Here is a 56,107-nt window from a genome sequence, read left to right as displayed (position 1 = left end):
CACCCGCTACCCGGGCCTGCTCGACGCCATCCTCGAAGGCGCCCGGCTCGACGCCGAGTCCGACCAAGGCGCCAAGCTCCCGTAACCGTGGACGTGGAGACCGGCCAGGCAGTACCCCAACAGCACCCCGAACCTCCATGGCAGACCATCTCGACACTTCACGGCCAGCTCGCAGCAGGGGTGCGCTCGGTCCTGCAAGAACGGAGCGACCTGAGCGTCCGGGAGTTCAGCCTCCTCCTCACGCTCGAACGCAAGGAGCACGAGAGCGGCCCGGAGATGCACCGGCTCACCGCGGCCATGGGTCTCAGCCCCAGCGCCGTAACCCGGCTCGTGAACCGACTGGAGAAGCGGGGACTGGTGACACGCACCTACTCCGCAACGAACCGCCGTTCCATCTGCCCCGTGCTCACTTCCGCCGGCCGCACCCTGGTCGAGCGGCTGCGGCCACCGGCCTCCCAAGCCGTACGGGAAGGGCTGGACGAGGCCAAGAACCAGCCCGCCCTCGCCCGGCTGGCGACGGCGTTGTGGCACACGAAGTCCTCGCCCGGCACGCCGAGCAGGTGACGCCAAGAGGACCCTGACCTCCGCGGCGTACGCGCTGTGCGACAAACCGCCGCACGCGAAAGTCCCGACCCTTAAAACACGTCGTGGTCCGGCCCCGCGCCGTCCGGGCTCCGGCCCTTACGTCGATCGGCCTGCGGCTACCTTCACAGCGTCGAGGACTCGCGCCGCGCCCTCGATGTCCGCAGGGGTGGGAGCCTCCCACCGGCTCTGCCCTCTCAGGTCGCCGAGAAAGGCTTCGAGTGCCGCGCCCGCACGGATCGGGGGGTGCCTCTCGCGGCGACTGCTTTCAGAACCCTCCGTCGTCGCCGTCAGCTCGGTCCCGCCCGCGCCTACCTCCACCGATCCGTGCTCACCCTCAACACGCAACAGGAACCCACCTGGGCGGGAGGTCCACCCGGCATGGAGAGACACGGGCGTCGCCCCCCAGGTCAAGAGCGCCAGCCCGCCGACGTCGACCGCGCAAGCGGGACGGCGGGTGAGCTCGGCCCCCCGCACACGGAGCTCCTTGCCAGGAGCCAGCCAGCTCAGTAGATCGACGAGGTGAATACCCAGGTCGGCGAAGCCGCCTGTACCACCGTGCTCCTCGGTCAGCATCCATGAGGCGGCACCACCGAATACGCCGTCGAGGAAGCCTGGGTGGGTGAAGCTGGCATGCGCGTGCGCCACTGGGCCCAGTTCGCCCCGGGCCAGGAGAGCACGCAGCCGGCGGAGTGCCGGGGCGCAGCGCAGGAACATGGCCGTGGTGGAGGGGGTGGGGCCGGCGGCCAGCAGGGGCGTGAGTCGTCGGGTGGCCGCTGCGGTGGTGTCGAGCGGCTTCTCCACGAGAGCGGGCACACCGGCTGCCGTTGCCTGTTCCAGGAGACGTTCGTGTCCCGCGGTGGTGGACGCGATGACCACCGCGTCTGCGCGGTCCAGCGCCTGCGCAACGGTGGGCACGAGAGGCAGCACTTCGCGGGGCGCCCCGCTTGCGCCAGGGATCCGGCCGTGGAGCGCAACGAGCTCCGTATCCGGGTCGCGTTCGATGACCGCGAGGTGGTCGCGCAGATGAACATGGTGCGTGCCGAGGACCGCGAGACGGATTTTCTTCATGAGTCAGCTACACGCTCTTCGCCGAGCGGGCCGCCCGCTTCGCGATCGGAGAACCGGGATCAGTGGACACCTGCCATCTGGACATCGGCGACCGGGCGGGCGAAGGCACGGTCGCGGTACACCAGTGGGACCCGCTCCCCATCCGCATACGTCGCTTCCGCACGGCCCACGAGAATGCTGTGGTCTCCCCCGTCCAGGACCGCGTGCATCGAGCAGGCCACGCGCGCTGCCGCGTCCTTGAGCCCGGGAAGCCCGAACTCACAGGGCACCATGTCACCCGCGTTGAACCGGTCGACGCCGGACCGGGCGAACCGCATGGCGACGTCGGACTGCTCCAGCGCGAGGACATTGATGAGGAAGCGATCGGCGGCGGTGAACGCCTCGTGGGTACTGGCCTTCTTGTCGAGACATATGAGCACCAGAGGCGGATTCAGGGAGAGCGAGCTGAAGGAGCTGCCGGTGAACCCCCATTGCTCGCCGGCCGGGTCGACGGTAGTGGCGACGGTGACGGGTCCGGGCACCTGCGACATGGCCTGGGTGAAGGCGGTGGAGTCGACGGACATGGCTGTCCTTCCGTTCTCAAGGGTGGGTGATTCGTCGGTTCGGTGGCCGCGTTTCGGGAGCTCCGGGGAGCTTGGGTCGGGCGCGTTATGCGATGCCCGACGGCACCGTTTCGGCGACATGGCGGACGAGCCAGTCGCGGAACTCCGGTCCGAGGTCTTCGCGTTCGCAGGCGAGTTGCACGATGGCGCGGAGGTAGTCGACCCGGTCACCGGTGTCATAGCGGCGGCCCTTGAAGACGACGCCATGCACCGGGCCGCCGGTCTTCTCGTCGGCGGCGAGCTTCTGCAGGGCGTCGGTCAATTGAATCTCGCCGCCTCGGCCGGGCGCGGTCTCCCGCAGCACCTCGAAGACGGCGGGGTCCAGGACGTAGCGGCCGATGATCGCGTAGTTGCTCGGCGCCTCGGCCGGGTCCGGCTTCTCGACCAGGTCTGTCACCTTCACCACGTCGGGATCCGCGGTGTTCTGCACCGCCGCGCATCCGTAGAGGTGGATCTGTGACGGCTCGGTTTCCATCAGCGCTACGACACTGCCGCCCTCGCGCTCCTGGACATCCATCATGCGCGACAGCAGTGGATCACGCGGATCGATCAGGTCGTCGCCGAGCAGTACGGCGAAGGGCTGGTCCCCCACATGGGGCGCGGCACACAGCACCGCGTGGCCGAGCCCGCGCGGATCGCCCTGACGCACGTAGTGCATGGTCGTCAGGTCGTTGGACGCGCGGACCTTGGCGAGTCGTTCCTTGTCGCCCTTCTTGATGAGGGCTTGCTCCAGCTCGAAGTTGCGGTCGAAGTGGTCCTCGAGGGGACGCTTGTTGCGCCCTGTGATCATCAGTACGTCGGAGAGACCTGCGGTTGCCGCCTCCTCGACCACGTATTGAATGGCGGGCTTGTCGACGACAGGGAGCATCTCTTTCGGCGTGGCCTTCGTAGCGGGCAGGAACCGGGTGCCAAGGCCCGCCGCGGGGATGACTGCCTTGGTCACCGCTCGGGTGGGAGGGAGCGTCTGCTTCATGTCAGGGCCCAATCGGTACGCAGCGCCGGCTCGTCCGAGTCCGAGGTGGTGTGCTCGGGGAGCGGCGGTCTGCTGGAAATGTGGCTGAGGGCGGGTTCGGCACCCAGTGCGGTCAGGAAGGAGCGGGCCCAGTGGTCGACGTCGTGTGTGAGGACCTGCTCGCGCAGCGCGACCATCCGTCGCCGGCCCTCGTCGGCCGGGACGTTCAGCGCCCGGTGCAAGGTCGTCTTCACCTCGTCGAGGTGGTGGGGGTTCACCAGGAAGGCACTCGTCAGTTCGGCCGCCGCACCGGCGAACTCGCTCAGTACGAGTGCTCCGCTGAGGTCGTGGCGGCAGGCGACGTACTCCTTGCAGACCAGGTTCATGCCGTCGCGGAGGGGCGTGACGAGCATGACATCGGCCGCGCTGTAGAAGGCGGCGAGTTCCTCACGGCCGACTGAGGTGTGCAGATAGTGCACGACGGGGGAGCCGACGCGACCGAACTCGCCGTTGATCCGGCCGACAGTGCGCTCGATGTCCTCGCGCATCCGTATGTAGTGCTCGACTCGCTCGCGGCTGGGCGTGGCGATCTGCACCATGGCGACCTCGTGGGGCTCGATGGACCCTTCCGCCAACATCTCGTGCAGGGCTCGGAGTCGGACGTCGATGCCCTTGGTGTAGTCGAGCCGGTCGACCCCAAGGATGATCCTTTTCGGATGGCCGAGATCCGCCCGGATCTGCTCGGCCCGCTGCCGGATGTCGGCTCGCCGCGCCAGCCGGTCCAGTTCCCCGGAGTCGATGGAGATCGGGAAGGCGCCAATCTTCACGGTCCGGTCGCCGTCCCGTATTTCACCGAGCATGCCCCCCGCCTCGTTCACCGTGCGGATGCTCTCCCGCCCGGCGAGGCGGCCGGCGAGCCACTGGAAGTTCTGCGCGCCGCCCGGCCGGTGGAACCCGATGAGGTCGGCGCCCAGCAGGCCCTCGACGATCTCGGTGCGCCAGGGCAGCTGCATGAACAGTTCGATCGGAGGAAAGGGGATGTGCAGGAAGAACCCGATCCGTAGGTCGGGGCGCAGTTCCCGCAGCATTGCTGGTACGAGCTGGAGCTGGTAGTCCTGGATCCAGACCGTAGCGCCGGGGGAGCTGACCTCGGCGGTGGCCTGCGCGAACTTCCGATTGACTCGTACGTATGCCTCCCACCAGCCGCGGTGGTATTCGGGAGGCATGACGACATCGTGGTAGAGCGGCCAGAGCGTGCCGTTGGAGAAGCCCTCGTAGAATCCGGCGACCTCGTCGGTGGTCAGGGCGACAGGGTGGAGGAGCAGATCTCCGTCCTCCGGGGGAGGCATGTCCTCCCCTGCGGCGCCGGGCCATCCGACCCAGGCTCCCCGTTGGGCGCGCAGGAAAGGTTCCAGCGCGTTGACCAGACCGCCGGGGCTGTGGCGCCAGTGCCGGGTCCCGTCGGAGGCGCTTTCCAGGCTCACGGGCAGCCGGTTGGCCACCACGACGAGCCCTGCCCCGCTCGTCGGTGTGGTGTGCACGTCCTTCTCTTCCATCCGAGGGCCTCTTTCAGGAGAGTGCTTCAGCCGCCGCGCGCGGCGGAACGGCGCCCGGTCGCGGGTGAGGGCAGGTATGGAGCCGACGTGGGCTGTCCGTCCTCCGAGGGTGGTCGGCGGACGGACAGTGGACGGATCCTGGTGCCCTGGGTCGCGTTCACCCCGCGGGCGGGCGGCGCTACTTCGCGGGCGCGTCCGGGCGGCGGAAGTCGACGATCGTCTTGAGGTCGGTCGTGAACCGGTAGTTCTCGAAGACGTCGACCAGGCCGTCGTAGTCGTCGAACTCGTGAACCGTGGAGAGCAAGGCCTTGCCGTCGACGATTCCCGTGAGCAGCATCTGCATCGCCGAGGCGATGACGTTCGCGCTCTTGTGCATCGGGAAGTGGGTGACGTCGAAGGGCGCCGAGATGATGTTGATGCCCTTGGCGAGCATCAGCCAGGTGTCGAACTTCTGCATCTCCTGTGAGGCGCCGTACAGGACGTAGCGGCCGCCGGCCTTCAGCTTGCGCATGGCCACTCGGCGCGGGTCCTTGTTCTCGTCCGCGACCTGCACGGTGGGCAGGGCGTCGAAGACGTAGTCGAAGGTGCCCTCATCGACGGTCTCGATCAGTTCGTCGGGGAGGTAGGCCCTGTTGGAGAACTGCTGCTCCGCGAACTCGTTGCGCGCCGGATTGGTGTCCACGGACACCACCATGTTCGGGGCGAGCAGGCGCTTGATGATGCTGCCGGCGATGACGCCGATGGGGCCGGTACCCAGGATCAGGACCTTGTCACCGACCTTCGGCGGGTTGGAGAGCACCGACCGCAGGGCTCCGGTGACCGGCTCGATGAAGGACGCCTCCAGGTCACTCAGTTCGCCGGGTATCTTCACCGCTGCCGCGCGTTTGTCGTCGTAGAAGTTGCGGTCCGCCGCGAAGACGTCTTCCTTGACCTGGCCGGAGAAGATGGGGCGCACGGTGCGGTACTCGGCGAAGCCGCCGAAGTCTGTCTGGCCCCAGTAGACGACACGGTCACCGACCTTGAGATCGACGCCAGAGGTATCGAACTCCGGGCCGATGTCGACGACTTCGCCCAGGTACTCGTGGCCCAGGACGACCGGGTACTCGGAGGGGAAGAGGTGTCCTTCGTAGAAGGAGATGTCGGTGGAGCAGATCGATACGCAACGCGTCTTCATGAGCAGACCGTCGGCCGGCGTCTCGGGAATGGGCACATCCGACAAGACTGTCTTGCGCGGGGCCAGGAGCTGTACGGCCTTCATCGTTTCCATGATTGCCTCGTCTCTGTTTTCTGCGAATGGGTAAGTGGGTGGCGGGGTTTCTCACCGCCGCATCTGGAGGTCTCCACCGAGGAGATACTGCCCGACCATTTCGAAGTGTGTCGTCGACAGCGTGATGTGCTTGACCGCGGAGTGAACGTCCCGGAAACAACGCTCGAGTCGGCTTGTCGCGTAGACGGAGCTGGCTCCGGCGAGGTTGTATGCGGTGTCGACCGTGGCGGCGGCCTTTTCTGCGACCGCCGCAGCGGTGAGGCGAACGAGTGAAGTCAGCGAATCGCCGCCCGTTTCCCCGAGTTCCGTGACTTGCCGCGCGGTGTCGTTGAGGAGTAGGCGTGCGGTGTGGAGCTCGATTTCGGCTCGGGCCAGCTTCTCCTGAACGACGTGGCTCTTGGCGAGAGTTCCCGTCGCGCCGGTCGGGGTCTTCTTCGCGGCGAGGCTCTTGAAGGAATCAATGGCGTCTTGCGCGATTCCAAGAGCTGTCGACGCAGAAGTGAAGGGGCCGAAGTCGTAGTAGCCGATCGGGTAGGCGCGTGAGCCCCGTGCGGCCGGGGGTCGCAGCATTTCCGTTCCGCTGACGGTGAATTCGTCGCGCACGTACACGTCGTTCACGGTGAAATGATTGCTGCCGGTGCCGCGCAGTCCGACGGTGTACCAGGTGTCGCGGATCTCGACGTCTGCACGCGGCACGAAGAGCATGCGCGTCTCCGGCCCCTGAGGGGTCCGGCGCACTTCGCCATGCTCGGTGACGAAGGCGGCGCAGACCAGCCAGTCCGCGTGGGCGGACCCGCTGGCAAAGGCCCATTCGCCGCTGAGCTGGTAGCCGCCCGTCACCTGCTCGGCGTGGCCGGAAGGGTTCACCCCGCCGACCACAAGCCCGTCATGGTCACGGAACAGCTGAGCGGATGTGGCCTCGGGGAGGTAGTCCGAGAGGCGTCCAATGGCGCCCTGCACGCCCATCTGCCAGGCCACGGACGCGTCGAGGGCGGCCAGAGCCTGGATGACAGCGGAGCCTGTTTCGATGCTTGCCCGCTCCCCGCCGAACTCCCTGGAGACCCACATGCGCGGGATACCGGCGTCGCGCAGAGCCTCGAAGACGGCGCGGGAGGTCACGCGGTCGTGGTCCGCCTGTTCACGAGCCTCCTCGATGACCGGAGCGATCTTCTCGACCCTGGTCAGCCACTCCTCCGTCTCAGCCGTCAGGGAAGGAGTCGGGAGCCCACCCGGGGCGCTGATTGCAGTCACGTCACTCACTCCACATTCACAAAGGTCGAACCATCGGTCGGGCAATTCACAGGCACGAAAGAGACATTGGATCGGGCATGCCTGCGGGTGAGGCCACCAGAACGGAAGGCGCATCGTCATTGACGCAAAGAAACGGGCGGACTTCCCCGGCGCGCGTGATGTCCGCTAAATCGCCTCAGGAATTTGAGCGTCCCGTGCGGCGGGCCCGGCAGTTGAACTGCGGCCAGGCGAAATGCACTCGCCCGACGAAGCGGAGGCCGCCTTCGGCCGCCTGCTTGATATCCATCCTGACGAAGGAATCGAAGCGCGGCAAGTACAACCTGGCCAAGTAGAAAGGCGCTTGCACACCAGGCTTCGACACGGCAACAACGAAAGAGCCTGGAGCCCCGAAGGGCCCCAGGCTCTTGGTTCAGACCGAGCTAAGACTGAAAGTTGCTCAGTGGTTGCCGGTCAGGCTGAAAGTGGGGGTGATCGAGAAGCCCGGAGTCTTCGCGGTCGAGGAGCTCTCCATAGCCGCCGCGAGCTCATCCACGTCGGTGTAGGCGTCGAAACCGGCAACCAGCTCGCTGAGGTCCTTCTCCATGACACAAGCCTTTCTCTAGAGAATATTTTTGAGGTCGTGCGACTCCTGCTGGAGCATGAATATTTATAACAAGGACCAAGTCGGCGGGCCAGCACCACAGTTCGTACTTACACACCTGCAACTGAATCCAGCGGTCGAATGCGTGCCAAAGACTGCCTCGTCGGAAGGGGACGGAACAGATTTCAGTTGAGGTTGTCGGCAGGCGAACGGGGGTCGACGCGGGCCTCGGTGAACCGCTGGGCGACCAACTCGTGCCGCTTCAGCCCCGTGTCGGGCCCCATGGCGTGCTCTACGAGGGCGCCGGCGACCACGTTGGCTCGGTGTTCCCCGAAACTCATGCCCCTCATGCCAGGGCGTGTGTCGGCAGGCTCCGAGGCGGTGGCCATGCCCGGCGCCTGGCGTCTGGCGAAGACCGATGTGTCCTGAAGCAGGGCGTGATGGCCCCCAAGCGCCCCGACCAGGTGGCCGACAGCCGCATCGGCCTCGGGGCCGAGGTAGACCACCATGGCGTCCTGCCGGGGGTAGTGGTGGGGTACGGAGCCCGCCTTGGCCCGGTAAGGGATGCCCGTCGACTCCAGGCAGGCCAGGGTGTCCCGGAGCAGTCCTGGAGCCAGTCCGGGATCTCCCACATGGAGGTAGAGACGTACGAGTGGTCGTCCCTGCGGCGCGCCACGCGAGCCGGTGACGAAGAAGTACCCCGGTGAGACAGCCGGGTTGACGGCGGGCCAGGTGAGTGGGACGGGCCGTCCCTCCCGCACCGGGCCGGCAGCGGGGTCGACCAGTGTTCTGGGGACCTCGACCCGTACGCCGCTGATCTCCACCACGATTTCCGGCGAGTCCCGGGCGTGGATGACCGGGACGGTCAGTGGGGTGTGCCGGTGGGGGACGGCATCGGTGAACGCGGCCTCCAGGGCGGCGTCCCTCAGCGTCCGGGCAGCCTTGGGTGAGACCGGGAACCCGGCGTGAAAGCATTCGTAGATGGCCGAGGCGAGCTGCGCGCGCATGTCGCGCGGGGTTCGTGCGGTGAGCTCCCGGCCGGGCAGAGTGGCGCGCGAAGCGTCCCCGGCGACCTCGATGGTCTCGATGACGTCCCTGACGCGCGGGGCGAGTGCCCCGGCGGCCTCCTTCGCTGTTGTCATCGAACCTCCCCCAGTCCGACCGCTGCGGTGAAGCGCTCGGCTGAGAGCACGATGTTGCGGCCGATCCCCGCCGCCGCGCGGCTGAAGGCACCCAACCGCGGAATCTGCGAGGCTCCGGCGAGAAGCCGGTCGTAGAGGTGCCAACCTGCGTAGGCGGTGGCCCGTACTTCGAGGCCGACTGCAGGTGTCTCGTCGAGCGTCTCGCGGTAGCCGTGCCAGAAGGCGCTGATCCGTGGACGGATCCGCTCGATCTCAGCCGTCATTCGGGCCACGGCCCCCGTGCGGGTCAATCCGGCGCCGGCGTCGTCCGGCGTCGCGGCGAGGACGGCGCGGTGGAGCCATTCCCCGGTGAAGCTGCCGATGTCCCTCGCCGGGTCGGCCAGGCGGAATTCCTCCCAGTCCGAGAGATACAGCTCCCCTTGGGAGATCAGGAACTGATCGAGTCTCAGATCCGCGTGCACGGGCCGCCGCCGGGCATGGGCGGAGGCGGTGTGCAGCTGGTTCAGGGCCTCGATGACGGCGTCGTCCCGCTGGATCAGGGCCCAGGCCTCCAGCTCGGCCCGGCTGGAGTTGGAGAAGGTGTGGAGCGGGAGGGCCTCGAAGTGTCCCAAGGGGAAGAAGGTCGCCGAGGGCTCCGTCCGTTCAGCCGGTGGTGGCGGGAGTTGGTGGGTGGCGGCGATCATCCGACCGGCCCGGCGGCACCAGTCGGGGCCGAAGCCGTCGTCGCGTCCGGCCCGGTCGCTGCCGGACTCGGCCTCTTCAAGGAGTTCGAAGGCCATCAGGCACGTGGACTCGTCCCAGCCGAGGCAGGGCGGGCTCAGCGGTCCCGTGTCGGCGCGGGCGGCCCGGACGTGCTCGAACGATACGGCCCGCTCCAGCCGCGCCCGCCCCTCACGGTCGCGGCCCTGCAGTTGCTTGACGAATACCCTCCGCCCGCTGCTGGTGGCGCCGGCCCAGTTCTTGTTGCGACCCGGATAGGAGACGACGTCCCCTGGGTCGAGGTGCCCCAGCCCGAGGTCGGCCAGCAGAGCGTTGACCTGCGGTGTCTGCGAGAGGTCCGCCGGGAGAAACTCCTTCCGGGCAGGGGTGTCCAAGCTTTTTGTGGTGTGCATGAGCAAGTGCGTCCTTCACATGTGGCGGTCAAGTCGCTTGCTGAACTCCACCCAGAGTTGGGCGCACTCACGGGCAGCGGCGGCAACGTTGCCGAGGCTGTGCGAGGGGAGACCGGCGATGAGTTCGTCCCCGTGTGCCTCGGACAGGAGCCGGTTGTCGAGCAGGCGCAGCAGCAGTCGCCCAGCTTCGCTGTGCCGAAGTGACGGGTCTCGCCGCAGTACGGAAAGGGGCGCGGCGGCCTGAGCCTGTTCGCGGGGCGCCAGGTGGCCGCAGGACTGCTCGTTGCCGCAGGTTCGCTCGGCGGCGGCCTTGCCGACGACCGACCCCCGGGCCGCCCGGACGGTGGGGGATGCTGCCGCGGCTGCCGCCCTGGCCTTGATGGTCCTACGCTGCCCGGCCGGTACGGGGTCCTCGTTCTGCCGCAGCCTCCTGCGGACGTCCCGGACCGTGCCCGGCGACAGCCCGGAAGCCGCAGCGACCTCTCTCAGCGACGCCTGTGGGTGAGCGTTGATGTACTCGGCGGCCCGCAGCCTGCCGTCGGCGCTGCTGAGGGGGCGCACCCGGCCGTCGAGACCGACCCGGTCGTGCAACTGCTCGCCTTCGGCGGTTGCACGCCTACGAATTCTGCCGATCGTGTCATCCGCCAGGCCCGTCACGGAGGCGATAGCCCGGTCGGACCACTGCGGGTGGGAAGCGATGACGCGCTCGGCGGCGTCGGTGCGCTCCTTCCGCGTCAGGGGGAGGCCGTGCTGGATGTTGGCCACGACGCTCAGAGCGAAGGCGTCGCGGTCAGAGCCGTCGAAGAACCGGGCAGCGATCTCGGTCTCGCCCCGAATGAGGGCTGCCCGCACTCGGTGGGCGCCGTCGATGACACGCATGGTCGATGCGTGGACGATCACCGGCGGGAGTTCAGCACCCGACTCCGCGAGCACACGTGCGTGCTCGGGGCTCTCGCTCTCACTGCGCGGTGAGTCGGCAGCGACCAGGTCGCTGATCCTCAGCATGCGGACGGCCGCGTCGGGTCTTCGTAAGGGCCTCTTCCCCCAGTCGCCCTCGACGGCGCCCGTCAGATCTTCGTGCTCGATGTGGTTGTCCGCCACCTGCTCCCCCTCCTCCGCTCACTGTCTCCTGGCAGACCACTTGGTCAGGAGATCAGCCTCATCGGCTGGAGGTGCCGCTCCGGGGCGCGTCGAACGCGGAGGTCCTGCCCGCTCCCCTCCGGGTACAGGCGGCTGTAGGCGTAGGCGACCGAAGCCATGGTCATGTGGTGGTGCCAGCCGGGGAAGGATCGCCCTTCGAAGTCGAGAATGCCGAAATCCAACTCCAGTTCGGAAACAGCCGAATCGGTGGTCCGGACGCTCTGCGCGAGGGAAAGGATCTGGTCGACGCGACGGTCGACCAGGTTGGTGATCCAGTACCTTGCGGTCCTGTGCGCCCGTGAGGCGGGACGCACGACGAGCCGGTGCACGGGGAGCGCGGCGGCGCCCTCGATGCCGCCCTCGCTCGGGATGCGTACCAACCCCGAGTGCAGCAGCAGTTGCTCCACGCGTCCGGTGGGCCTCTGTGCCGCCACCAGATGCTCCTGCCTCGCCTGCCCCGCTGCCACGAACTCAGCCGCGGTGAACATGCGCAGTCCGGCCTGGGCCGCCATGACAGGGTGACCCGGACTCACTTCACACACGAAATCCTGGTGATGGCGTGTCAGGTCGCGCGTGACGCGAGCCGTGTTCGTGGCCCGGCGCAGATCCAGCACCCAGGGAATCCGTCTCAGGCGTGGATGGGCGGACACGTTCGCCGCGAAGTGCAGCACATGGGCCCAGTCCGGTACGGCGGTGACCGAGGCAGGTATACGGGCGCGACGCCGGCGGACCTCATCGCCGCACCAGGTCTCGTCGAGGAGGATGCGCCAGTCCACTGGCACGCTGTAGGTGTCCGTGGCCATGAACAGGGCCAAGCCCTGCTGGCAGTTGATCACCCGGCCGGCGTCCTGGTCGAACCGCCGACGGACTCCCACCGAGTGCTCACCCCGCTTGGGAATGGTCACCTCGGCGACGCTCCAGGCCCGCGGTCGGGCATGCGCCGCCAGCGTGCCCGCCAGGGCTTGCCGGACGGCTGACCAGTCCCACGGACTCGAGTTGATGAATTGCTGCAGTCCGTGCGCGGAAGCCGCAGAGTGCGCCCCTGCCTTGGCGAGGCTCTGCAGCGTCTTCCTGCCCCGCACGTTCAGCAACCCGTTGAGATAAGCCTGCGCCCAACGGCGCTGGTCCACGCGCTGCAGCGAGGCGAAGACCTCATCCACGAACACCGGAACGGCCTTCGGACGTACTGTCGCCGCCCGTTGCGTGTGGCCTGTCAGCATGCGAGAAATTCCCCCTTGCGACGCTCGCACTCGCTGGTGCGATCCCCCTGCGATCAACGCCGATAAAAATACCTTCTCAAAGGTCAGTTTTGGCCAGGGTGCGCACTACTTTCCCAATTCGCTGTCTGACCAGCGGATTTCGCTCCATACCGAGGGTTGTGCCGACGTGCCCATGGGCCGTTCAGCCCTCCGGCGAGAGGCGAGAACCAGCCCGGAGCCAGGGAACGGACGTGGAAGGATCAGGCGCGAGGCGGGCGGGATCCGTCGGCGGTCTCCCCGTCCCCGTACGCACCGATGATGGCGTCCAGATCACTCAGAGCGGCACGGGCGCCCTCCGTCAGCAGGACGCCCGACACATTGAGGATGACCTCGTCGACCCCATGCTCCTGGTACCGCCGCAGCTGGTCGGCGATTTCGTCCGGGGTACCGGAGACAAAGACGCCACTGTCCACGAGGGCGGCTGCTCCCCGCTCCGGATCCGCAGGGTCGACTGCGACCCCGGCCCGTCGCAGCATGTCGGAGTAGTGGGGCGAGCGAAGGTGCGACCCGACGGCGGCGAGCGCCGCCGCGGCCACCCGGCGGCCGGGCTTTCGCACGGCGGCGTGCACGACGCTCGCAATACGCGGAGCCCGCTTGCCCTTCTCGGTCGCGCCACGTCGCAGGGCGGGCGTCAACGTCTGCCGTATGTACCGGTACGGCGCCAGCCAGGTGATCGCGACATCGGCGACCTGGCCGGCCGTCCGGGCCATGCCCGGACGGAGCACACCGAGGCCCACTTCCACGTCCGGGGAACCAGGCATCGACGGGAGCTCGTAACGGGTGGTGTGGTACTCCCCCCGGTGCTCGACCGCCTCCCCGTCCAGGAGCCGCCGCATCACGGATACGTAGTCCCCCATGGCTCGCAGGGGCCGGTCGTACGGTGCTGCCAACAACCGCTGTTGGAGGTCCAGTGCGCCGGGACCGTAGCCCGCCACGTACGGCACACCCGACATCACGCCGAGACTGCGGGCCTCGACCGCCGCCTGGTAGGGGTGACGCAGGGGCGCCAGGGCGACGGCCGTGCCCAGCGGCAGCCCGGGAAGCCGGGCTGCGAGTCCGGCCAGAGCCAGCTGCGACTCGACGTGCAGGGACTGCCCGATCCACAGCCGCCGCACGCCGCGCTGCCGAGCGAACGTGCCGAAGGCCGTCATCGCCTCGAGCGAGTGGGGAGGAGCGGGGTGGAAGACCGAGAGCGCACGCTGCTCTGCCGGCATGGGGGCTGTACCTCCTGGAATGTGGCCGGCGCACCGAGAGGGGCCGCCGGGACGTCTCGTGATGCCGTCAACCATCGTGTTGTTGCCTGCCGGTGCTGCTGGACAGGGGCGGCTGCTGTGCTCGTCGACCGTCATGGACCGACGCGGGCTTCCTCGAGCGCACCCGCGAGTTCAGTGAGCAAGGACGTCACCCCCGCCGGCCCGGGTACCGACAGATCGCAGAAGTCCGCGAGCTCCGGAATACACTCCGCTGCGTCAGACGGAGCACTGTGCACGAGGACGACGGTGGCCTCACCCCGGCGGTGGCGCTCGGCGAGCATCTGGAAGGCAGCCACGTCGCCCCGGTCGTCACCCGCGTACAGCACGACCGGTCCTCCGGCCGCCTCGGCTTGCCGATCCGGCTCCTCGGGCCGCTCCCGCTGCTCCAGCTCGTCGAGGTAGGCCGCGAGCGCTCGCCCCTTGTCGGTTCCGCCGGGACGAAGCTCGGTCACCAGCCGACCGACCTCCACGGTGAGCCCATGGCGTGCGGCCATGTCAGTCAGCGGGGCAAGCAGTTGGCCGTGCGCCCCTTGCGGATCGCGGGCCTGACGGGTGTGTACCGCCACGGAGTTGCCCTTGTCCTCGATGTGTACACCGCAGGGCAGCCGACCGGCGGCCAGATCCCTCGTCAACTCGGCGCGGACAGCCGGCACTCCGGGGTGACCTGGGGGTCGCGTGAGCCGCCCGGTGCCCGTGTCGAAGCGCTCGGCGCCGTAGTGGCCGAGGACAGTCAGGGGCACACCCATGCGGTCAAACCTGCCGAGTTCCACGGCGAGCAGGGCCGGCCGGCCGGTGACGACCACCAGAGTGACTTGATGACGTCCGAGCGTGGCCAGCGCCGCCTCCACGCCCGGGCGGGGCGCTGCCCGCATGGGATCCGGGACGATGTCGGCCAGCGTTCCGTCGAAGTCGAGGGCGATCACCGATCGCTGCGGCCTGTCGACCAGGGCGCGCAGCCCTGCCGGTGCCCCACCGCTTCTGGCGGGCCGGGCGATCGGTGCGGGTGTCAGCTCGGGCGGCACGGGCCTGGGGGCGGGCGGCTCCGACGGGCCTGCGGCACGCGGCGCCGTACGGGACCCGCTCGCCAGGGCGTGGGGCCGCGATGGCGGAGTGGGCATGGCGGGAGGTTCCTCTCGTACGGGGGACGCACCGAGGACGGCGTCCGTGGGCCCCAGGTCTGCAGTGACCACGCCCGCTCCAAGGGGTGCGGACACCGCGTGGACCCGATCTTCAATTGCAACGTCGGCGCAAGGGACCGTATCGGGCCAGGTCCCGGCACAACGGCGGCCCGGCGTTTCGCCGTACGACTTTGGGAGATTGAGGCTGAGCCCCTCTCGAGCCCGGCACGCGGGGAGAGTGACCGAGGTGGATTAATAGGCCACTCTCCTTCCGGCTCGCTTGTGACTCAGCGCACCACAGGAAAAGATTCCCCAACGACGGTTATTGAACGACCAAAGACCTCGAAGGGACCTCGTGGTCAAGCAAGACAGAGCACGCAGAACGCACGAGTTGCTGCTGAACGCCGCAGCGGAGGAGTTCGTGCGACACGGGTACACGGGCGCCAATCTCCAACGGGTCGCGGCCCAGGCCAACATGACCAAAGGGGCTCTCTACGCCCACTTCCCCTCCAAGGAAGCGCTGGCGACCGCCTTGACGGCGCCCTTCGAGCGGACCTGGCGCGAGCTGCTCCGGCGCGCGGAAGAAGCAGCTCCGGCGGCAGAGGGAGCGGCGCTGCGACTGGAGGGAGCCCTCTTCGACCTCGCCCTGGAACTCGTGAGCCGCCTGAGGGCAGACCTGCGCTTCAGGGCGGGCTTCCACCTGACGGCGGAGTATGCGCGTGCCGAGCGCCGGCTCCCGCCGATCGTCGAAGGCTTGAACCGAGTGCTGCCAGAGCTGATCCGCAGGGCGCAGGCATGTGGTGACCTAAGCCGCTCCCGCGACCCGGAAACCCTCGGTCAGCTGCTGCTCTCCCTGATCTGTGGGGTCTACTACACAAGCCCGGAGTGCCGACCGGGCACCTATCCCGACGAGGTGTCGGCCCTTAGGCAGTTGGTGGTGCGCCCCTCGGCCGACACGACTGCCTGCTGTGACAGGGCAGGGTTCGATATGCCGGTGTCGGACGGCACTGCGCGAGCCGGATGCGCGGGGGACCCCGCTCATTGCGCAGAGATGGTCCGCGCCCCGGCCAGAGCCGCGAGGAGCTGTGGATCATCTCCCACAACCGTGGGGTGTCCCACTTCCGCCATCATCGGCAGGTCGGACAGGTGATCACCGTAGGCGTGGCAGTCGCCCGGACTGATGTGTGGATAGCGGCGCAGAAGGCCTCGTACGGCCTCCCGTTTCCCCTCGGCGATGACAGGATCGCCGACGATCCGGCCGCTGAAAACGCCGTCACGCACCTCGGGACGGGTGCACAGGAGGTGCCGCGCGCCGATGGCCGCGGCGATCGGGGCCAGCACGGCGGGAAACGATCCCGAGACCAGAACGATGACGGCGCCGTCGGCGCGATGTCGCACGATCTCAGCCCGGGTCCGTTCGACGTAGAAGCCCTTCTTCTGCTGTCTGACAGCCAGCCAGCGGGCGCCCCACTCCGCCACTTCGGCGGCCCGCTGGCCCTTCCACGCCTCGTAGTAGGCGCGGTTGCCCTCCGCCCTCGATACACCGGACGAGAGCATTCCATTCAGATGCCGACGCGTACGCTCGGCATGCCGGGCGCCTTTCGCCCCATGCCGACGCCTGAAGTAGAAGTCCAGGAAGTCGAACATGCTCTTTCCGGTGATCAGCGTCTCGTCGACGTCGCTGAACACCAACCTGCTCACAGCTCCACCTTCTGCTCCGGGCCTGTACCGGCCGTGGGGTGCCCGGCAACGCACTGCGCGTACGCGGCCGCAGCAGGCTCCCGTCGCAGGGCACCGTGGGAAGCGATCGTGAGGATGTCCCGCCTGCGGCGCCGTACGTCACCGTCCAGCTCGCGCATATGCGCTCCGCCGAACCCGAAGAGGCGGTCGACAGCCTCGGCCAGTCGATCCACGCCGAGGGCGGCATCGCGCCGGTTGAGGGCCACGAGGCCACTGCCTATGTCCGCCGTATCGGCACGCTCTGCCGCCTTTGCCAAGAGCAGTTCCACCGAGTCGATGTCGACGGACGTCCGGGCGAACCGCTCCTGCGTATCGGCATCGCCCAACAGCCTCAGCGCACCCCTGTCACTGTTTCCGGCAGCCCACGTCGTCCAGGCGTTGAGCGCGGCGCGCGCTGCACCGAGCGCCGGCGCCGCGAACATGAGCCCGCCGGCCAAGTGAGCGGGCGCCGCATGGCATCGGGCGCGGTGCTCGGGGCCCTCGCCGGCCAGCACGGCGTCGAGTGCCACGCTCCTGTGCTCGGGCACGAACGTGGGGGAGAGCGTCGCGGTGTTGGTCCCCGTACCGCGCAGGCCTTCGCTGTTCCAAGTGTCCCGTACTGTCACTGCCGCGCGGGGAACGGCGAACAGCCCGACCCAAGGGGTGGGTTCGCCGGCGCGGGCCTGATCCGTCGGTGCGGCCAACAGGACCCAGTGAGCGTCGTCCACGGCGCTGACCATCGGCCACGTCCCCTCCAGCGACCACCCTCCCGCGACCGCACGTGCGTGGCCCGCTGCCGGCGCGATGGCGGCGGCGATGCGTACGTCAGGCGAGGAGCCCCAGATCTCCTCCTGTGCCGCACGGGGCAGGAATGAGGCGAATCTTCCGTGTGCCGCCCACAGAACGGCGCACCACGCCGCCGATGTACAGCCCTCCCCGACGGTGGCCGCCGCAGCAACGACGTCGCTGAACCTGCCCTCTCGACCGCGCCAGCGTCGGGGGACGAAATGGCGCGCGAAGCCGGCGTCGTCAAGCGCAGCCAGCACCTCGGCAGGCAGCCTGCGTTCCCTGTCAGCCTCGCGTGCGGCACGTCCTGCGACGGCGGCCGCGCGGAGCAACTCCTCTCGCGCGAATCCGGGCGCCGACCGTATCGGCGCGCGGGGGGCGACGCCGGACAGAACTGTGGGGCTTGGCACTAGGGAGTACTCCTTCAAGTGGCAGCGGTGCGTGACCGGCGGTCAACAGGGGCGGAGAAGACTGTCGGGCAAGGCACGTGGCGTAGGGCGTTGCCCTGTGGGCAGACGCGGGTCGCAGTCGCCCCAAGTGGGTGGGGCGTTGTACGCGCGCGCCCTTCGCCTTCGGGGCCAAGTCAGGTAGCGGCAGGCGCTCGAGAAGAAGCGAAAGAACGTTGCTTAAATACCTTCTCCCAGGTATTAATACTGCTCACACTGCCGCTTCAAATGAAATCCGTGGACAAGGGGGTCCATGTACTGCGACCGACTGTCCTCCCATGGGAGGCAGGATCCCTCCCATGGGAGGCAGGGTCACAGCCCGTCAGCCGTGGTCGGCCGGCTGCTCGCTGGAGCGGGGCGACTCGACGTCCCGCACATCCCAGACACTCTGGACGACAGCGACCGGCCTGCCGCCCTGCACGGCCTCGATGCGCAGGTGGCGCCCACGCGAACCGTCCATCAGACGCGGCAGCGTTGTCATCTCTGCGGTGTTCACCGCCTCCGTCACCTCTTCCTCCTCCAGGACGACCAGGTGAACCGGCTCGTCGAGTTCGGCAAAGGCCAAACAGTCGATGGCCACGGACACCAGGACCGGCGATGCCCCCCGGCCACCGCGCGAGTTGCCATGACCGCTGACCAGAGCATGACCCAACTGACGGACTCCTTCGAGTATCACCATCAACGGCACGTGGTCCGTCGGGTGATCGAACAGGATCGCGTGGTCGAGGTCCAGCTTCAACCGCCACTGCCCCGGCGAGCTTCCGGGGACGATGACGCTGTCCTTGGTGCGCAACCGCCCGACCAACGACGGGTCCAGACTGTCCGGCACCTGCCGGGCCAGCGACCCGGCGGACGACGGGACGGCAGCCCCGGACGAGGCGTTGGCACGCCCGCGCAACAGTTCATACCTCCTGTCGTCGACGGCCATCACCTGCAGGCTGCCCCGACCACACTCCCTGCCCCCGACGCTCAGCCCCACCTCCAGCCGCATCCCGTACCGCTGCGGCGGCCTGTTGTCCACCCAGACCCAACGCGCGTCCAGAACCACAGGGAGTGGCTGCGTGCCGATGCGCAGCGCATCGGAGTCCGTAATCTCGAAGTCCATGTTGCGGCCCACGAATCGGTGGGTCAGCGGCACTCCGTAGTGCCAGTGCGCCAGGTACACCAGTGCCTGACGGATGGTCTCAGCCACCAGCAGAGAGTCACTGCGCCCCTCTGCGTCCGGGTGGTAGAGCGCGTGGTCGCGAGGCCACTGCGCGCCAACCAGGAAGCGGTCACCACCCAGCGCCACCGCGTCGGTGACGAAGACCTCCGCCACGGCCGCACGGTGAACCATGTACCGCGGAATGGCCTGCTGGAAGGTCAAGCCGTGCTGCTCCCGTACAGCAACACCGTGTCCCCTTTGTTCAACTGGTCCGACTTTTGCCCGAAATTGCTGCATGCGCCATCTCCCCCGTGCAAGCATCTCGGTCAACCCATTCGGGTCGGCCGCTCATAAATCTACCTTCGAGAAGGTTTATTCTGTGAGCAACTCCTTTTGTGTGCGACGTAGATCACTAACCAGTCTGGAGCCCCTCGATGAGCGTTGCCTCGAGTGACCCGAGCGGCATGGCAACTGCCGCCGTCGGCAAAGAACTCAAGCAGGAGCGTGCCGTCCGGACGCGGGAGACCATCCTTCACGCCGCCGCCCAACTGTTCGCCGACAAGGGGTACCCATCCGTCACGATTTTGGACGTGGCGCAGCTGGTGGGCATGACGAAAGGCGCGGTGTACTTCCACTACGCCAACAAGGACGCTCTCGCACTCGCCGTCACTTCGGAGTTCTACCAACGGCTGCCCGCCATCGCGCAGCGCGTGGAGGAACTCGGGCTCTCCCCTATCGCCTCCGTTGCCGAGCTGCTGACGCGCACGGCACTAGCGCTGCGGGACAACACGATGATGCAGGCGGGAGCCAGGCTACAGATCGAGAGCGCGCTGATCGGCATCGATCTCCCAGTGCCCTTCCAGGACTACACAGGTCTGGTGCGGACCTGGCTGGAGAGGGCCGTAGCACTGGGCGAGCTACAGCACTCCACTCCACCACCGGCCCTCGCGCGGGTGATCGTCTCCGCTTTCTTCGGAACTCAGCACATTTCCTGGGTCCTGCACGACCGCCAGGACATCGCCGAGCGAGTTCTGGAAGTGGCGGAGACAGTCCTGCCGTCCTGCCACGACGCGTTGCGGACCTGCCCCTCGGTACAGGGGTACTGGAAGACGGGAGGATGATCTTTCGGAGCTGGGTATCCAGACAACGGTCAACTGGGCAGAATCCTCAACTGGGGCTGGGACAACACGATCTGCCGCCGGTCAGTACCCCGAACACCTCGACCAGCGCATCCGACGCGGCTTGCGCCTCATCCAGTACCGCAGTCACCTCATAGACGGCTGCCTCGCCGAGACCGGCCTGGCCATCGGACCCGCCTGATCAGCGACACGACACCACGAGTTCAACCTCAAGTGGAGGAGTACGAGAGGCCGATGGAGAGGCAGCCGGCCGAAGTCCGTGTGGCCCGAGGAGCCCCTCAGGCCGCCATCAGCGCCGCCAGGGCGCGGTCCATCGCGGCGTTGAACTCTTCCGGCGCCAGCGGCAGACGGGACTTGACGTCCCGACTCCACTGGTCGGCGAGGACCTCGGCGGAGCCCGCCTCGACACCGTCGAGCGCCGCGTCGGCCAGGTCCGACGGAGCGATCTTGTCCACGGGCCAGCCCGCCGCCATGTCGGTGTCGGCCAGGCCGAGATGTACCGCTGTGACGAGCGTTCCCTGCTCGGCGAGCTCCAGGCGGACGCCGTTGGTCATGGCCCAGGCGGCGGCCTTGGTCAGGTGGTAGGCATTGGCGCCCTTGCCCCCGAACCACGACATGGCGGAGAGGACGTTGACGATCGCGCCCCCGCCGTTCCTGGCGAGCGCCGGCGCGAACTCCCGGATCATTCCCAGGTGGCCGAACATGTTGGTCTCCAGCTCGTGCCGCACCGCGTTCAGCGAACCGGTCACCAGGTCGGTCCCCGTATTGACTCCCGCGTTGTTGATGAGTAGCGAGACGTCCGGGGCGGCCTCGGCGGCGGCCCTCACGGATGCGGGATCGGCGATGTCGAGGGGCAGCACCTCGGCCCCGGGCAGGTCCACGGTCTCCGGTCGGCGGGCCGTCGCGTAGACCTTGCGGGCGCCCCGTTCGAGCAGGCGCTGGGCGAAGGCGCGGCCCAGGCCGCGGTTGGCTCCGGTGACAAGGGCGACGGAGTTGTTGATGTCCATGGCCGGTACGCTAAAACCTGACGCCAGCGTCAGAGGCAAGTGCTGGTCGTCGGGTCCGGGGGTGAGAGGAATCACCATGACTGTCACAGTGGCCGCAGCCGAGCGGTTGATCCGCATCGGCGAGGTGGCACGAGGTGCCGGCGTCTCAGTGCGCGCCGTGCGCTACTACGAGCAGCAAGGCCTGCTCATCGCGGAGCGCAGCCCGTCCGGCCAGCGCCTGTACCGGCAGGACGCCATCCCCCTGGTCCGCTTCTTCCAGCAGATGTTCGCCGCCGGCCTCACCAGCCGAAGGATCGCCGAGCTCCTGCCGTGCTGGGACTCCGGGCACACCGACACCGAGCAACGAGCCATGCTGCGAGCCGAGCGCGAGCGCATCCAGGCCAAGATCGACGACCTGCAGGCCGCCCTGGACCACCTCGACGAGGTCATCGCGATCACGGACACGCACCCGTAGGCGCGGTCGGCCAGACGCCTCATCAGCGATCTCACCTCGCTGTCTTGGCTGGGGCGATGAGGAGTCGCTGAGAGGCAACTGCTGTCGGGCGGCCCACGCGGATTTCGGTGTTCGGGCAGGGCGGAGACCAGCGCGGTGGTCCGGTTCTCCAGGGTCTTTCCGGTCGTAGGCCGCGGTCGCGCGGCACCAGTCGCGGCCCGGGGCAACGATCAGGTCGGTTGCCGACGAGTTCAACCTCAGTAACCGTGCCGCCACGAGACTCGGCCCGCCGCCATGCACGAGCGCGTAGGGGCCGTCCTCACACCCCCTGTGACCGGCGCCGCCCGGCACGTTCTCGCCGCCGCCCCAGCCACCTGCGGATAGGCTGCGCCGTCCGCACAAGTGAGGAGTGATGCCGGGATGCCTCGTGAAGGCCATGGGTCGTCGGGCGTGATAGCCGAGCGGGGGTGGCGGGGGCGGGTGGTGCCTGTCTCGCACCCGGGCGGGGAGCCCGCCTTCCTGACGATCCGTTCGGGCGGGCCGTTCAGTTGGTTCAACGTCACCGGGATCATCGACACGCCCGAACTCCATTCCCAGGAGGCTCAGGTGGGGCTCTCCACCTACGGTTCCAAGCCCTTGCCGTTCATCGTCCCCGCCGAGTACACCCATGTGGAGGTGCAGCGGCACACGTCGGGTTCCAGTGGTGTCGCCCGCTGGTACCTGGACACGCTGCCACAGGAGCAGATCGGCTCACTCGCTTTCACCGGTGAAACCGCGGGGACCGGTCCCACGTTGCTGCGCTGGTCGGGCCCACGCCGGACCTTCGCCTACACGCTGGACGGCAACGAGAACCACAGCGGACTCGTCGTGAGCGACACCCAGGGCCGCCACATGTCCGCGGAGCGTGAGGGGAATCTGCGGGGGCGCCTCACCATGCCTGCCGCCGGCCACGTCATGGTGCGCTCCGACGGGCCCTGGGCCCTGCGCTCCGTCTGAGGCCGCCTATGCCCCAGGGAGTGATCGCCACGGCCTCCAGGTGGCTTGCGACCTGCCGGTGGTGCGCCTGCAGTTGGAGCCAGAGCGGCCTCAGGCCGTCGATGTCATGGGCGGCGAGGTGCGGGTCAGCTCAGGACGAGTAGTACTGCCAGTGCGATGAGCAGTGAGTCGATCCGGTCCAGCAGGCCGCCTGAGCCGGGTAGCCAATTGCCTGCGTCCTTGGCCTCCGTACCTCTTTTGATCATGGATTCGAGTAGGTCGCCGGCCGGGCCGCCGACCGCTACCGCCACCGCCATCGGCCAACTCAGGGCGGACAGTACGGCGAGCACGCCGAGGCCGGCCGCGGAGCCGGTCAGAGTTCCGCTCCACCGCTTGCGCGGGGACAGTGGTGACAGCCGTGGTCCTCCCAGCCGTTGGCCGGCGAAGTACGCCGTGATGTCGGCGACCGAGACCGCTATGAACACCGCGAGCGCGCTCGCGCCGAGCGGTACCAGCGCGGCCAGCACACTCAGCCAGGCCAGCCCCAGCAGGGAAGCGCCGAGCCGGCGCAGGCCGTGGTCGGCGTCGCCGGACAGGAGCGGCACCGCGGCCACCGCGAGTGCCCCGATCGCGACCGCCCGGAGCTCCTGGCCGGGCGCCAGCCAGGCGGCCAGCACCACGCCCGCCACCGCCGCGGCCAGCACCACCCGGTCCACCCGGCCCAGCCGCATCAGCCCGCCGAACTCCATCACCGCGATCACCCCGACCACGATGGCCAGGGCCGCGGCGCCCGGGCGGCCCAGCCAGAACGCACCGGTGACCAAGGGCACCCCGACCGCCCAGGCGCACCACCGGATCAGCAGTTCACGGCGCCGGGACGCCGCCACGGCGATGCCGCCCAGTGCCAGCGCCCCACCGAGGTAGGGCGCCAGCGAGGCCACAGTGATCACCGAGCGGATCCGGCGGCGGCAACGCTCTCCCTCGGCCGCAGTGCGTCCAGGGCGGCCCGGCAGGCGGCCACGATGCGCGCGTTCTCGGTGGTGTCCTTGACGGCTATGCGCACGGTGCGCCCCTGGTACTCCGACGACATCGGCGACAGGTCGCGCAGGTATACGTCGTGGCGGCGGCACTCGTTCACCAGTTGCGCGGCGCTCGGCCCGGCGGCCGGCAGGGTCACGGTGAGGAAGTTCGCCACGGCCTCCTCGACCACCAGAGTCTCGTCGAGGCCGGCCAGGTCGGCGGCCAGTTGCCCGCGCAGGGCGTGGGTGCGATGCCAGCAGTCGCTGTAGTACGCCGGGTCGCGCAATGCCGCCACCGCGGCCAGCTGTGCCGGGAGGCTGACCGGCCAGGGGGGCGTCCATCGGCGTAGCCGCGCTGCGGTGGTCGGCTCGGCCACCATGTACGCGGCCCGCAGGCCGGACAGCCCGTACATCTTGGACAGTGAGGTGCAGACCGCTACTCGCGGGTCCGTCGCGGCGAGGTCGGCGAGTGACTCGGTCAGGCCGACATAGCCCAGGTACGCCTCGTCGATCCACCAGCGGGTTCGAGCCGGGGCGGCAGCGATCACCGAGCGCAACTCGGCGGCCGGCATGTGGCGTCCGGTCGGGTTGTTCGGGTTGACCACCACCACGAGGTCGTAGCGGCCGTGCTCGACGGCGGCGGACAGCCGGGCCGGATCGATCCGCCAGCCCTCGTCACGGCGCAGCCGGAACCGGTCCACCCGGCATCCGATCACCCTCTCCGTGACATGCGCGTACTCGCCGTAGCCCGGGTCTGCCAGCAGCACCCTGCTCTCCGGGGTCAGCCACTGGCCAAATGCCCTGAAGATCAAGTCGGATGAACCGGCGCCGACTGTGAGCGTCTCCGTAGGCAGCGCCCGGGCCGTGGCGATCTCCGCCAGCAGGCCCTCCGCGCCGGTCGGTGGCGAGGTCCGGGCGGTCCACGCGGGATCCTCCGTGAGCGCTGCCCGCACCCCGGGGGCCGGCGGGAACCAGGCGTCCAGGACGTCGGCCGCGACGACCTGATGGCGGCGGTGCAGGCTGCGGAAGTCCGTGCCGATGGCGCTGAACGAGGCGCCGCCGTGTTCGCAGCCGTCCGGCCGGGGTGCGAACGGCGCGTCAAGGCGCCAGTCCACTTGGGACCCCAGGCGCGCCAGCGTGGTGCGGTGACGGTCCATCGTGAGCTTCGTCAGCTCGCTCACGTCGGCGGTCAGCACCTCGAACGTCAACGCACCGCTGCGGACGGTACGGCCGACCGGGCGCAGACCGACGGCCAGATACATGTCGAGCAACTCGGCGCGCCCCATCGCCACCACCCGGCGCCCGCCCCGGGCGGCGATCCAGCGCAGCGCCGCGTACATGAGCAGCGGCGCCGCCGCGGTGGACCGCCAGCGTGGTTCGACCGTGAGGATGCGTACCTCGAACAGATCGTCCTCGGTCAACAGGGGCAACTCGTCGCGGGTGAGGTACTTCTCCAGCGCGTACCGCCCCAACCAGGGCGGAGTCAGGCTGACGAAGCCGATGCGGGCCGTTCCCCGCGCCGCGACCAGGTAGACGTTCTCGCCGTCGAGGCCGTCGCGAAGCGAGCCGGTCGGGTCCGGCGCATGCTGCCCCAACTCCTGTGCGTACACCCGGTGGCGCAGTTCGTGGATCCATTCGAGATCCTCCGGAGTGGCAGCACGCAGCTCCAGGTCACGGCCCATGAGCACCTCTTTCGACGCAGGTTGGGACCGTTGCATCATGAGGAACGTGGAGCAGCCGCGACAGGGCCGGGCAACCCAGTCGGCCTGAGTACGCGTACTCAGGCGCATCGCTCTTACTCGGGCGAAGGACCGTGTGTCAGAAACCGTGTGTCAGAAGTCGAGGTCCATGTAGTCGATGTCGTTGATCTCGACGTCCGAGAGCCCCATCGCGCGGACCCCGCCGTCCTGGAAGTACACGTCCTTCAGTCCTTCGGCGATGATGCCGCGCATCTGCCGGTCGTCGGCCCCCGTCTCGCGGGCGTCGAACAGGCGTTGGGCGTACGTCGGGGGGAGGTGCACGGTGAGGCGGCGGAAGCGGCCGTCGTCCGTTGTGCCGATCGGTGCCGTGTAGCCGAACTTCGCTCTGGTCTCCACCGTGATGCCGCCCGTGTCGGCGGCCTGGCGTCGGCGGCGTTTGCGTACCTGCGGCTGCCAGCGGGCCCGTACCGCGTCGTCGATCTTCGCGGCGACGTCGGGGCGGGCGTGCTTGCGGGCGCCGCGCCGGTAGCGGTTGACGGAGTCGGCGGTGACTCCGATCTCCTGCGCGACGGCCTTCGCGCTGCCCAACTTCCGGATCAGGTAGCCGATCTGGGCCTTGAGGGTCTTCGGCGGCTGGCGGGTGAACGACTCCCGGTCGGCCCGCTCGATCGCGTCCTCGATCTCACCCACGGCCTACTCCCCTTCGTCCAGGACGGCGTCGCCGCCCTTGATGTGCCGGGCCGGGTTGAAGCCCTTCTCCATCAGATCGACCGCCCACAGCATCGACTGGACACCCTCCAGCTTCGCCAGGCCGGGGGTCGCTCCGAGACGGAATCCGCCGGGCTGCGGCTTGCCGGAGGCGGCGTACGGCAGGAAGTCCAGCGGGCTGTCTCCCGGTGAGGGGTAGACGACGCAGTCCGACAGTACGGCCAGGGGGAACAGGCCCGTCATCCGGGACATGTTCAGCAGCTTGCGGTGCATGTTGACGCGGGCCTTGCTGATGACGGCGGCCCTGATGTCGGGGCGCCAGGTGGGCCGTTGAAGGGCCGGCCACCGCTCGCCCTCCTTGTAGGACTTGCCCTGCGGGCGCTCGCGGAGCTTGCCCACGCCGCCCTTGACCGTGGCCTTGATGGCCGCGAGCACGGCGGCCAGGGCCGGATCGACCTGCTTGTGCCGCTCCATCGCCGCGAGGAACTGCCGGTCTTCCATGTCCCGGGTGACGCCCAGTTCGGCGAGGGTGTCGACGTACGCCGCCTTGAGGCGGTCGTGCCACGGGTCGAGGTACGCGCCGGTCTCGCGGCGCAGGTATGCCTCGATGGGGTGGACGTCGTGGCCGAGCTCCTGGGCGTAGGCGACGGTGTGCGTCTGGTACCAGGCCGGGCCCGTCGGCCGGGTGCCGTCCGGCGTGAACGGGCTGGGCAGGCGCGGGTCGAGCTCGATGTGGCTGAGGTCGACCCGCCAGGAGCCGGGGATCTTGGGGTTGAACTTCGGTGCGTTGAAGTGGTCCGGGGCGGACAGGCCCACCGTGAGGCGTGCGGCGGCGGCGAGGAAGGCGGCGTTGAGGTCCAGGCCGACCGCGTACGGCAGGGTGCACTCCTCGTCGCTGAGCGAGTCCACCGACCGCACCCATTGGTACGCCTCTTCGTCGAGGAATCCGCCGTTCCAGCCGGAGTTCACGACGACGGGGTGTTCGGCGGTGGCCTCCGGGGGCGCGGGGTCCATCGGCTCCGTCCCCAGCGAGCCGGGGTTGTGGCCGGACACCCAGTTGCCGGTCTCCGGGTCGCGTACGGCCTTCGTCGGCGGGCGCATCGCCGTCATCAGTTCCAGGCCGGAGACGGCCGTCGATCCGCGGGGGGTGATGACCCGGGACGCGTACACCCCGAGGACGCGGGCGACGTCGGCCGGCTCCATCTCCGCGACGCCCGGCCAGGACCGCTCGTCGAGGGCGTCCCAGGACAGGAGCGCCAGCTGCACGCACTGGCGCTGGGTGCCCTGCGCCTTGCGGTAGATGCGGGCCCAGGGGCCGAACCCGCGCTGTGTGAGCTGCCACTTCGCCTTCGTCACCTGCTTGACGACCGGGTGGTCGTCGGGCAGTCGCAGCGAGCGGCGCTGCTCGTGGCCCTCCAGGCGCTCCGGAAGGCCGAGCTTCACGGCGGCCGCCGCGGTGAGCACGATCAGCGGGTCGGAGTCCTTGCCGTGGCGGTTGAGTTTCGCCGCTCCGAGGCCGGACTCCTTCAGGGTCCACTCCACCAGTTCCGGGATCGTGGTCGCCGGGCAGTCCAGCACGATGCCTTCGACGCCGTACGCGTTGCCGTCGCCGTCCAGGACGGCCAACGGCCCGTGCTGGTAGGGGGCGGCGGCGATGTTCGGTGCGGCGTGTTTGCGGGTGGGGCGGCGTGTTGTCGTACGTGGGGGGGTGGGAGCTGCGGGCGCGGGGTTCTGCGGGCTTGGCGTGCTTGGCGTGCTCTGCGCTTCGGGCGTGGTCGGGCCTGGGAACGTCTGGGGAACCGGCTGGGGAACCGGCTGGGGCTGGGGCGCGGCGGGAGCTTTGTGCGCGGGGTGCTTCGCTGCCCAGCCCTTCAGCAGCCGCTGGTACGCCTCCAGGCGGGGCGGCTTCGGCGAACTCCTGCCGTTCTCCCAGTTCTTGACCGTCTGGGGCGTCGTCTTCAGTGCCGTCGCCAGGCGGGTCTGCGTGATCCCGGCGGCTTCACGCAGCCGGGCGCGCTCCGCCGGGGGCGGGAGCTGCGGCTCCTCCTCCAGCAGCGCGTCCACCGAGGCGAACAGCTCTTCTTCCGTAGCCATGCCCTCACGCTAACAGAAACTTAACCGCACATTTAACCTACTCGTTTAACTCGTTCTACGTAGTGGCGTCGGGGGCGAGGAGGGCTCGCAGGTCGACGATTCGGTAGCCGTGGGTGCGGACGGCGTCGATGATCTGGGGCAGGGCCTGTGCGTCGATGACCGGGCCTTGGCCGTCCAGGGAGCCGACGTGCATCTGCACGATCTCGCCCGGCTTCAGTGCGTCCAGGGCGCGCTTGACGGCCTTCTGTACGGTCATTCCGGTGGCGGTGCCCTTGTATCCGTTGGTGTCAGTGGTCCACTCGATGTCGGCATAGCCGAGTGCGTTGACCTCAGCGATGTGCGCCGGGGTGGTGCTTCCGTAGGGGAAGCGGAAGAACGGCAGGGGTACGGCGCCCGTGGCCTCACGGATGGCCCGGTCGGCCAGCTCGATCTCCTGGGTGCGCTCGGGGCGGGTGAGTTCACCGAAGGGCGGATGGCTGTGTGAGTGGTTGCCGACGCCGTGCCCTGCCGTCGTGATCGCGCGGGCCGCGGTGGGATGGCGTTCGGCGAAGTGCCCGGTGAGGAAGAACGTGGCCGGGGCCTTCTGCTGCCGCAGCACCTTCAGCACTGTGTCCAGGCCTCCCTCGTCCCAGGCCGCGTTGAACGTCAGCGCCACCACTCGCTCGGACGTGGGGATCTGACGGACCGCGCTCCCGAACAACCGCTCCCCCGGCGCCGGACCGGCAGGATCCAGCGCGGCGGGACCCAGCGCGGCGGCCGGCAGGGCAGCCACTGCGAGAAGCGCGGCGGTCGCGGCCAGCGCGGACAGCAAGCTGCGGCGGGCAACTGCCCGCGCGGACAGGGAATCGACACGCATGCACAAAAGGTAGCGACGCCCCGAGCCTGGCATCTCAAGCCGCACGGAACGCAAACGAGTGGGCCCGAACCGCTGACGCTGGTGTCGCCTTACGAGCCGTGGCTGACGGATCTCCCCCGGAGTCACTGGAACTCGCGGCGGGGCGCAGAGCCCGCGCGGCGTGATCCGCCGCCGTCCTGTGGGGCGGGTCTCCGGCACCGGCAGCTCATGTATCGTTTATCGATAACATCGATAAACGATACGTAGCCAACGGGGGTCTGTGATGGCGAAGATGCGTAGTCCGCTGGAGCCGATGTCGACGACGGTCAAGTCGCTGGTGACGGTGATGGCGGCGGTGACGGTCGCGGGTCTGCTCGGCCTGCTCTTCGCGGACAACGTCTCCGTTCTCGGCGTCGGCGACGCGTCCGTGTGCGCCACGGACACGACCGCCACCACCAGTGCGGGGGACTCCGGTCCGCACCCGGGTTCCACACCCGCGCCGGGGGCCAGTCTCCTGCTGGACGCGCACCCGAAATACTGCATGGAGGCTGCCGACGGGCTCCAGAACCTGCTCGACACCACGTCCCAGCTGGCACCCTTCGTCTTCACTGCCGGAGCGCTGGTGCTCGTCCTGCGGCTGATGAAGGGTGCGGAGCGCGACGGCCTCTACACCGCACGGACCGCCGGACGGCTGCGCGGCCTCGGCTGGTGGCTCCTGGCGGGCAGCGTGGTCTCCGCGATCGTGAAGTCCGTCGTGGAGCGGGCGCTCGTCGCCTCCTTGAGCGTCGACAGCGGCAGCGACGCGTGGTCCGGACTGTTTCTGTGGGATGTTCCCTTCATGGCGATCCTCACCGGCCTCGGCATCCTCTCGTTCGCCCGGGTCATGCGCATCGGCATCGCCATGCGCGAAGACCTCGAGGGGACGGTCTGATGGCCGATGAGGGTGACGAGCACGCCATCGAGGTCCATCTCGACCGGCTGCTCGAAGCGCGCGGGATGACCCTGACCGAGCTGGCGGAGCGGGTGGGCGTCACTCACGTGAATCTCTCGATCCTGAAGAACGGCCGGGCACGGGCCATCCGCTTCACCACCCTGACCCGCATCTGCGAGGTACTGGACTGCCAGCCCGGCGACCTGCTCAGCCACCGCCCGCGCTGAGGAGCTACACGGAACTCCCGCAGCAACAGGCGTTGGCTGAGGGCGTCCGGCCGGGAGCCGGTGCGGCTCCCTGCCGGAGTGCCGTGCCCTGCGGGGGTGTTCATGCGTCGACGCCGGTGCGTTTGGCGGGGAAGCCGTGGGAGCGGGCGGCCAGGACCACGACGAGGACCGGGGCCAGGAGCACGAGGATGGTCCAGGGGAAGGAGGTGGAGCCGACGGCGTCCAGGAGGATGCCGCCGAGGATTCCGCCGCCGGCCATGGCCACGTTCCACAGGGTGACGAGCATGGCCTGGGCGGCGTCGGCCTGTTCGCCGCCCGCGTCTCCCGCGGCGGTCTGCAGGAGGGTGGGCGCGCCGCCCCAGCCAAGACCCCACAGCACCACGGCGAGGTAGACCATGGCGGTGCTGTCGGAGAGGACCGCGAGCAGGGCTGCGGCCACCGCGATCAGCAGGGTGGCGCCGATCATCAGGCCCCGCAGCCGCTGGTTGATCTGCGATCCCACGACCCAGATGCTCACCAGGGAGGCGGCGCCGAAGACGAGCAGCACCACGTCGATGGAGTCGCCCATGCCCAGTTCGTCGAGGAACGTGGCGATGAAGGTGTAGAGGATGGTGTGGGCGAGGACGAACACCAGCGTGACGAACAGGACCGGCGTCACGCCCGGCACCTTCAGGGTGCGCAGCATCGGCGTACGGGCCTCGGCCTGCTGGCCGGGGTAGTCGGGGACGATCGCCGCGATCCAGACGAGCAGCAGCACGGTCAGGCCGGTCATGGTCAGGAAGGCTGCCTGCCAGCTGATCACCTTGCCCAGGAAGGTGCCCGCGGGGACGCCGAGGGACAGGGCCATCGGGATACCTGCCATCGCGATCGCGATGGCCTTGCCCCGCAGGTGCGGCGGCGCCATGCGCCGGGCGTAGCCCGCGAGGAGCGCCCAGGCCAGGCCGGCCGCGACGCCGGCCACGAAGCGGGCCACCATCGTCACCGAGTAGTTCTCCGAGACGGCCGTGACCGTGTTGGCCACCGCGAATCCCGCCATCGCCGCCAGGAGCAGCTGCTTGCGCCGCCAGCCGGCCGTCGCCGCGGTCAGCGGGATCGCCGTCAGCGCGGTGCCGATGGCGTAGATGGTCACCGTCTGCCCGGTCGCGGACTCGCTCACGTTGAGATCGCCGCTCATCGCGGGCAGCAGGCCTGCGGGCAGTGTCTCCGTCAGGCTCGTGATGAAGACGGCTGTGGCCAGGGCCAGCAGCGCCGGCATCGGCAACTTCTGTTCTTTTTGATCCTGGATCCGTGAACCGGGATCAACTGATGGCTTCTTCTCGCTGATTGACATGGTGTGAATGCTCGAACCATCACACATGTGTGAAGGTCAACATGACGAGTCGTGAGGTAGGCCACATGCGTATCGGAGAGCTGGAAGCAGCTCAACGTCCTGACCACGTCACGGAGCTCTCCAGCGGACCTTGAGCCGGTCTCAAGACGCTCCGCATACGTTGCTCGGCGCGGTCGGCGTGAAAGGTGCTACGGGACTGTCCGGAGCCGCAGGACACAGGGCCGTCCTGACAGAACTCCGGAGGAACCAGCGATGACCGATGCCAAGACTTCCCACGCCTCTCCGGTGGCGGGCACCCCGGCGGTACCTGCCGGCGTCGCGGCCCCCTTCACCGCGCTGCTGGTGGCGGTGCTGTCGTTCTCGCTGATGCAGACGATGGTCGTACCCGTACTCCCCGACCTGCAAAGGGAGTTCGGCGCCAGCACTACCGGTGTCTCCTGGGTGCTCAGTTCGTTCCTGATCACCGCTTCCGTGGCCACCGCCCTGCTCGGCCGGGTCGGTGACATGTTCGGCAAGCGCCGTGTCCTCATCGGCTGCCTCAGCGTGTTCGCCGCCGGCACCCTGCTGTGCGCCGTGTCGAACTCCCTGGGACTGCTGATCGCGGCCCGCGCCGTGCAGGGCGTCGGCTCCGCCGCCTTCCCGCTCGCCTTCGGCATCATCCGCGATCAGTTCCCCTCCGAGCGGGTGCCCGTCGCCATCGGCCTGATCAGCTCCACGTTCGGCATCGGCTTCGGCATCGGCCTCGTCCTCCCCGGCCCGATCGTGGACGCGCTGAGCTGGCACTGGGTCTTCTGGCTCGGTCTCGCCGTGATCGTGCTCGGCATCCTCGCGGTCGTCGTGTTCGTCAAGGAGTCCGCCAACCGCTCACCCGGCCGCATCGACTGGGCCGGCGGAGTACTGCTGAGCGGCGCCGTCGTCGCCCTGCTGCTTCCCATCAGCCAGGGCGCGTCCTGGGGCTGGGGCTCGCCGGCTGTCATCGGCCTGTTCGTGGCGGCCGTGGTGCTCGGCGCGGTGTTCGTGGCCGTGGAGCGCCGGGTCCACGAGCCGCTGATCGACATCGAACTGCTGCGCCGCCCCGCCGTCGCGACCTCCCATCTGGCCGCGCTCATCATCGGTTTCGGCATGTACGGGGCGTTCACGCTGGTGCCGCTGCTCGCCCAGACACCGCCCGAGCTGGGCTTCGGATTCGGTTCCTCGGTCACCGAAGCCGGGCTCTTCATGGTGCCGATGGCCGTCACCATGCTCGTCGCCAGCCCGTTGTCCGGCCGGATCGGTGCGGCGGTCGGCTTCAAGCTGCCGCTGGTGCTCTCCTGTCTGATCGGCGTGGTGGGCTTCGCGATCTACGCGGCCGGACACGACCAGGAGTGGGCGATGTACGTCGGCTCCGGCGTGCTCGGCATCGGTGTGGGCCTCGCCTACGCCGCCCTCGCCAACCTCGTGGTGGCCGCCGTCGACCCGCGCCAGACCGGCGAGGCCACCGGCATCAACACCATCATGCGGACCATCGGCAGCTCCCTCGGAGCGCAGATCGCCGCGTCGATCGTGGCCTCCGAAACAGTGCCGGGCACCAAGATCCCGGCCGAGTCCGGGTACACGACGACGTTCGTCATGTCGGCGATCGCCCTCGGTGTCGCCGCTCTCGCGGCGCTCGCCGGACCCGGGTCCCTGCGCGGGAGCGCCGCGTCCCATGCGCGTGCCGCGGCGCCGGAGCCCAGCAGTTCACCCGCCCGCTGAGCTGCTCCGCAGCGACGGGCGGGTCTCGGCGGCCGCCCGGCATTCCTCCAGGAACGCCAGGGCCCGCAGGTGATAGGTGCGGGCCGCCCAGCCGAGGCTGATGTTGTGGCCGGCGTCGGGCTGCCGCTCGACCCGCGCCCGGGTCGCCGCCAGGGGCTTCAACAGGGCCTGGATCGCGTCCTCGTCGTGACGCCACCATTGCTCCTGCTCGGCGAAGGTGAAGCGCGTGGGCACGTGCACCCGGCCGGCGAGGCGCGGGTACAGCTCCGGCCACGACAGTGCCTCCCGGGCCTCGATCGCCGGCACGGGAGTGATCAGGGACCGTCCGAGCCGGAAGGCGCCGGGCGGGTACAGACGCAGAGAGCCCCAGTGGCGGCGCCACGCGCCACGCCCCAGTTCATGGGGGAGGTGCCGCGGATCGACCGCGAGCCTGCTGCCGAGTCCCGAGATCTCGACGCCGAGCAGGGGCAGACCCCGCGGGTCGGCGGCGGTGGCCAACGCCAGTTTGCCGCCGTTGGAGTGCGCCACGACGAAGAAGCCCGCCCCGGTGTCGTGCTCCCGTGCGAAGTCCGTGAGCGCCTCCCGCAGGGTCGCGGCCTGATCGGCGAGGTGCTGGCCGAGCGGCAGATCACGGGCCGACGCCCCGTACCCGGGGCGGTCCACCGCCAGGACGGTGTAGCCGAGTCCGGCGCCGAGCTCCAGCAGGGAGAGTCCGGGCCTGGCCTGGCTGTGGAAGTAACCGGCGCTCATGCCCGCGCCGTGCAGGGCCACCACGACCGCGGCCGGGCCGGCTCCCGGCGGCTCGGCGAGCATGCCGGACAGGGTGATCGCGCCGGCGGTGAGCGTGATGTCGTGCACGGTGCGCCTCACATCCGTACGGCCTGGTGGCGTATGGAGTCCAGCAGGGCCGCCTGGTGCAGTGAGGCGGGGTTCACTGCGCTCCTGGCACGGACGGCGTGCGCGAACGCCGAGAGGGTGCGGGCCACTTGGTCGTCGGCGGCCAGGGTGAGGTTCTCGGTGCCGGTGGACCGTTCCAGACGCACCTGGGGCGGTTGACCGGCCGGTGGGGTGAAGGCCCGGTCGACCGTGATGCGCCCTTCGCTGCCCCACAGTTCGTACGTGCAGCGGTAGGCGTGGTCGAGTCCGAAGGCGAGCTGCGCCGTGACGCCCCGCGAGGTGTGCAGCAACGCCGTGCCGGCGATGTCCACCCCGTGGCCGGGGTCGAAGGTGAGGGTGGCGCCGGTGACCCGGAGGTCCTCGCCGAGGAAGTGCAGGGCGGCCCTGACCGGGTAGACGCCGGTGTCCCACAGGGCCCCGCCGCCGAGTTCGGTGCGCAGCCGGATGTTGTCGGGGCCGAGCCGCGGGATGGCGAACGCCGCCTGGAACGAGCGCAGTTCACCGATCGCGCCGCTGTCCACCAGTTCGCGGACCGCCCGGTGCTGCGAGTGGTGGACGAACATGACGTTCTCCATCAGCACCAGGCCCTTGTCGTCGGCGAGCCGGGCAAGGGCCCTGGTGCTTTCGGCGTCGGTGGTGAGGGGCTTCTCGGCCAGGACGTGTTTGCCTGCGTGCAGGGCGCGTTCGGCCCATTCGGCGTGCAGGGCCGCGGGCAGCGGGGCGTAGACGGCGTCGATGTCGTCGCGCCTGATGAGGGCGGAGTAGCCGTGGACGGGGCGGCAGCCGAAGCGTTCGGCGGTCTCGCGGGCCAGGGCGGGGCTGCGGCTCGCGACCGCGACCGGCCGTACGTCCGGGGCGGCCGCCATCGCCGGCAGCATGCGCCGCCGGGCGATGTCGGCGCAGCCCAGGACGCCGATGCGCAGGGGCCGCGTCACAGCCGTGCCGCGTTCGAGGTCAGGCAGGAGAGCAGCGTGCGGGCCTGGACGTTGAGGTAGTGGTTGTGCCGCAGGAGCGCGGTGAGCTGGCCCGGGGTCGCCCACAGGTAGCCCTCGGGCGCGTGGTCGTCGACGGCGTCCACGAACAGGTAGCGGCTCTCGGCGTTGAGGAAGCGGCCTCCCTCTTCCGAGTGGATGGCTTCGTACCGGATGCGGGAGGGGTCGGCGGTCAGGATGTCGTCGAGGAAGGGGGGCCGGTCCTCGGCCGGCAGGTGCGCGTAATTGCCGGGTGTGTACTGCACGGTGGGGCCGAGCTCCAGGGTGTCGGCGAAGCCCGCTTCGACCCGGGCGTGTACGAGCAGGTGTGCGACGCCCGCGAATTTCCGGGTCAGGAACGCGGTGACGCCGAGCCCCCGCGGTTCGAACAACGGCTGTGTCCAGTGGGCGACTTCGCGGCTTCCGGCGCGGACACCGACCGCCACGACGCTGAAGTAGCGGCCGCTCTCGTGGACGATGGAGTCGTCCCGGTGCACCCATCCCGGTATCCCGGCCAGCGGGACGCGCGTGGCCCGCAGGTCGAGCCGGGCACGCTCGGCGGTGATCCAGGAGAGCAGCCCGGTGTCGGTGTGCAGGGCGGTGGACGCGGTGTCGGGGGTGGGGGCGCAGGCCAGGACCGTACGCGCGTCCATGTTGACGACGTTGTCCTGTCGCAGGAGTTCACCGATCTGGCCGAGGGTGAGCCAGCAGAAGTCGTCGTGCAGGGGTACGTCGCCGATGGCTTCGACGAGCATGTTGCGGTTGCTCTTGCGGTAGAACCACGAGCCGTGCTCGGACTGCAGCGCGTCGGCGAGGATCCGGCCCCGGGTGGGGTCGGTGAAGTACTCGAGGTAGCGCACCGGCGCACCGCGGTGCGCCTGGGTGTAGTTGCTGCGGGTGGCCTGCACCGTGGGAGAGAGCTGAAGGAGATTGCGGTTCCCCGGCTCCATCTTCGCCTGCATCAGGAAGTGCGGGACCCCGTCGAACTCCTTGACGAGGATGCCGAGTATCCCGACTTCCGGCTGCTTGATGATCGGCTGGTACCACTCGCGGAACGGGCCGTGGGACGTGCTGACCCGCAGTCCCTCGACACTGAAGAAGCGGCCGCTGCGGTGGACGAGATTGCCGGTGCCGTCCTCGAAGCACCAGTTGTCCAGGGCGGCGAAGGGGATCCGGTCGACCTGGAAGGCGTGGGCCCTGCGGCGCGCTTCGAGCCATCCGGGGACGTCGCCGGTGCGCAGTCCCGAGCCGGTGGTGGTGGCCGCCGAACGGGCGATGCGCTGTGCGGTGCCCGCGTCGCCGCGGGGCCCGGGCCGGGCCCGTTCCGTCGTGCCGTACGGCGATTGTGGAGCCAGGGGCGTCGTCATGCGTGGGCCCCCACGAACTCCTTCACCGACTGGACGACGTAGTCGAGCATCTCGTCGGTCAGCGCCGGGTACACGCCGATCCAGAAGGTCTGTTCGGTGATGATGTCGCTGTTGGCGAGGCCGCCGACCACGCGGTGCGGCCGGCCGATGTAGGCGGGGTGCCGGGTCAGGTTCCCGGCGAACAGGCGCCGGGTGCCGATCTTGCGGCTTTCCAGGAAGTCGACGAGCGCGGCCCGTGAGAAGGGCGCGTCGGGGTCGACGGTCAGGGCGAACCCGAACCAGCTCGGGTCGCTGCGCTCGGTGGCGCGGGGCAGGATCAGGTGCGGCACGCCTTCGAGGCCCTCGCGCAGCCGGCGCCAGTTGTGCCGGCGTGCGGCGCAGAAGTCGTCGAGCTTGTCGAGCTGGGTCAGGCCGAGGGCGGCCTGGATGTCGGTCGCCTTCATGTTGTAACCGACGTGGGAGAAGATGTACTTGTGGTCGTAGCCCTCCGGCAGGGTGCCCAGCTGGTACTTGAACCGCTTGAGGCACTTGTTGGTCTCGCCGGGCTCGCACCAGCAGTCGCGGCCCCAGTCGCGCAGTGACTCCACGATCCGGGCGAGCGCGAGGTTCGAGGTCAGGACGCAGCCGCCCTCGCCCATGGTCAGATGGTGGGCGGGGTAGAAGCTGACGGTCGTCAGGTCACCGAAGGTCCCGGTCGGCCGGCCGTCGTACGTCGAGCCGACCGCGTCGCAGTTGTCCTCGATGAGGAACAGGTCGTTGTCCTCGGCGAGTTGGGCGATCTCGGCGACCTCGTACGGGTTGCCGAGGGCGTGCGCGATGATGATGGCGCGGGTGCGGGGGCCGATGGCCTGGGCGACCCGGTCGGCGGTCGTGTTGTACGTCCCCAGCTCGACGTCGACGAAGACCGGGACGAGACCGTTCTGGATGATCGGGTTGACGGTGGTCGGGAAGCCGGCGGCGACGGTGATCACCTCGTCGCCCGGACGCAGCGCGCGGTCCTCCAGCAGGTGCGAGGTGAACGCCGTCATCGCCAACAGGTTCGCGGACGAGCCGGAGTTGACCAGGTGCGCCTTGCGGTGCCCCAGCTTGCGGGCGAACCGCGACTCGAACTTGCGTGAGCTGGGGCCGGCGGCGATCCGCATCTCCAGGGCGGCCTCCACCAGGGCCGTCCTGTCGTGTTCGTCCAGAACGGCGCCGGCGGGCCATATCTCGGTGGTGCCGGGGACGAAGGGGCGGTCGTCCTGGGCCTCCAGGTGGAACTTCAAGGTCGCGTCGAGCACGAGGTCCTTGTGGGCGTTCATGAGGTGCTTCCTTCCCAGCGCTTGGCGAGCTGCTCCGCGCGGCCGGGGCCGTCGTCGCTCGGGTGCTTCATGGGCTTCCACCAGGACGGATTGGCCCGGTACCAGTCGACGGTGTCGGCGAGACCTCGGTCGAAGGGGATCCTCGGGGCGTAGCCGAGTTCCTCGCGGATCTTGGTCTCGTCGAGGGAGTAGCGCCGGTCGTGGCCCTTGCGGTCGGCGACGCGGCGGATCAGGGAGCGGCCGGCGCCGCACAGGTCGATGAGGCGCTCGGTGATGTGCGCGTTGGTCCGCTCGTCGCCGCCGCCGACGTTGTAGATCTCGCCCGCGCGACCGCGGGACAGGACCAGTTCGATCGCCCGGCAGTGGTCGTCCACGTGCAGCCACTCGCGGATGTTGCTCCCGTCGCCGTACAGCGGAACGGGCACGCCCTCCAGGAGGTTGGTCGTGAACAGCGGGATGAGCTTCTCGGGGTGCTGATAGGGGCCGTAGTTGTTCGAGCAGCGGGTGATCGACAGGTCGAGCCCGTGGGTGCGCCAGTAGGCCCGGGCCATCAGGTCGGAGGACGCCTTCGAGGCCGCGTAGGGGGAGTTGGGCAGCAGCGGCCACTCCTCGGTCCAGGAGCCTTCCTCGATGGAGCCGTACACCTCGTCGGTGGAGACGTGCACGAACCTCTCGACGCCGGCGGCCAGGCAGGCGTCGAGCAGCGTCTGGGTGCCGCCCACGTTCGTACGGACGAACTCGGCCGCGGAGTCCAGCGACCGGTCGACGTGGGACTCGGCGGCGAAGTGGACCACGGCGTCGTGCCCGGGCAGCACGTCGTCGAGCAGCGCACGGTCGCAGATGTCGCCGACGACGAAGCTCAGCCGGGGGTGGTGCGCCGGGAGGCTGTCGCGGTTGCCGGCGTAGGTGAGTTTGTCGAGGACGGTGACATCGGTGTGCGCGTGGCCCGCGTAACCGCCGTCGAGCAGGGTGCGCACGAAGTGGGAGCCGATGAATCCGGCGCCGCCGGTGACCAGCAGTCTCATCGCGTCCCCCGGGGCCTTGTCGGGGCCGGGGCCCCGTGCGGCAACAGCAGATCCTGCATGGAGATCTCCTCGTGGTGGTTCGGCGGTGTGTCCGGCCGGGGTCGGCCGCTGTCGGGCGTGCGCAGCCATGCCTCGGGGAACTGGCGGACGTCGATCGTGGCGGGGGCGGGGCCCCACACCGCGGCCGCGGCGGCGTGCCCCGGTCCGCAGGGGATGTCGATCACGGACCAGCCCGGTGGGTGGCGGTCGGTGTCGGCGCCGAGGTAGTCGGCTCCCGGGGAACGGCTCAAACCGGTTCCCAGTCCTTTGAGATAGGCCTCCTTGCGGGTCCAGACGCGGCCGAACACGACGCTGCGTGCCGGGCCCTCCTGGCTCTCCGCGAGTTCCTTCTGCTCGTCGTGGTGCAGCGCGCGTGAGCACACCTCGACGGTCTCCGCCCCGGGGAGCTGTTCCACGTCGACACCCAGCGGTACGGCCGCGATCCCGACCAGGGCCATCTCCCCGCTGTGCGACAGGGAGAAGTGCAGGGCCGGGGGCAGGGCCGACAGGCTGGGGCGGCCGTGGGGCTCACCGCAGCCCGGGCACGGTTCGCGCCGGAAGCGGATGTCCCGGGCGGGGATGCCGGTGTACCGGCTGAGCAGACGGCGCAGGGCGACGTGGGCGGTCGTGTACAGGAGGGCGTCGGGGGGCCGGACGAACGCGGTGGCGCGTTCGCGCTCGTGCTCGTCGAGCTCGGAACCGTCGAGCAGTTCGGCGCCCGGGCCGTCCGGGGTGGTGACCAGCCACAGGTCGACCCGGTCCGGCGACACGGTGAATCCGGAGAAGCCGGGCCCGGGCGGTCCCGTCCGGGCCGGCAGTTCGCGCCGATTCATACCGACTCGCCGAACCCACACGGAGAGTTCACCGTATCCGGACCGAGCTGGCGCGTGAGGCAGTCGATCAGTTCAGCGGCGCTGTTGGCGAGCAGCACCCGTTGCAGGTTCAGCTGGACGTGCAGTGCGCTCTCGATCCGGTACTGGAGTTCCATGCCGGCGATGGAGCCGACACCGAGGCTGTTCATGGTCTTGGCCCGCGTGTCGACCTGGTGCGGGTCGATGCCCAGCAGACGCCCCAACTCCTGGCGTACGTACGTGTCCAGGGCCCGGCGGCGCTCGTCGTGTCCGAGCGTGGCCAGGGCGGCGCGGTCGGGGACGGTCACGAGCGTGCGCGGGCGGTCGGTGTCCGGCGTCCGTTGGGCTGTCATCAGGGCTTCCCAGATCGAGGAGGGTCCAGGGGCGGTGACGGCCGGCGCGCCGCAGGGGGCGCGGCGGCCGTCGGGAGGAGCTAGGCGCTGGCCAGGCGGGCCAGCTGGGCGTTGACCGCGGCGACGAGTGCGCGAGGGGTGGTGTTGTCCGTGAACACCTCGTCGTCGAGCTCGATGCCGAATTCGCGTTCGATGCGGCCGCCGGTCTCGAGGAGGGCGAGGGATTCGTAGCCCAGCACCTCGAAGTCGGTGTCCAGGATGTTGCCGTCGAGATCCACGCTCTCGTCGGCTCCCGCACCGTCCAGAAGGATGCGGGTGAGGTCTTGGAGGGTGAATTCCTGCTCTGACATGTGGTTCCCTTCATCGGTCTGCCGCATCCGGGGTACGCGGACACGGGGCGTGTGGGGGGCGTCCGCCGCCGGCCGGGGGAAGACGGCGGCGGACGCCGGTCGATGGCTCAGTCGACGGCTCGCAGGACCATCGCGGAGTTGAATCCGCCGTGCCCGCGGGCGAGGACGAGCGCCGTGCGCACCGAGGCGGTGCGCGGGTGTGTGGTGACCAGGTCGATGTCGTATTCGGGCGATGGCTCCACGTGGGCGGTCGGAGGGATCAGGCCCTCCCGGATGGTCAGGGCGGCGCAGACCACGTCGAGGGGCGCGGCCCCGGCGCAGAGCCGGCCGATGGTGGTCTTCGGGGCGGTCACCGGGACGGCGAACACGCCGAACACCGCGGTCAGCGCGTCGGCCTCCTCGCGGTCGAGTCGCAAGGTGCCCGCGGCGTCGGCGAAGACGACGTCGATCTCCGAGGCGGGGAGGGCGGCGTCGGTGAGCGCGAGGTCGATGGCACGGCGCAGGCCGGGTGCCCGCCCGCTGCCGGGCCGGGGGTCGAAGGTCGAGGCGTGGCCCGCGATCTCGCAGTACACGTTGGCGGCGCCGCGCTCGATCGAGTTCCGCTCGGCCTCCAGGACCAGCAGCGCTCCGCCCTCTCCGGGGACGTGGCCGTCGGCGGCGCGGTCGAAGGGCAGGTAGGCGCGCTCGGGGCGGTCGCTGCCGCTGACGTGGCCGCCTGCCAGGTGGGTGACCCACCCCCAGGGGCACAGGGACGCGTCGATGCCGCCGCTGACCATCAGCTTGCCGCCACGGCGGATCTGGCGGCGGGCCTGGGCGAGGGCGTCGAGGCCGCCCGCCTGGTCGCCGACGAGCACTCCGGCGTGACCGCGCAGTTCGTTGCGGACCGATATCTGCCCGCTGTTGGCGGCGTGGAACGAGGCGAAGGACTGGTACGCGCTGACGTATCTGTTGCCCTGGGACCACAGTTTCCTGAGCTCGTCCTGTCCGAACTCGACGCCGCCGAAGCCCGCGGCGGTGACGACGCCGACGTCGTACTCGGGAAGCGTGCCGGGGTCCACGCCCGCGTCCTCGAAGGCGTGGGAGGCAGCCGTCAGGGCGAGCTGGGTCGACCGGTCGGTCTGCCGGACGAGCCGGCCGGGCAGATGGTCCTGCGGGGTGAAGTCGGGTATCTCACCGGCGAGTTGGGCCGGGTAGGGCGAGGGGTCGAAGCGGGTGAGCCGGCCGATGGCGTTCTTGCCGACGCGTGTGGCGGCCCAGAAGTCCGCCACGCCCATCCCGTGGGGGGTGGCGACGCCGATGCCGGTGACCAGGGTCCGGATCTTCATGCCGCGCTCCTGTCCGGCCGGGCCAGCACCATCGCGCTCTGGAATCCGCCGAATCCGCTGGCGACGGTGAGCACGGTGTCGGTGCGGTGCTCACGCGCGGTCAGGGGGACGTAGTCGAGGTCGCACTGGGGGTCGGCGGTATGCAGGTTCGCGGTCGGCGGCACCACGTGGTGGCGCATCGACAGGACCGACGCGGCGATCTCCAGGGAGCCGACCGAGCCCAGCGAGTGGCCCACCATGGATTTGATGGAGCTCACCGGTGTGCGGTGGGCGTGTGCGCCGAGCCCGCGTTTGAACGCCGCGGTCTCGTGGCGGTCGTTCTGTTTCGTGCCCGAGCCGTGGGCGTTGACGTAGTCGATGTCCTCGGGGTTGGTCCGTGCCTCGTCGAGCGCGACGGTGATGGCCTCGGCCAGCTCCCGTCCGTCGGGGCGCAGTCCGGTCATGTGGAAGCCGTTGCTGCGCGTGGCGTAGCCGGCGATCTCGGCGTAGATCCTGGCGCCTCTGGCGCGCGCCGCGGTCAGCTCCTCCAGGACGAAGACCGCGGCCCCCTCACCGAGCACGAAACCGTCGCGGTCGGCGTCGAAGGGGCGGGAAGCGGTCTGCGGCTCGTCGTTGTGGGTGCTCGTGGCCTTGATCGCGTCGAAGGAGGCCAGCGTGATCGGCGTGATCGGCGCGTCCGTCGCGCCGGTGATCATCACGTCCGCCGAGCCTTCCCTGATCAGATCGGCCGCGTGGGCGACGGCGTCGAGGCCCGATGTGCAGCCGGTGGACACGACGGTGGCGGGTCCCTCGGCGCCGGCGGTCCAGGCCACCTCGGCCGCGAACGAGCTCGGTACGGCGTGCCGGTACAGGTGCCCCGAGGCGTAGCGGACGTCGACGAGGTCGAGTCGTCCGTCGTCGCTGACCACGCGGTACTCGGCGTCGAGTCCCCCCGCCGCGCCGACTCCGCTGCCGATGCTGACGCCGGTGCGGTGCGGTGCGGGTCCGGCGCCTTCGAGCCCGCTGTCGGCGAGGGCCTCGCGGGTGCTGACCACGGCGAACTGGGCGGCGCGGTCCATGCGTCGTATCTCCTGCGGGGTCAGCCCGTGTCGCGCCGGGTCGAAGTCGATCTCGGCCGCCACGCGGGAGCGGAAGGGGCTCGGATCGAAGAGGGTGATGCCCCGGGTCGCGGTGCGGCCGGAGCTCAGCAGGTCCCAGAAACCTTCGATGCCGGTGCCGCCCGGCGCGAGCACGCCCACGCCCGTGATCACTACCCGTCGGTTCACTGGTGGCCTCTTTCACACGGCGGCTCAGGACAGAGCGGCGGATGTTGGCTACGAGCTTGTTCGCCCGGCGAAGGTGCTTCAAGGCACCGCCGGTCAGGTCCGGGTGATGTTTCTTCAGGCCTTCGCACGAGGCATCACGGCAGGTGAGAGAAACTACAGAGAAGTGCAAGGACGGCTGATACGTGCCGGTGCGGTGCCGCTCGAACACGAAAGGTCCCCCGGCCCTGTCGGGCCGGGGGACTCAGGTGGTGGCACGGGTAGCGCGGGGAGGGCCGTACGGGGTGGGTGTCAGGCGCAGCAGACCGGCAGCCCGCCGTGGAAGGTGATCATCTCGGAGAAGAGTTCACCGATGTCCAGTTGGTGCCCCGGCAGCGCGCCGGCCGCTTCGGCGTAGGCGCGGTGCAGGTTGGGCACGAGGCGTTCTCTGTCGAGGAGCGCCGCGAACTCGCCCAGGTCCGCCTCGTGCGCCGCCTGTAGCGGGGTGAGCCCCGCGGCGATGCCGTCGGAGGCGAGGCGTTGGACGTAGCGCAGGTAGTTCTCGGTGGCGTCCAGGAGCTCGGGCCCGCCGACCGGGCCGTGCCCGGCGACGACCGTGCGCGGCGCGAGGGCGCGCAGCTTCCCGATCACGGCGAGCGAACCGGCGACCGATCCGGTGAGGCAGAACGGGGTGGCTCCGGACATCACGACGTCCCCGGTGAACAGGACCCGCTGCTCGGGCAGCCACACGACGGTGTCGTTGGTGGTGTGGGCTGTCCCCAGGTGCATGAGTTCGGCGCGGACATCGCCCAGATGGAGCGTGAGGGGTTCCCGGAAGGTGAGGCTCGGGAGTTCCACCGTGATGTCGCCCCAGCGGACGTCGGGCCACAGGCCGGTCAGATGGAGACCGGCGAGCTCCATCTCGGCCCTGGTGCCCTCGTGCGCGATGATCACCGCGTCGTCGGCGAAGACACTGTTGCCGAAGGTGTGGTCACCGTGCGGATGGGTGTTGACGACGTAACGCGGGCCCCGTGGCGAGACCTTGGCGACCGCGTCCCTGAGGGCCAGCGCGCGGTCCTGGGTGGCGGCGGTGTCGATGAGTGCCGCTCGGCCGCCGGCCGTGATCAGGCCGGCGTTGTTCAGGCACCAGCCGCCGTCCGGCTGGACGTACGCGTACACATGCTCGGCGACCTCGTGCAGATGCGCGGCGAGGCGGGGCTCGTGGATCACTGCTGTCTCCAGGCTGCAGGGCTTCCCGGCACGTCGACCGCGGTCAACCGGCCGCGGTGAGGGCGAGGTTCTCGGGCCGGGTGAAGTCACGGTTGTAGTAGACGAGCGGCTCGGAACCGCCGATGAACACCGCGTCGACCCGGCCGACCAGGATGCTGTGGTCACCGCCGTCCAGGACCTCGTGCAGGGTGCAGGCGACGCGGGCCGCGGCGGTGCTCAGCCCGGGCAGGCCGTACTCGCAGGGTTCCATGTCGCCGTCGGCGAACTTGTCGTGGCCCGAGCGGGCGAAGTGCCGGGCGACGGCGGACTGGTCCACGGACAGGACGTTGACCAGGAACCGGTCCGCCGCGACGAACGCGCCGTGGCAGGAGGCCGTTCTGGCGGGGCAGACGAGGACGAGTGGCGGGTCGAGGGACAGCGAGCTGAACGAGCTCGCCGTGAATCCCCAGCGACGCCCGGTCCTGTCCAAGGTGGTCACCACGGTGACCGGAGTGGGGACATGCGCCATGGCGCGTGCGAACTCCGAGGGGTCGATGACGGACAACGGTCCTCCCTGGCTCTCAATACTGCGATGTGGCTCCCCTGGTTCACGATCCGTGGCGGGCGCGGACGCGCGGCCACGCGCGGGGAATGCGAGGGGTCTCGGCCCCGCTCCGTGGTGAGGTTCACGGCGACGCACGGACCACCATGGCCGAGTTGAATCCGCCGCGGCCGCGGGCGAGGACCAGGGCGGTACGCAGCCCCGGTGCGGGGCGGGTGCGGGTCACCAGGTCGATCGGGCAGTCCGAGGCCGTGTCCCGGACGTTGATGGTGGGTGGGATCACCTGGTCACGCAGGGCCAGCAGGGCCGCGGCCAGGTCGAGGGACGCGGCGCCCGCGGCGAGGCGGCCCGTCATGGTCTTGGGCGCGGTGACGGGAACGCCTCGCTCGCCGAACAGGCCGGTGAGCGCCTCGGCCTCCTCGCGGTCCGCGCCGCGCCGCCCGGCGGCGTCGGCGAAGACGACGTCGACGTCCGCGGGGCTCACCCCGGCGTCCCGCAGGGCGAGTTCGGCGGCGGCGCCCAGTCGTGCGCCGCCCGGGCTGCCGGGGGCCGCGTCGAAGGTGGCCGCGTATCCGGCGACCGAGCCGTAGCCGCGGGCGCCGCGTTCGGCGGCCCACGCCGCGTCCTCCAGGACGAGCAGGGCGCCGCCCTCGCCGACGACGTGGCCGTCGGCTTCGGCGGAGAACGGGAGGTAGGCACGGGCCGGGTCCGCGCTGGTGCTCAGTTCCCCGCCGGCCAGGTGCGCGGCCCAGCCCCAGGGGCAGATCGAGGAGTCGACACCACCGGTGACCAGGAGCTTCACGCCCTTGCGCAGCTGCCGTCTGGCCTGGGCGACGGCATCGAGTCCGCCTGCCTGGTCGGTGACGAGCACTCCGCTCGGCCCGCGCAGCCCGTTCCTGATGGAGATCTGGCCGGTGTTGACGGCATAGAACCAGGCGAAGGACTGGTAGGCGCTGACGTACTGGCCGCCCTGGCTCCACAGCGCCTGGAGTTCTCGTTGGCCGAACTCGAAGCCGCCCGCGGAGCTGGCGGTGACGACGCCTGCGGCGTAGTCGGGGAGCTGGTCGGTGTCCACTCCGGCGTTGGCGAGGGCCTCGTCGGCGGCGACCAGGGCGAGCCGTGTCATGGGGTCGGTCTGCGGCAGCAGCCGGCCCGGCAGATGTTGTGCGGCGTCGAAATCCGGTACCTCTCCGGCGAGTCGGGCCGGATACGGTTCGGCGTCGAAGCGCGTCAGCGGCCGGATGCCGCTCTCGCCGCGCAGCACGGCTGCCCACCAGGCCTCGGTGCCCAGGCCGTTCGGCGCGGTGACGCCGATGCCGGTGACGACCGGCGAGGCGGTCGCCGGCGCGGTGCCGGTGGAGGGCTTGTCCAGGGTCTCGGTGCTCATGCTGCCGCTCCCAGCTGTGGGCGGGTGAGGATCATGGCGCTCTGGAAGCCGCCGAACCCGCTGCCCACGCTGAGTACGGTGTCGGTGGGCTGTTCGCGCGCGGTGAGCGGCGTGTAGTCCAGATCGCAGGCGGGGTCGGGCTGGTGCAGGTTCGCGGTGGGCGGCACCGTGTTGTACTCGATCGCGAGGGCGCAGGCCGCCACTTCCAGGGCGCCGATGGCCCCGAGCGAGTGGCCGATCATCGACTTGATCGAGCTGATGGGGACGTTGCGGGCGTGCTCGCCGAGGCTGCGCTTGAAGGCGGCAGTCTCGTGCCGGTCGTTCTGTTTGGTCCCCGAGCCGTGTGCGTTGATGTAGTCGACGGCGGTCGCGTCGATCCTGGCCTCGTCGAGGGCGACCCTGATGGCCTCGGCCATCTCGACACCGTCGGGGCGCAGACCTGTCATGTGGTACGCGTTGCAGCGGCTGGCGAAGCCGGATATCTCCGCGTAGACGTGGGCGCCCCGGCGGCGTGCGTGCTCCAGGTCCTCCAGGATGAGGACGGCCGATCCCTCGCCGAGCACGAATCCGTTGCGGGTGGCGTCGAAGGGCCTGGAGGCCGACTCGGGCTCGTCGTTACGCGGTGACGTGGCCTTGATGGCGTCGAAGCAGGCGACGGTGATGGGCGAGATGGGCGCTTCGGTGGCGCCCGCGATCATCACGTCGGCGCTGCCTTCGCGGATGAGCTCCACGGCGTGGCCGACGGCGTCGAGGCCGGAGGTGCACCCGGTGGAGACCATGGAGACGGGACCTTGCGCGCCTTGGCGCCGGGCGACCTCCGCTGCCATGGAGCTGGGCACGAAGTAGTCGAAGAGGTGCGGTACGGCCAGGGTGTGGTCGACGTTCCAGCCGCTGCCCGAGCGGCTGACGACGTCGTACTCGGTGTCGAGCCCCATGGTGCAGCCGACGGCGCTGCCGAGGGTGACGCCGGTGCGCGTCGGCTCCAGTTCCGCCATGCTCAGTCCGCTGTCGCCCATCGCCTCGGCGGCGGTGGTGACGGCGAACTGGGCGGCGCGGTCGAGACGGGCCGCCTCCTGTGGGCTGAAGCCGTGCCGGAGCGGGTCGAAGTCGGCCTCCGCCGCGATGCGGGAGCGGAACTGGGAGGCGTCGAAGAGGCTGATGCCGCGGGTCGCGGTGGTACCGGAGGTGAGCAGGGACCAGTACTCCTTGATACCCACTCCTCCGGGCGCGACCACGCCTATTCCGGTGATGACGACGCGACGGGTCATGGGGTGTCCTTCATCGGGTTCAGTCCTCCTGCGGTGCCTGGGGCGCCGTGCCGGCGCGGTGGTGCCACGTGCGCGGGACGGAGTGTCATGCGGCCGACGCCTCGGGAGTGAGGGCCGCCGTCCTGACGGCCACGGCCGCGCGCAGCACGGAGACCACGGTGCGCACATCGGCGTCGCTCAGGCCCGGGTGCAGGGGCAGGCACAGGGTGCGGTCGGCGGCCCAGTCGGACGCGGGCAGTTCGACGCCGGCCGCACCGTAGGCCGGGACCTTGTGGAGCGGGGCGTAGCGGAAGGTGGTGTAGATGTCCGCGCTGTACAGGTCGCCGGCGACCTCGTCCCGGATCCGCGGATCCATCTGGACCCAGTAGAAGTAGTGCGTGGACTCGTGGCCGTCGGGCAGCGCAGGTGGGGTCAACAGGCCCGGCAGATCGGCGAGTTCACGCTCGTACAGGGCTACGATCTCCTTGCGCCTGCCCACCAGTTCGGGGAGCCTGCGCAGTTGCACGGAGCCGATGGCCGCGGTCAGGTCGTTGCCGATGACGCGCCGGCCCGGTTCCGGGATGTCCAGCTCCCACCAGCGTGCGGAGACCTTCGCGTAGCCGAAGCCGCTGGCCTGGGCGAGCCCGTGGTAGGCCAGGCGCCGTACGCGGGCGGCCTGTTCCGCGTCCTTGACGTAGATCATGCCTCCGTCACCGGTCACCATGACCTTCATCGCGTCGAAGCTCCACATGGCGAGGTCACCGAAGGTGCCGAGAGCCTGTCCGTCCACGCGGGACGCGACGGAGCAGGCGGCGTCCTCGACGAGCGTGATGCCCAGTTCACGGCAGCGTGCGGCGATCCGGACGATGTCACCCGGGTAGCCGCCGTAGTGCAGCACGACGACGGCCTTGGTGCGCTCCGTCAGGACGTGCTCGATGTCCTCGAGGGTGGGGTTGAGGGTGCGCCGGTCGGCGTCGCAGAACACCGGACGCGCCCCGGTGCTGACCACCGCGTTCGCGGCGGCGAGGAAGCTCAGCGAGGGCAGCACGACCTCGTCGCCGGGCTTCAGGTCGAGCGACTCCATGGCGAGGAACAGGCCTGCGGTACCGGAGTTGATGAAGACGACGTGCTCGGGCGCAACGTCGAGGTGCGCCGCGAACGCCGCTTCGAAGGCCTTCGTACGGGGCCCGTGACCGAGCCACCGGTCCTGGAACACCCCGGCAACCGCGTCGAGTTCTTCATCCCCTACCTGGGGCTGGAAGAGATTGATCATAGCCGCCTCTCACGTCGTGATGACCCCCCTGAGCGTGGGAAGACCCGCTCGACCCGGGGTCGAAGGCTGGTGGTGTTCCGGCCGGAACAGCACCATCGGCCCGCGGTGCGCTGCGGCGCCGGGGGTCCGTCCCGAGGCGGCTTCGAGTGCCTTTCCAGGGCCGGCCCCGAGCCTCCCTCTACGTACGTCACGTGCCGAGGTCGAGGAGATTGATGTCATGACGGATCAGGGCAAGCGGGTTGCTGTGGTCTCCGGCGCCACCAGCGGGATCGGTCTGGCGGTGGCCCGTCTTCTGGCCGCTCAGGATCACCGGGTGTTCATCGGCGCGCGCAGCGCCGACGAGGTCGCCGCGACCGTCAAGGAGTTGCAGGCCGAGGGCCTGGACGTGGACGGCTCGGTTCTCGACGTGCGTTCCGCGGAGCAGGTACGGGCGTGGATCCAGGGTGCCGTGGACCGCTTCGGCGGTGTCGACGTGGTCGTCAACAATGCCGGCCGCTCCGGGGGCGGGGTGACCGCGGACATCGACGACGAGCTGTGGAACGACGTCATCGACACCAATCTCAACAGCGTCTTCCGGGTCACGCGCGAGGCGCTCACCACCGGTGGGCTGCGGCACAAGTCGTGGGGCCGGATCATCAACATCGCGTCCACGGCGGGCAAGCAGGGCGTCGTCCTGGGTGCCCCGTACTCCGCGTCCAAGCACGGCGTCGTCGGCTTCACCAAGGCGCTGGGCAACGAGCTCGCCCCGACCGGCATCACCGTCAACGCCGTGTGCCCGGGCTATGTGGAGACCCCCATGGCCCAGCGGGTGCGGGCGGGCTACGCGGCCGCCTACGACACCACGGAGGCGGCGATTCTGGAGAAGTTCCAGGCCAAGATTCCCCTCGGCCGTTACTCCACCCCGGACGAGGTCGCGGGCCTGGTCGGCTATCTGGCCTCCGACACCGCTGCCTCTCTCACCTCGCAGGCCCTGAACGTCTGCGGCGGTCTCGGAAACTTCTGATCCCATCGACTCGTCGGAGGAACACCCATCATGACGACCCGTGAGGTGGAGCACGAGATCACGGTCCAGGCGCCTGCCGCCGCCGTGTACAGCCTGATCGCCGAGGTGCGGAACTGGCCGCGGATCTTCCCTCCCACCATCTACGTCGACCATGCCCCCCAGGGGCCGCACGAGGAGCTGATCCGGATCTGGGCCACCGCCAACGGTGAGGCCAAGGCCTGGACGTCGCGCCGCACGCTGGACCCCGAGGCGCTGCGGATCACGTTCCGGCAGGAGGTGTCCGCTCCCCCGGTCGCGTCGATGGGCGGCGCCTGGGTCATCGAACCGGTCTCCGCCGACTCGTCCCGGATCCGGCTGCTGCACGACTACCGCGCCGTCGACGACGATCCCGAGAGCCTCGAATGGATCGACCGGGCCGTCGACCGCAACTCGCGCTCCGAGCTGGCGGCCCTCAAGCAGAACGTCGAACTCGCCTATGCCTCGGAGGACTTGACGTTCTCCTTCGAGGACACCGTCCAGATCGCCGGATCGGCGAAGGACGTCTTCGACTTCATCGACCAGGCCGGGCTCTGGTCCGAGCGGCTGCCCCACGTGGCCACCGTCCGCCTTCAGGAGGACACCCCGGGGCTGCAGGAGCTGGAGATGGACACCCGCGCCAAGGACGGGTCGGTCCACACCACGAAGTCGTACCGGGTCACGTTCCCGCACCACAGAATCGCCTACAAGCAGACCACGCTGCCGGCGCTGATGACGCTGCACACGGGTTACTGGACCTTCGCGGAGAACGAGGCCGGAGTGGCCGCCTCCTCGCAGCACACCGTCACCATCAACACCGCCAACATCGCGGCGGTCCTCGGCCAGGACGCCACCGTCGCCGACGCCAAGGAGTACGTGCGCGCCGCGCTGAGCACCAACAGCCGTGCCACGCTGGGCCACGCCAAGGACCACGCCGAGCAGCGGGTGGCACGGTGAACGCCCGCACCCCGCGGGTCTGGTTCGTCACCGGCGCATCCCGCGGCCTCGGCCGGGCCATCGCCGAGGCCGTGCTGGACGCCGGCGACACCGTCGTGGCCACGGCCCGCAGTGTCGAGGCGCTGGACGGTCTGGTCGAGGCTCATGGCGAGCGGGTCGTCCCGCTGGTCCTCGATGTCACGGACCGCGCGGCGGTGTTCGCCTCGGTGGCCGAGGCCGTCGAACGGACCGGCCGCATCGACGTGGTGCTCAACAACGCGGGCTACGGGCTTTCCGGCGCCGTCGAGGAGGTCACCGAGCAGCAGGTCCGGGACCAGTTCGACGTGAACCTGTTCGGCGCGCTGTGGGTCACCCAGGCCGTGCTGCCGGTCATGCGCCGGCAGGGCGCCGGCCATCTGCTGCAGATGTCCAGCATCGCCGGTGTCACCACCTATCCGAATCTCGGCATGTACAGCGCGAGCAAGTGGGCGCTCGAAGCGGTCGGCGAGACGCTGGCGCAGGAGGCCGCTCAGTTCGGTGTCCGGGTCACGCTGGTCGAGGCCGGCGAGTTCCGCACCGAGTGGAGCGCGGGCAGCATGGTGCGCGCCACGCCCATGGCCGAGTACGACGAGGTGCTGGCCAAGCGCCGCCACGGTCTTTCCGGCGCCTACGCGCATCTGCAGCCCGGTGACCCGCGCAGGGCGGGTGAGGCGCTGCTGAAGCTTGTCGACGCCGAAGAGCCGCCGCTGCGGCTGCTGTTGGGCAACAGCGCGGCCGACCTGGCACCCCAGGTGCTGCGCCGGCGGCTGGTCGAGTGGCGTGCCTGGGACAGCCTGACCCGCACCACCGACTTTCCCGCGCAGACCGCGCCCTGACCCTCCGGTTCCGCTCTCCCCGTGAAGGAGCCCCCGGCCTCTGGATGAATTCCGGGGGCCGGGGGCTTCGGTGTTGCCGGGCCGGTCAGTAGCGGTAGTGCTCGGGCTTGTACGGGCCCTCTACCTCTACGCCGATGTACGCGGCCTGCTCCGGGCGCAGCGTGGTGAGCTTGACGCCGAGGGCGTCCAGGTGGAGGCGGGCGACCTTCTCGTCCAGGTGCTTCGGGAGGACGTAGACGTCGGTGGGGTACTCCTCCTGCTTGGTGAACAGCTCGATCTGGGCCAGCGTCTGGTCCGCGAAGGAGTTGGACATCACGAAGGACGGGTGGCCGGTCGCGTTGCCCAGGTTCAGCAGACGGCCCTCGGACAACACGATCAGGACCTTGCCATCGGGGAACGTCCAGGTGTGGACCTGCGGCTTGACCTCGTCCTTGACGATCCCGGGGATCCTCGCCAGACCGGCCATGTCGATCTCGTTGTCGAAGTGGCCGATGTTCCCCACGATCGCCTGGTGCTTCATCTTTGCCATGTCCGAGGCCATGATGATGTCCTTGTTGCCCGTCGTGGTGACGAAGATGTCGACCTGGTCGACGACGTCGTCCAGCGTCGCCACCTGGTAGCCGTCCATCGCCGCCTGAAGCGCGCAGATCGGGTCGACCTCAGTGATGATCACCCGCGCACCCTGACCACGCAGCGACTCCGCACAGCCCTTGCCCACATCGCCGTAACCGCACACGAGCGCGGTCTTGCCGCCGATCAGGACATCCGTGGCACGGTTGATCCCGTCGATCAGCGAGTGACGGCAGCCGTACTTGTTGTCGAACTTCGACTTCGTCACCGCGTCGTTCACATTGATCGCCGGGAACAGCAGCGTGCCGTCACGGTGCATCTCGTACAGACGGTGGACACCCGTCGTGGTCTCCTCCGTCACACCACGGATCTCAGAAGCCAGCTGGGCCCAGTCGAGGGTGCTGTTCTCCAACAGGGCCCGCACCACCGCGAGTTCCTCGTTGTCCGCGGCGGGCAGCTCCCCCGTCTTCTGGTAGTCGACGCCGTTGTGGACGAGCATGGTGGCGTCGCCGCCGTCATCCAGGATCATGTTCGGGCCGACCTGCCCGGGCCAGGTCAGGGCCTGCTCCGTGCACCACCAGTACTCCTCCAGGGTCTCGCCCTTCCAGGCGAAGACCGGGATGCCGGCGGCGGCGACGGCCGCGGCCGCGTGGTCCTGGGTGGAGAAGATGTTGCAGGAGACCCAGCGGACCTCGGCGCCCAGGGCGACCAGGGTCTCGATGAGGACGGCGGTCTGCACGGTCATGTGCAGCGAGCCCGTGATCCGCGCGCCGGCCAGCGGCTGGGAGGCGGCGTACTCCTTGCGGATCGACATCAGGCCGGGCATCTCGTGCTCGGCGAGGGTGATCTCCTTGCGGCCGAACTCGGCGAGCGACAGGTCGGCGACCTTGAAGTCCGTGAAGTCAGCGGTGATCTGCGAGGACATACGGTCCACTCCTTGAGTTCAGTACGTTGCGGTGTATCTCAAGCGCTGCCGTCGAGCGGTTGAGCGTGATGTAGTGCAGTCCGGGGGCCCCTTCGGCCAGCAGCCGCTCGGCCATGACGGTGGCGTACTCGACGCCGATGCGGTGTCCTTCGGCCGGGTTGTCGCGCGCGGCTTCGAGGCGGTGCGCCAGGTCCTCGGGGAACGCGGCGCCGCTGAGTTCGGCGAAGCGGCTGATCTGACGCACATCGGTGGCCGGCATGATCTCCGGAATGATCGGGGTGTCACAGCCCGCGGCGGCCACCCGCTCGCGCAGCCGCAGATAGTCCTCCACCCGGAAGAACATCTGAGTGATGGCGTAGTCGGCGCCCGCCCGGCACTTGGCGACGAAATGGCGGATGTCCGAGTCCCAGTCCGGCGAACGCGGATGACGTTCGGGAAAGGCCGCGACACCGACCGTGAAGTCGCCCAACTCCCGGACGAGGGACACGAGTTCGTGGGCGTGGGTCAGGCCGTCCGGGTGCGGGATCCACGGACCGTTCGGGTCGCCGGGCGGGTCGCCGCGCACGACGAGGACGTCCCGGACACCCGCGTCGGCGTACTGGCCGACAATGCGGCGCAGCTCCGCCACCGAGTGCCCGACCGCGGTCAGATGGGCTACGGGGCTCATCGTCGTCTCGGCCGCGACCCGTTTCGTCAGCTCGACGGTACGGTCCCGGGAGGATCCGCCGGCGCCATAGGTGACGGACACGAAGTCCGGGGCGAGCGGTTCGACGCGGCGGATCGCCTCCCACAGCGTGCGCTCCCCCTTGGGGGTCTTGGGCGGGAAGAACTCGAAGGAGAAAGTCGGCATCAGCGGCCTCCGCCGGCGTTGAAGTAGCTCGCCTCGGGGTGGTGGAGCACGATCGCGTCGGTGGACTGCTCGGGGTGGAGCTGGAACTCCTCGGAGAGGACGACGCCGATGCGCTCCGGGCGGAGCAGATCCGCGATCTTGGCGCGGTCCTCCAGGTCGGGGCAGGCCGGGTAGCCCAGGGAGTACCGGCACCCCTGGTACTCGGTACGGAACATGCCCTCCATCGCGGACGGGTCACTTCCGTCGATGCCGAGCTCGGCGCGCACGCGGGAGTGCCAGTACTCGGCGAGTGCTTCGGCCAACTGCACGGACAGGCCGTGCAGTTCGAGGTAGTCGCGGTAGGAGTCGGCGGCGAACAGCTCGGCGGCGGCCTCGCCGATCTTCGAGCCGACGGTGACGACTTGCAGGCCGACGACGTCGGTCTCGCCGGACTCCTCGGGGCGGAAGAAGTCCGCGAGGCACAGGTTCCGGCCGCGGCGCTGGCGCGGGAAGGTGAACCGGGTCCGCTCGTTCCCGTCGTCGTCCAGGAGGATCAGGTCGTCGCCCTTGGAGACGCAGGGGAAGTAGCCGTGGACGACGGCCGCTTCGAGCAGATTCTCCGTGCGCAGCCGGTCGAGCCACATGCGCAGCCTCGGCCGGCCCTCGCTCTCGATGGTGTCGCCCTTGAGCCCCCACTGGCCCTTGAACAGGGCGTTCTCGTCGAGCCAGGAGGCGTACTCCTTGAGGTGAATGCCCTTGACGACGCGGGTGCCGCGGAACGGCGGCTCGGGGACGGGGTTGTCGGTCGCGACGTCCGAGCGTCCGATCTCCTGCGGCTCCTCCAGCACCACCTCCCGCTTCGGAACGCGGCGTTGCTTGAGTTCGGGGAGTGTGGCGCCGGGGACGCCGCGTTTGACGGCGATGAGGGCGTCCATGAGGCGCAGGCCTTCGAAGGCGTCGCGGGCGTAGCGGACTTCGCCTTCGTAGATCTCGTGGAGGTCTTGCTCGACGTAGGCGCGGGTGAGGGCGGCGCCGCCGAGGATGACGGGGAAGTCGGCGGCCATCTTGCGCTGGTTGAGCTCTTCCAGGTTCTCCTTCATGATCACCGTGGATTTCACGAGGAGGCCGGACATGCCGATCACGTCGGCGCGGTGCTCGGCGGCGGCGTCCAGGATCGCGGCGACCGGCTGCTTGATGCCGAGGTTGACCACGTTGTAGCCGTTGTTGGACAAGATGATGTCGACGAGGTTCTTGCCGATGTCATGGACGTCCCCGCGCACGGTGGCCAGGACGATGGTGCCCTTGCCCTCGGAGTCCGACTTCTCCATGTGCGGCTCCAGATGGGCGACCGCGGTCTTCATGACCTCGGCGGACTGCAGCACGAACGGCAGCTGCATCTGCCCGGAGCCGAACAGCTCACCGACGACCTTCATGCCCTCCAGGAGGGTGTCGTTGACAATGTCCAGGGCCGGGCGGGACTGCAGCGCCTCGTCCAGGTCGGTCTCCAGGCCCTTCTTTTCGCCGTCGATGATGCGGCGCTGGAGGCGCTCGTCCAGCGGCAGGGCGAGGAGTTCCTCGGCCTTGCCCTCCTTCATCGATTTCATGTTGACGCCCTCGAAGAGCTCCATGAGCTTCTGGAGGGGGTCGTAGCCTTCGCTGCGGCGGTCGTAGATCAGGTCGTGGGCGGCCTTGACCTGCTCGTCGTCGAGGCGCGCGATGGGCAGGATCTTGGAGGCGTGCACGATGGCCGAGTCCAGGCCCGCTTTGACGCACTCGTCCAGGAAGACGGAGTTCAGCACGACGCGGGCGGCGGGGTTGAGGCCGAAGGAGATGTTGGACAGGCCAAGGGTGGTCTGCACGTCGGGGTGGCGCTTCTTGAGCTCGCGGATCGCCTCGATGGTGGCGATGCCGTCCTTGCGGGATTCTTCCTGGCCGGTGCAGATGGTGAAGGTCAGGGTGTCGATGAGGATGTCCGACTCATGAATGCCCCAGGTGCCGGTCAGGTCGTCGATGAGGCGCTCGGCGATGGCGACCTTGTGCTCGACGGTGCGGGCCTGGCCCTCCTCGTCGATGGTCAGCGCGATGAGCGCCGCACCGTGCTCCCGGGCGAGCGCGGTCACCTTCGCGAAGCGGGAGTCGGGGCCGTCCCCGTCCTCGTAGTTGACCGAGTTGATGACCGCACGGCCGCCCAGCTTCTCCAACCCCGCCTGGATGACGGGGAGTTCGGTGGAGTCAAGGACGATGGGCAGGGTGGAGGCAGTCGCGAAGCGGCCCGCCAGCTCGGCCATGTCCGCGACGCCGTCGCGGCCCACGTAGTCGACGCACAGGTCGAGCATGTGGGCGCCCTCACGGATCTGGTCCCGGGCCATCTCCACACAGTCGTCCCAGCGGCCCTCCAGCATCGCCTCACGGAACTTCTTCGACCCATTGGCGTTCGTCCGCTC

General features: G+C 69.5%; 53 protein-coding genes and 1 pseudogene (1 of these 54 cut by a window edge). 13 read left to right on the top strand and 41 right to left on the bottom strand.

Going from position 1 to position 56,107, the window contains the following annotated elements:
- Positions 1–85 carry the 3' portion of an ArsR/SmtB family transcription factor gene (locus ACWGI2_RS41190; protein WP_453401162.1) on the top strand. Its footprint begins 251 nt before the window's first position, so 85 of the gene's 336 nt are visible here — the last part of the coding sequence; its start codon lies off the left edge, out of view; the stop codon is at positions 83–85.
- Between the two features lie 2 nt (positions 86–87).
- On the top strand, positions 88–564 hold the full coding sequence (locus tag ACWGI2_RS41185; RefSeq protein WP_453701145.1) for a MarR family winged helix-turn-helix transcriptional regulator: 477 nt from the start codon (positions 88–90) through the stop codon (positions 562–564).
- A gap of 117 nt (positions 565–681) precedes the next feature.
- Here ACWGI2_RS41185 and ACWGI2_RS41180 read toward each other — a convergent pair whose 3' ends face one another.
- The 13 genes from ACWGI2_RS41180 to otsB all read right to left on the bottom strand — a co-directional run bounded on the left by ACWGI2_RS41180 (position 682) and on the right by otsB (position 14,885).
- Positions 682–1,653 carry a Gfo/Idh/MocA family protein gene (locus ACWGI2_RS41180; protein WP_453701143.1) on the bottom strand — a complete coding sequence of 324 codons (972 nt, stop codon included), beginning with the start codon at positions 1,651–1,653 and terminating at the stop codon, positions 682–684.
- A gap of 59 nt (positions 1,654–1,712) precedes the next feature.
- Complete coding sequence (locus ACWGI2_RS41175; RefSeq protein WP_453401159.1) at positions 1,713–2,216, bottom strand: flavin reductase family protein; 504 nt, start codon at positions 2,214–2,216, stop codon at positions 1,713–1,715.
- Positions 2,217–2,301: 85 nt separating this feature from the next.
- The gene (gene galU / locus ACWGI2_RS41170; protein ID WP_453701142.1) at positions 2,302–3,228 is read right to left on the bottom strand and encodes a UTP--glucose-1-phosphate uridylyltransferase GalU; all 927 of its coding nucleotides are present in this window, start codon (positions 3,226–3,228) and stop codon (positions 2,302–2,304) included.
- A complete protein-coding gene (locus tag ACWGI2_RS41165; protein ID WP_453701140.1) occupies positions 3,225–4,763 on the bottom strand; it encodes an alpha,alpha-trehalose-phosphate synthase (UDP-forming) in 1,539 nt (512 codons plus the stop codon). The genes galU and ACWGI2_RS41165 overlap by 4 nt, the downstream gene beginning before the upstream one ends.
- A gap of 178 nt (positions 4,764–4,941) precedes the next feature.
- A complete protein-coding gene (locus tag ACWGI2_RS41160; RefSeq protein ID WP_453701138.1) occupies positions 4,942–6,030 on the bottom strand; it encodes a zinc-dependent alcohol dehydrogenase in 1,089 nt (362 codons plus the stop codon).
- A gap of 51 nt (positions 6,031–6,081) precedes the next feature.
- Positions 6,082–7,401, bottom strand: coding sequence for an acyl-CoA dehydrogenase family protein (locus ACWGI2_RS41155; RefSeq protein WP_453701136.1), 1,320 nt, complete (start codon positions 7,399–7,401; stop codon positions 6,082–6,084).
- Positions 7,402–7,717: 316 nt separating this feature from the next.
- Entirely contained in the window at positions 7,718–7,864 is a 147-nt protein-coding gene (locus ACWGI2_RS41150) for an LxmA leader domain family RiPP (RefSeq protein ID WP_453401154.1), read from the bottom strand.
- Positions 7,865–8,046: 182 nt separating this feature from the next.
- Complete coding sequence (locus tag ACWGI2_RS41145; RefSeq protein ID WP_453701134.1) at positions 8,047–9,003, bottom strand: T3SS effector HopA1 family protein; 957 nt, start codon at positions 9,001–9,003, stop codon at positions 8,047–8,049.
- On the bottom strand, positions 9,000–10,115 hold the full coding sequence (gene lxmK, locus ACWGI2_RS41140; RefSeq protein WP_453701132.1) for a class V lanthionine synthetase subunit LxmK: 1,116 nt from the start codon (positions 10,113–10,115) through the stop codon (positions 9,000–9,002). Before lxmK ends, ACWGI2_RS41145 begins: the two co-directional genes overlap by 4 nt.
- A gap of 15 nt (positions 10,116–10,130) precedes the next feature.
- Complete coding sequence (locus tag ACWGI2_RS41135) at positions 10,131–11,216, bottom strand: ParB/RepB/Spo0J family partition protein (RefSeq protein ID WP_453701130.1); 1,086 nt, start codon at positions 11,214–11,216, stop codon at positions 10,131–10,133.
- Between the two features lie 44 nt (positions 11,217–11,260).
- Positions 11,261–12,505, bottom strand: a complete 1,245-nt coding sequence (locus ACWGI2_RS41130; RefSeq protein WP_453701128.1) for an IS701 family transposase — start codon at positions 12,503–12,505, stop codon at positions 11,261–11,263.
- Between the two features lie 209 nt (positions 12,506–12,714).
- Positions 12,715–13,728, bottom strand: coding sequence for an LLM class flavin-dependent oxidoreductase (locus ACWGI2_RS41125; RefSeq protein ID WP_453701126.1), 1,014 nt, complete (start codon positions 13,726–13,728; stop codon positions 12,715–12,717).
- A gap of 131 nt (positions 13,729–13,859) precedes the next feature.
- Positions 13,860–14,885 (bottom strand): trehalose-phosphatase, encoded by a 1,026-nt coding sequence (otsB, locus tag ACWGI2_RS41120; RefSeq protein ID WP_453701124.1) that lies wholly within the window; start codon positions 14,883–14,885, stop codon positions 13,860–13,862.
- 355 nt (positions 14,886–15,240) lie between these two features.
- Between otsB and ACWGI2_RS41115 the strand changes: the two genes are divergently transcribed.
- The gene (locus tag ACWGI2_RS41115; RefSeq protein WP_453701123.1) at positions 15,241–16,035 is read left to right on the top strand and encodes a TetR family transcriptional regulator; all 795 of its coding nucleotides are present in this window, start codon (positions 15,241–15,243) and stop codon (positions 16,033–16,035) included.
- Here the strand turns inward: ACWGI2_RS41115 and ACWGI2_RS41110 are convergent.
- From ACWGI2_RS41110 to ACWGI2_RS41100, 3 genes are all read right to left on the bottom strand, one after another.
- A complete protein-coding gene (locus tag ACWGI2_RS41110) occupies positions 15,924–16,586 on the bottom strand; it encodes an HAD family hydrolase (RefSeq protein ID WP_453701121.1) in 663 nt (220 codons plus the stop codon). The genes ACWGI2_RS41115 and ACWGI2_RS41110 overlap by 112 nt on opposite strands.
- A complete protein-coding gene (locus ACWGI2_RS41105; RefSeq protein WP_453701119.1) occupies positions 16,583–17,332 on the bottom strand; it encodes an acyl-CoA dehydrogenase family protein in 750 nt (249 codons plus the stop codon). The genes ACWGI2_RS41110 and ACWGI2_RS41105 overlap by 4 nt, the downstream gene beginning before the upstream one ends.
- Positions 17,333–18,158: 826 nt before the next feature.
- Positions 18,159–19,277, bottom strand: a complete 1,119-nt coding sequence (locus ACWGI2_RS41100; RefSeq protein ID WP_453701150.1) for a ScbA/BarX family gamma-butyrolactone biosynthesis protein — start codon at positions 19,275–19,277, stop codon at positions 18,159–18,161.
- Between the two features lie 137 nt (positions 19,278–19,414).
- Between ACWGI2_RS41100 and ACWGI2_RS41095 the strand changes: the two genes are divergently transcribed.
- Together ACWGI2_RS41095 and ACWGI2_RS41090 are read left to right on the top strand one after the other, a co-directional pair.
- Positions 19,415–20,101: a ScbR family autoregulator-binding transcription factor gene (locus ACWGI2_RS41095; RefSeq protein ID WP_453401143.1), complete on the top strand. Its 687-nt coding sequence runs from the start codon at positions 19,415–19,417 to the stop codon at positions 20,099–20,101.
- Between the two features lie 85 nt (positions 20,102–20,186).
- Positions 20,187–20,300 (top strand): annotated as a pseudogene (locus ACWGI2_RS41090) (transposase); the annotation flags it as partial.
- Positions 20,301–20,397: 97 nt separating this feature from the next.
- On the opposite strand, the gene ACWGI2_RS41085 reads toward ACWGI2_RS41090, so the two are convergent.
- Positions 20,398–21,126 (bottom strand): SDR family oxidoreductase, encoded by a 729-nt coding sequence (locus tag ACWGI2_RS41085; protein ID WP_453701117.1) that lies wholly within the window; start codon positions 21,124–21,126, stop codon positions 20,398–20,400.
- Between the two features lie 76 nt (positions 21,127–21,202).
- Between ACWGI2_RS41085 and ACWGI2_RS41080 the strand changes: the two genes are divergently transcribed.
- Together ACWGI2_RS41080 and ACWGI2_RS41075 are read left to right on the top strand one after the other, a co-directional pair.
- On the top strand, positions 21,203–21,580 hold the full coding sequence (locus tag ACWGI2_RS41080) for a MerR family DNA-binding transcriptional regulator (protein WP_453701115.1): 378 nt from the start codon (positions 21,203–21,205) through the stop codon (positions 21,578–21,580).
- 399 nt (positions 21,581–21,979) lie between these two features.
- A complete protein-coding gene (locus ACWGI2_RS41075; protein WP_453701114.1) occupies positions 21,980–22,555 on the top strand; it encodes a hypothetical protein in 576 nt (191 codons plus the stop codon).
- 125 nt (positions 22,556–22,680) lie between these two features.
- On the opposite strand, the gene ACWGI2_RS41070 is transcribed toward ACWGI2_RS41075, so the two are convergent.
- The 5 genes from ACWGI2_RS41070 to ACWGI2_RS41050 all read right to left on the bottom strand — a co-directional run bounded on the left by ACWGI2_RS41070 (position 22,681) and on the right by ACWGI2_RS41050 (position 28,911).
- Positions 22,681–23,484, bottom strand: a complete 804-nt coding sequence (locus ACWGI2_RS41070) for a phosphatidate cytidylyltransferase (RefSeq protein WP_453701112.1) — start codon at positions 23,482–23,484, stop codon at positions 22,681–22,683.
- The gene (locus ACWGI2_RS41065) at positions 23,481–25,235 is read right to left on the bottom strand and encodes an aminotransferase class I/II-fold pyridoxal phosphate-dependent enzyme (RefSeq protein WP_453701110.1); all 1,755 of its coding nucleotides are present in this window, start codon (positions 25,233–25,235) and stop codon (positions 23,481–23,483) included. Before ACWGI2_RS41065 ends, ACWGI2_RS41070 begins: the two co-directional genes overlap by 4 nt.
- Before the next feature lie 150 nt (positions 25,236–25,385).
- A complete protein-coding gene (gene tpg / locus ACWGI2_RS41060) occupies positions 25,386–25,943 on the bottom strand; it encodes a telomere-protecting terminal protein Tpg (RefSeq protein ID WP_453701108.1) in 558 nt (185 codons plus the stop codon).
- A 3-nt stretch (positions 25,944–25,946) separates the two neighbouring features.
- Complete coding sequence (tap, locus tag ACWGI2_RS41055) at positions 25,947–28,055, bottom strand: telomere-associated protein Tap (RefSeq protein ID WP_453701106.1); 2,109 nt, start codon at positions 28,053–28,055, stop codon at positions 25,947–25,949.
- Between the two features lie 55 nt (positions 28,056–28,110).
- Positions 28,111–28,911 carry a polysaccharide deacetylase family protein gene (locus ACWGI2_RS41050; protein WP_453701105.1) on the bottom strand — a complete coding sequence of 267 codons (801 nt, stop codon included), beginning with the start codon at positions 28,909–28,911 and terminating at the stop codon, positions 28,111–28,113.
- Between the two features lie 271 nt (positions 28,912–29,182).
- Here ACWGI2_RS41050 and ACWGI2_RS41045 point away from each other — a divergent pair, with 271 nt between their 5' ends.
- Both ACWGI2_RS41045 and ACWGI2_RS41040 read left to right on the top strand, forming a co-directional pair.
- Entirely contained in the window at positions 29,183–29,821 is a 639-nt protein-coding gene (locus ACWGI2_RS41045; RefSeq protein ID WP_453701103.1) for a DUF2975 domain-containing protein, read from the top strand.
- A complete protein-coding gene (locus ACWGI2_RS41040; protein WP_453401134.1) occupies positions 29,821–30,048 on the top strand; it encodes a helix-turn-helix domain-containing protein in 228 nt (75 codons plus the stop codon). The genes ACWGI2_RS41045 and ACWGI2_RS41040 overlap by 1 nt, the downstream gene beginning before the upstream one ends.
- Positions 30,049–30,148: 100 nt before the next feature.
- Here the strand turns inward: ACWGI2_RS41040 and ACWGI2_RS41035 are convergent, their stop codons facing one another.
- Positions 30,149–31,378, bottom strand: a complete 1,230-nt coding sequence (locus ACWGI2_RS41035) for an MFS transporter (RefSeq protein WP_453701101.1) — start codon at positions 31,376–31,378, stop codon at positions 30,149–30,151.
- A gap of 252 nt (positions 31,379–31,630) precedes the next feature.
- Between ACWGI2_RS41035 and ACWGI2_RS41030 the strand changes: the two genes are divergently transcribed.
- Positions 31,631–33,112, top strand: coding sequence for an MFS transporter (locus tag ACWGI2_RS41030; protein WP_453701100.1), 1,482 nt, complete (start codon positions 31,631–31,633; stop codon positions 33,110–33,112).
- On the opposite strand, the gene ACWGI2_RS41025 is transcribed toward ACWGI2_RS41030, so the two are convergent.
- The 15 genes from ACWGI2_RS41025 to ACWGI2_RS40955 form a co-directional block, all read right to left on the bottom strand.
- Entirely contained in the window at positions 33,098–33,970 is an 873-nt protein-coding gene (locus ACWGI2_RS41025; protein WP_453701098.1) for an alpha/beta hydrolase, read from the bottom strand. The genes ACWGI2_RS41030 and ACWGI2_RS41025 overlap by 15 nt on opposite strands.
- An 8-nt stretch (positions 33,971–33,978) precedes the next feature.
- Positions 33,979–34,944, bottom strand: a complete 966-nt coding sequence (locus ACWGI2_RS41020; protein ID WP_453701097.1) for a Gfo/Idh/MocA family protein — start codon at positions 34,942–34,944, stop codon at positions 33,979–33,981.
- Positions 34,941–36,347 carry an NDP-hexose 2,3-dehydratase family protein gene (locus ACWGI2_RS41015; RefSeq protein ID WP_453701095.1) on the bottom strand — a complete coding sequence of 469 codons (1,407 nt, stop codon included), beginning with the start codon at positions 36,345–36,347 and terminating at the stop codon, positions 34,941–34,943. Before ACWGI2_RS41015 ends, ACWGI2_RS41020 begins: the two co-directional genes overlap by 4 nt.
- Positions 36,344–37,648 (bottom strand): lipopolysaccharide biosynthesis protein RfbH, encoded by a 1,305-nt coding sequence (gene rfbH, locus ACWGI2_RS41010; RefSeq protein ID WP_453701094.1) that lies wholly within the window; start codon positions 37,646–37,648, stop codon positions 36,344–36,346. Before rfbH ends, ACWGI2_RS41015 begins: the two co-directional genes overlap by 4 nt.
- On the bottom strand, positions 37,645–38,673 hold the full coding sequence (gene rfbB / locus ACWGI2_RS41005; protein WP_453701093.1) for a dTDP-glucose 4,6-dehydratase: 1,029 nt from the start codon (positions 38,671–38,673) through the stop codon (positions 37,645–37,647). The genes rfbH and rfbB overlap by 4 nt, the downstream gene beginning before the upstream one ends.
- Positions 38,670–39,545: a 4'-phosphopantetheinyl transferase family protein gene (locus ACWGI2_RS41000; protein ID WP_453701091.1), complete on the bottom strand. Its 876-nt coding sequence runs from the start codon at positions 39,543–39,545 to the stop codon at positions 38,670–38,672. Before ACWGI2_RS41000 ends, rfbB begins: the two co-directional genes overlap by 4 nt.
- A complete protein-coding gene (locus ACWGI2_RS40995; RefSeq protein WP_453401125.1) occupies positions 39,542–39,916 on the bottom strand; it encodes an acyl carrier protein in 375 nt (124 codons plus the stop codon). Before ACWGI2_RS40995 ends, ACWGI2_RS41000 begins: the two co-directional genes overlap by 4 nt.
- 80 nt (positions 39,917–39,996) lie before the next feature.
- A complete protein-coding gene (locus ACWGI2_RS40990) occupies positions 39,997–40,266 on the bottom strand; it encodes an acyl carrier protein (protein WP_160502152.1) in 270 nt (89 codons plus the stop codon).
- A 107-nt stretch (positions 40,267–40,373) separates the two neighbouring features.
- The gene (locus ACWGI2_RS40985; protein ID WP_453701089.1) at positions 40,374–41,591 is read right to left on the bottom strand and encodes a ketosynthase chain-length factor; all 1,218 of its coding nucleotides are present in this window, start codon (positions 41,589–41,591) and stop codon (positions 40,374–40,376) included.
- Positions 41,588–42,856 carry a beta-ketoacyl-[acyl-carrier-protein] synthase family protein gene (locus ACWGI2_RS40980; RefSeq protein ID WP_453701087.1) on the bottom strand — a complete coding sequence of 423 codons (1,269 nt, stop codon included), beginning with the start codon at positions 42,854–42,856 and terminating at the stop codon, positions 41,588–41,590. Before ACWGI2_RS40980 ends, ACWGI2_RS40985 begins: the two co-directional genes overlap by 4 nt.
- A gap of 288 nt (positions 42,857–43,144) precedes the next feature.
- Complete coding sequence (locus tag ACWGI2_RS40975) at positions 43,145–44,062, bottom strand: MBL fold metallo-hydrolase (protein WP_453701086.1); 918 nt, start codon at positions 44,060–44,062, stop codon at positions 43,145–43,147.
- Positions 44,063–44,105: 43 nt separating this feature from the next.
- On the bottom strand, positions 44,106–44,606 hold the full coding sequence (locus ACWGI2_RS40970; RefSeq protein ID WP_237329999.1) for a flavin reductase family protein: 501 nt from the start codon (positions 44,604–44,606) through the stop codon (positions 44,106–44,108).
- Between the two features lie 121 nt (positions 44,607–44,727).
- Positions 44,728–45,990: a ketosynthase chain-length factor gene (locus ACWGI2_RS40965; RefSeq protein WP_453701084.1), complete on the bottom strand. Its 1,263-nt coding sequence runs from the start codon at positions 45,988–45,990 to the stop codon at positions 44,728–44,730.
- The gene (locus ACWGI2_RS40960) at positions 45,987–47,258 is read right to left on the bottom strand and encodes a beta-ketoacyl-[acyl-carrier-protein] synthase family protein (RefSeq protein WP_453401120.1); all 1,272 of its coding nucleotides are present in this window, start codon (positions 47,256–47,258) and stop codon (positions 45,987–45,989) included. Before ACWGI2_RS40960 ends, ACWGI2_RS40965 begins: the two co-directional genes overlap by 4 nt.
- Positions 47,259–47,343: 85 nt before the next feature.
- Complete coding sequence (locus ACWGI2_RS40955) at positions 47,344–48,510, bottom strand: DegT/DnrJ/EryC1/StrS family aminotransferase (protein WP_453701082.1); 1,167 nt, start codon at positions 48,508–48,510, stop codon at positions 47,344–47,346.
- Between the two features lie 217 nt (positions 48,511–48,727).
- Between ACWGI2_RS40955 and fabG the strand changes: the two genes are divergently transcribed.
- The 3 genes from fabG to ACWGI2_RS40940 are packed head-to-tail and all read left to right on the top strand — an operon-like array spanning position 48,728 to position 51,339.
- Positions 48,728–49,513 (top strand): 3-oxoacyl-ACP reductase FabG, encoded by a 786-nt coding sequence (gene fabG / locus ACWGI2_RS40950; RefSeq protein WP_160502146.1) that lies wholly within the window; start codon positions 48,728–48,730, stop codon positions 49,511–49,513.
- Positions 49,514–49,543: 30 nt separating this feature from the next.
- Positions 49,544–50,485, top strand: coding sequence for an aromatase/cyclase (locus ACWGI2_RS40945; protein WP_453701080.1), 942 nt, complete (start codon positions 49,544–49,546; stop codon positions 50,483–50,485).
- Positions 50,482–51,339, top strand: a complete 858-nt coding sequence (locus ACWGI2_RS40940; RefSeq protein ID WP_453701079.1) for an oxidoreductase — start codon at positions 50,482–50,484, stop codon at positions 51,337–51,339. The genes ACWGI2_RS40945 and ACWGI2_RS40940 overlap by 4 nt, the downstream gene beginning before the upstream one ends.
- An 85-nt stretch (positions 51,340–51,424) precedes the next feature.
- Here ACWGI2_RS40940 and ahcY read toward each other — a convergent pair whose 3' ends face one another.
- The 3 genes from ahcY to ACWGI2_RS40925 all read right to left on the bottom strand — a co-directional run.
- Positions 51,425–52,834 (bottom strand): adenosylhomocysteinase, encoded by a 1,410-nt coding sequence (ahcY, locus tag ACWGI2_RS40935; RefSeq protein ID WP_453701077.1) that lies wholly within the window; start codon positions 52,832–52,834, stop codon positions 51,425–51,427.
- Positions 52,812–53,684, bottom strand: coding sequence for a methylenetetrahydrofolate reductase [NAD(P)H] (gene metF, locus ACWGI2_RS40930; protein ID WP_453701076.1), 873 nt, complete (start codon positions 53,682–53,684; stop codon positions 52,812–52,814). Before metF ends, ahcY begins: the two co-directional genes overlap by 23 nt.
- Positions 53,684–56,107 (bottom strand): dihydropteroate synthase (locus tag ACWGI2_RS40925; RefSeq protein ID WP_453701074.1); only part of this gene is annotated, 2,424 nt, incomplete at its 5' end. The genes ACWGI2_RS40925 and metF, both read right to left, overlap by 1 nt.

The organism is Streptomyces sp. NPDC054866 (assembly GCF_053610745.1).
The sequence above is the reverse complement of the archived record's forward strand: the minus strand, read 5'-3'. Positions and strand labels throughout refer to the sequence as shown.

Excerpts from the sequence above, each read along its gene's own strand:
- ACWGI2_RS41180 (WP_453701143.1), bottom strand. The coding sequence starts at position 1,653 with ATGAAGAAAATCCGTCTCGCGGTCCTCGGCACGCACCATGTTCATCTG.
- ACWGI2_RS40990 (WP_160502152.1), bottom strand. The coding sequence starts at position 40,266 with ATGTCAGAGCAGGAATTCACCCTCCAAGACCTCACCCGCATCCTTCTG.
- ACWGI2_RS41175 (WP_453401159.1), bottom strand. The coding sequence starts at position 2,216 with ATGTCCGTCGACTCCACCGCCTTCACCCAGGCCATGTCGCAGGTGCCC.
- rfbB (WP_453701093.1), bottom strand. The coding sequence starts at position 38,673 with ATGAGACTGCTGGTCACCGGCGGCGCCGGATTCATCGGCTCCCACTTC.
- ACWGI2_RS41080 (WP_453701115.1), top strand. The coding sequence starts at position 21,203 with ATGACTGTCACAGTGGCCGCAGCCGAGCGGTTGATCCGCATCGGCGAG.
- ACWGI2_RS40995 (WP_453401125.1), bottom strand. The coding sequence starts at position 39,916 with ATGACAGCCCAACGGACGCCGGACACCGACCGCCCGCGCACGCTCGTG.
- ACWGI2_RS41045 (WP_453701103.1), top strand. The coding sequence starts at position 29,183 with ATGCGTAGTCCGCTGGAGCCGATGTCGACGACGGTCAAGTCGCTGGTG.
- ACWGI2_RS41015 (WP_453701095.1), bottom strand. The coding sequence starts at position 36,347 with ATGACGACGCCCCTGGCTCCACAATCGCCGTACGGCACGACGGAACGG.
- rfbH (WP_453701094.1), bottom strand. The coding sequence starts at position 37,648 with ATGAACGCCCACAAGGACCTCGTGCTCGACGCGACCTTGAAGTTCCAC.
- ACWGI2_RS41150 (WP_453401154.1), bottom strand. The coding sequence starts at position 7,864 with ATGGAGAAGGACCTCAGCGAGCTGGTTGCCGGTTTCGACGCCTACACC.
- ACWGI2_RS41165 (WP_453701140.1), bottom strand. The coding sequence starts at position 4,763 with ATGGAAGAGAAGGACGTGCACACCACACCGACGAGCGGGGCAGGGCTC.
- otsB (WP_453701124.1), bottom strand. The coding sequence starts at position 14,885 with ATGCCCACTCCGCCATCGCGGCCCCACGCCCTGGCGAGCGGGTCCCGT.
- ahcY (WP_453701077.1), bottom strand. The coding sequence starts at position 52,834 with ATGTCCTCGCAGATCACCGCTGACTTCACGGACTTCAAGGTCGCCGAC.
- ACWGI2_RS41035 (WP_453701101.1), bottom strand. The coding sequence starts at position 31,378 with ATGTCAATCAGCGAGAAGAAGCCATCAGTTGATCCCGGTTCACGGATC.
- ACWGI2_RS41125 (WP_453701126.1), bottom strand. The coding sequence starts at position 13,728 with ATGCCGGCAGAGCAGCGTGCGCTCTCGGTCTTCCACCCCGCTCCTCCC.
- fabG (WP_160502146.1), top strand. The coding sequence starts at position 48,728 with ATGACGGATCAGGGCAAGCGGGTTGCTGTGGTCTCCGGCGCCACCAGC.
- ACWGI2_RS41050 (WP_453701105.1), bottom strand. The coding sequence starts at position 28,911 with ATGCGTGTCGATTCCCTGTCCGCGCGGGCAGTTGCCCGCCGCAGCTTG.
- ACWGI2_RS40955 (WP_453701082.1), bottom strand. The coding sequence starts at position 48,510 with ATGATCAATCTCTTCCAGCCCCAGGTAGGGGATGAAGAACTCGACGCG.
- ACWGI2_RS40985 (WP_453701089.1), bottom strand. The coding sequence starts at position 41,591 with ATGAAGATCCGGACCCTGGTCACCGGCATCGGCGTCGCCACCCCCCAC.
- tap (WP_453701106.1), bottom strand. The coding sequence starts at position 28,055 with ATGGCTACGGAAGAAGAGCTGTTCGCCTCGGTGGACGCGCTGCTGGAG.
- ACWGI2_RS41085 (WP_453701117.1), bottom strand. The coding sequence starts at position 21,126 with ATGGACATCAACAACTCCGTCGCCCTTGTCACCGGAGCCAACCGCGGC.
- ACWGI2_RS41095 (WP_453401143.1), top strand. The coding sequence starts at position 19,415 with ATGAGCGTTGCCTCGAGTGACCCGAGCGGCATGGCAACTGCCGCCGTC.
- ACWGI2_RS40945 (WP_453701080.1), top strand. The coding sequence starts at position 49,544 with ATGACGACCCGTGAGGTGGAGCACGAGATCACGGTCCAGGCGCCTGCC.
- ACWGI2_RS41160 (WP_453701138.1), bottom strand. The coding sequence starts at position 6,030 with ATGGAAACGATGAAGGCCGTACAGCTCCTGGCCCCGCGCAAGACAGTC.
- ACWGI2_RS41100 (WP_453701150.1), bottom strand. The coding sequence starts at position 19,277 with ATGCAGCAATTTCGGGCAAAAGTCGGACCAGTTGAACAAAGGGGACAC.
- ACWGI2_RS41155 (WP_453701136.1), bottom strand. The coding sequence starts at position 7,401 with ATGACGATGCGCCTTCCGTTCTGGTGGCCTCACCCGCAGGCATGCCCG.
- metF (WP_453701076.1), bottom strand. The coding sequence starts at position 53,684 with ATGCCGACTTTCTCCTTCGAGTTCTTCCCGCCCAAGACCCCCAAGGGG.
- ACWGI2_RS41040 (WP_453401134.1), top strand. The coding sequence starts at position 29,821 with ATGGCCGATGAGGGTGACGAGCACGCCATCGAGGTCCATCTCGACCGG.
- ACWGI2_RS41145 (WP_453701134.1), bottom strand. The coding sequence starts at position 9,003 with ATGACAACAGCGAAGGAGGCCGCCGGGGCACTCGCCCCGCGCGTCAGG.
- ACWGI2_RS40960 (WP_453401120.1), bottom strand. The coding sequence starts at position 47,258 with ATGACCCGTCGCGTCGTCATCACCGGAATAGGCGTGGTCGCGCCCGGA.
- ACWGI2_RS41075 (WP_453701114.1), top strand. The coding sequence starts at position 21,980 with ATGCCTCGTGAAGGCCATGGGTCGTCGGGCGTGATAGCCGAGCGGGGG.
- ACWGI2_RS41030 (WP_453701100.1), top strand. The coding sequence starts at position 31,631 with ATGACCGATGCCAAGACTTCCCACGCCTCTCCGGTGGCGGGCACCCCG.
- ACWGI2_RS41000 (WP_453701091.1), bottom strand. The coding sequence starts at position 39,545 with ATGAATCGGCGCGAACTGCCGGCCCGGACGGGACCGCCCGGGCCCGGC.
- ACWGI2_RS40965 (WP_453701084.1), bottom strand. The coding sequence starts at position 45,990 with ATGAGCACCGAGACCCTGGACAAGCCCTCCACCGGCACCGCGCCGGCG.
- galU (WP_453701142.1), bottom strand. The coding sequence starts at position 3,228 with ATGAAGCAGACGCTCCCTCCCACCCGAGCGGTGACCAAGGCAGTCATC.
- ACWGI2_RS41065 (WP_453701110.1), bottom strand. The coding sequence starts at position 25,235 with ATGGGCCGTGACCTGGAGCTGCGTGCTGCCACTCCGGAGGATCTCGAA.
- lxmK (WP_453701132.1), bottom strand. The coding sequence starts at position 10,115 with ATGCACACCACAAAAAGCTTGGACACCCCTGCCCGGAAGGAGTTTCTC.